General features: G+C 63.5%; 50 protein-coding genes and 3 pseudogenes. 25 read left to right on the forward strand and 28 right to left on the reverse strand.

Annotation, left to right across the window (positions count from 1 at the left end):
* Window positions 1-151 precede the first annotated feature (151 nt).
* The 3 genes from G522_RS0124075 to G522_RS0124085 form a co-directional block, all read right to left on the reverse strand.
* Entirely contained in the window at window positions 152-1,111 is a 960-nt protein-coding gene (locus tag G522_RS0124075; protein ID WP_026793202.1) for an IS110 family transposase, read from the reverse strand.
* A gap of 323 nt (window positions 1,112-1,434) precedes the next feature.
* Entirely contained in the window at window positions 1,435-1,677 is a 243-nt protein-coding gene (locus G522_RS0124080; protein WP_026793203.1) for a hypothetical protein, read from the reverse strand.
* A gap of 133 nt (window positions 1,678-1,810) precedes the next feature.
* The gene (locus tag G522_RS0124085) at window positions 1,811-2,344 is read right to left on the reverse strand and encodes an AAA family ATPase (RefSeq protein ID WP_026793204.1); all 534 of its coding nucleotides are present in this window, start codon (window positions 2,342-2,344) and stop codon (window positions 1,811-1,813) included.
* 226 nt (window positions 2,345-2,570) lie between these two features.
* Here G522_RS0124085 and nirK point away from each other — a divergent pair, with 226 nt between their 5' ends.
* Complete coding sequence (gene nirK / locus G522_RS0124090; protein ID WP_026793205.1) at window positions 2,571-3,695, forward strand: copper-containing nitrite reductase; 1,125 nt, start codon at window positions 2,571-2,573, stop codon at window positions 3,693-3,695.
* Between the two features lie 540 nt (window positions 3,696-4,235).
* On the opposite strand, the gene G522_RS0124095 is transcribed toward nirK, so the two are convergent.
* The gene (locus tag G522_RS0124095) at window positions 4,236-5,243 is read right to left on the reverse strand and encodes an alpha/beta fold hydrolase (protein WP_245586728.1); all 1,008 of its coding nucleotides are present in this window, start codon (window positions 5,241-5,243) and stop codon (window positions 4,236-4,238) included.
* A gap of 152 nt (window positions 5,244-5,395) precedes the next feature.
* On the opposite strand from G522_RS0124095, the gene G522_RS0124100 reads away from it, so the two are divergent.
* Window positions 5,396-7,033 carry an alkaline phosphatase PhoX gene (locus G522_RS0124100; RefSeq protein ID WP_026793207.1) on the forward strand — a complete coding sequence of 546 codons (1,638 nt, stop codon included), beginning with the start codon at window positions 5,396-5,398 and terminating at the stop codon, window positions 7,031-7,033.
* A 691-nt stretch (window positions 7,034-7,724) separates the two neighbouring features.
* Here the strand turns inward: G522_RS0124100 and G522_RS0124110 are convergent.
* The 3 genes from G522_RS0124110 to G522_RS0124120 form a co-directional block, all read right to left on the reverse strand.
* The gene (locus G522_RS0124110; RefSeq protein WP_156887051.1) at window positions 7,725-8,144 is read right to left on the reverse strand and encodes a hypothetical protein; all 420 of its coding nucleotides are present in this window, start codon (window positions 8,142-8,144) and stop codon (window positions 7,725-7,727) included.
* 37 nt (window positions 8,145-8,181) lie between these two features.
* Window positions 8,182-8,574, reverse strand: a complete 393-nt coding sequence (locus G522_RS0124115; protein WP_026793210.1) for a hypothetical protein — start codon at window positions 8,572-8,574, stop codon at window positions 8,182-8,184.
* A gap of 414 nt (window positions 8,575-8,988) precedes the next feature.
* Complete coding sequence (locus tag G522_RS0124120) at window positions 8,989-9,612, reverse strand: TetR/AcrR family transcriptional regulator (RefSeq protein ID WP_210162976.1); 624 nt, start codon at window positions 9,610-9,612, stop codon at window positions 8,989-8,991.
* A gap of 90 nt (window positions 9,613-9,702) precedes the next feature.
* Here G522_RS0124120 and G522_RS0124125 point away from each other — a divergent pair, with 90 nt between their 5' ends.
* Complete coding sequence (locus G522_RS0124125; RefSeq protein WP_026793212.1) at window positions 9,703-10,104, forward strand: VOC family protein; 402 nt, start codon at window positions 9,703-9,705, stop codon at window positions 10,102-10,104.
* Here G522_RS0124125 and def read toward each other — a convergent pair.
* Window positions 10,101-10,691, reverse strand: coding sequence for a peptide deformylase (def, locus tag G522_RS28570; protein ID WP_051229208.1), 591 nt, complete (start codon window positions 10,689-10,691; stop codon window positions 10,101-10,103). The two genes, G522_RS0124125 and def, sit on opposite strands and share 4 nt — an antisense overlap.
* Before the next feature lie 253 nt (window positions 10,692-10,944).
* Here def and G522_RS0124135 point away from each other — a divergent pair, with 253 nt between their 5' ends.
* The 5 genes from G522_RS0124135 (at window position 10,945) to G522_RS0124155 (ending at window position 14,935) form a co-directional block, all read left to right on the forward strand.
* A complete protein-coding gene (locus tag G522_RS0124135) occupies window positions 10,945-11,301 on the forward strand; it encodes a hypothetical protein (RefSeq protein WP_026793213.1) in 357 nt (118 codons plus the stop codon).
* A gap of 38 nt (window positions 11,302-11,339) precedes the next feature.
* A complete protein-coding gene (locus G522_RS0124140; protein WP_026793214.1) occupies window positions 11,340-12,317 on the forward strand; it encodes a radical SAM protein in 978 nt (325 codons plus the stop codon).
* The gene (locus tag G522_RS0124145; RefSeq protein ID WP_026793215.1) at window positions 12,314-13,168 is read left to right on the forward strand and encodes a hypothetical protein; all 855 of its coding nucleotides are present in this window, start codon (window positions 12,314-12,316) and stop codon (window positions 13,166-13,168) included. Before G522_RS0124140 ends, G522_RS0124145 begins: the two co-directional genes overlap by 4 nt.
* Entirely contained in the window at window positions 13,162-14,277 is a 1,116-nt protein-coding gene (locus G522_RS0124150; RefSeq protein ID WP_026793216.1) for a radical SAM/SPASM domain-containing protein, read from the forward strand. The genes G522_RS0124145 and G522_RS0124150 overlap by 7 nt, the downstream gene beginning before the upstream one ends.
* A gap of 367 nt (window positions 14,278-14,644) precedes the next feature.
* Window positions 14,645-14,935: a GIY-YIG nuclease family protein gene (locus G522_RS0124155; protein WP_026793217.1), complete on the forward strand. Its 291-nt coding sequence runs from the start codon at window positions 14,645-14,647 to the stop codon at window positions 14,933-14,935.
* Window positions 14,936-15,112: 177 nt separating this feature from the next.
* Here G522_RS0124155 and arsN2 read toward each other — a convergent pair whose 3' ends face one another.
* From arsN2 to G522_RS28580, 5 genes and pseudogenes are all read right to left on the reverse strand, one after another.
* Window positions 15,113-15,511, reverse strand: coding sequence for an arsenic resistance N-acetyltransferase ArsN2 (gene arsN2, locus G522_RS30665; RefSeq protein WP_281168517.1), 399 nt, complete (start codon window positions 15,509-15,511; stop codon window positions 15,113-15,115).
* A 42-nt stretch (window positions 15,512-15,553) separates the two neighbouring features.
* A pseudogene (arsC, locus tag G522_RS30670) lies at window positions 15,554-15,940 on the reverse strand (arsenate reductase (glutaredoxin)); the annotation flags it as partial.
* A gap of 139 nt (window positions 15,941-16,079) precedes the next feature.
* Window positions 16,080-17,135: an ACR3 family arsenite efflux transporter gene (gene arsB / locus G522_RS0124165; RefSeq protein ID WP_026793218.1), complete on the reverse strand. Its 1,056-nt coding sequence runs from the start codon at window positions 17,133-17,135 to the stop codon at window positions 16,080-16,082.
* Window positions 17,132-17,659 carry an arsenate reductase ArsC gene (locus tag G522_RS0124170; protein WP_026793219.1) on the reverse strand — a complete coding sequence of 176 codons (528 nt, stop codon included), beginning with the start codon at window positions 17,657-17,659 and terminating at the stop codon, window positions 17,132-17,134. Before G522_RS0124170 ends, arsB begins: the two co-directional genes overlap by 4 nt.
* 125 nt (window positions 17,660-17,784) lie before the next feature.
* Window positions 17,785-18,168, reverse strand: a complete 384-nt coding sequence (locus G522_RS28580) for an ArsR/SmtB family transcription factor (RefSeq protein WP_084633386.1) — start codon at window positions 18,166-18,168, stop codon at window positions 17,785-17,787.
* A gap of 108 nt (window positions 18,169-18,276) precedes the next feature.
* Between G522_RS28580 and G522_RS0124180 the strand changes: the two genes are divergently transcribed.
* From G522_RS0124180 to G522_RS0124190, 3 genes are read left to right on the forward strand one after another with little or no spacing between them, the layout of a single operon-like run.
* Window positions 18,277-19,425, forward strand: a complete 1,149-nt coding sequence (locus G522_RS0124180; protein ID WP_084633387.1) for a permease — start codon at window positions 18,277-18,279, stop codon at window positions 19,423-19,425.
* 11 nt (window positions 19,426-19,436) lie between these two features.
* Window positions 19,437-20,204 carry a pyrroline-5-carboxylate reductase family protein gene (locus G522_RS0124185; protein WP_026793221.1) on the forward strand — a complete coding sequence of 256 codons (768 nt, stop codon included), beginning with the start codon at window positions 19,437-19,439 and terminating at the stop codon, window positions 20,202-20,204.
* Window positions 20,205-20,215: 11 nt separating this feature from the next.
* Window positions 20,216-20,470: a thioredoxin family protein gene (locus tag G522_RS0124190; protein ID WP_026793222.1), complete on the forward strand. Its 255-nt coding sequence runs from the start codon at window positions 20,216-20,218 to the stop codon at window positions 20,468-20,470.
* A gap of 780 nt (window positions 20,471-21,250) precedes the next feature.
* Here G522_RS0124190 and G522_RS0124195 read toward each other — a convergent pair.
* From G522_RS0124195 to cbiM, 3 genes are read right to left on the reverse strand one after another with little or no spacing between them, the layout of a single operon-like run.
* On the reverse strand, window positions 21,251-22,072 hold the full coding sequence (locus G522_RS0124195) for an energy-coupling factor ABC transporter ATP-binding protein (protein ID WP_026793223.1): 822 nt from the start codon (window positions 22,070-22,072) through the stop codon (window positions 21,251-21,253).
* Window positions 22,069-22,926 carry a cobalt ECF transporter T component CbiQ gene (gene cbiQ / locus G522_RS28585; RefSeq protein ID WP_051229210.1) on the reverse strand — a complete coding sequence of 286 codons (858 nt, stop codon included), beginning with the start codon at window positions 22,924-22,926 and terminating at the stop codon, window positions 22,069-22,071. The genes G522_RS0124195 and cbiQ overlap by 4 nt, the downstream gene beginning before the upstream one ends.
* Window positions 22,927-22,939: 13 nt before the next feature.
* Complete coding sequence (gene cbiM, locus G522_RS0124205) at window positions 22,940-23,995, reverse strand: cobalt transporter CbiM (RefSeq protein ID WP_026793224.1); 1,056 nt, start codon at window positions 23,993-23,995, stop codon at window positions 22,940-22,942.
* Window positions 23,996-24,191: 196 nt separating this feature from the next.
* Here cbiM and nikR point away from each other — a divergent pair, with 196 nt between their 5' ends.
* Window positions 24,192-24,689 (forward strand): nickel-responsive transcriptional regulator NikR, encoded by a 498-nt coding sequence (nikR, locus tag G522_RS0124210; RefSeq protein ID WP_026793225.1) that lies wholly within the window; start codon window positions 24,192-24,194, stop codon window positions 24,687-24,689.
* A gap of 180 nt (window positions 24,690-24,869) precedes the next feature.
* Here the strand turns inward: nikR and G522_RS28590 are convergent, their stop codons facing one another.
* Window positions 24,870-25,253, reverse strand: coding sequence for a beta/alpha barrel domain-containing protein (locus tag G522_RS28590; RefSeq protein WP_210162977.1), 384 nt, complete (start codon window positions 25,251-25,253; stop codon window positions 24,870-24,872).
* Window positions 25,254-25,456: 203 nt separating this feature from the next.
* Between G522_RS28590 and G522_RS0124220 the strand changes: the two genes are divergently transcribed.
* Window positions 25,457-26,527, forward strand: a complete 1,071-nt coding sequence (locus G522_RS0124220) for an NAD(P)H-dependent flavin oxidoreductase (protein WP_026793226.1) — start codon at window positions 25,457-25,459, stop codon at window positions 26,525-26,527.
* A 325-nt stretch (window positions 26,528-26,852) separates the two neighbouring features.
* On the opposite strand, the gene G522_RS0124225 is transcribed toward G522_RS0124220, so the two are convergent.
* Complete coding sequence (locus G522_RS0124225) at window positions 26,853-27,374, reverse strand: DUF4136 domain-containing protein (protein ID WP_026793227.1); 522 nt, start codon at window positions 27,372-27,374, stop codon at window positions 26,853-26,855.
* A gap of 89 nt (window positions 27,375-27,463) precedes the next feature.
* Window positions 27,464-27,598, reverse strand: a pseudogene (locus G522_RS29345) (Atu4866 domain-containing protein); the annotation flags it as partial.
* Here G522_RS29345 and G522_RS29835 point away from each other — a divergent pair.
* From G522_RS29835 to G522_RS28600, 7 genes and pseudogenes are all read left to right on the forward strand, one after another.
* Window positions 27,594-27,788, forward strand: a pseudogene (locus G522_RS29835) (LysR family transcriptional regulator); the annotation flags it as partial. The pseudogenes G522_RS29345 and G522_RS29835 overlap by 5 nt on opposite strands.
* Window positions 27,789-28,056: 268 nt before the next feature.
* Window positions 28,057-28,866: a UDP-2,3-diacylglucosamine diphosphatase gene (locus tag G522_RS28595; protein ID WP_210162978.1), complete on the forward strand. Its 810-nt coding sequence runs from the start codon at window positions 28,057-28,059 to the stop codon at window positions 28,864-28,866.
* A complete protein-coding gene (locus G522_RS0124240; protein ID WP_026793228.1) occupies window positions 28,863-30,014 on the forward strand; it encodes a ceramide glucosyltransferase in 1,152 nt (383 codons plus the stop codon). The genes G522_RS28595 and G522_RS0124240 overlap by 4 nt, the downstream gene beginning before the upstream one ends.
* On the forward strand, window positions 30,007-30,585 hold the full coding sequence (locus tag G522_RS0124245; RefSeq protein WP_026793229.1) for a DedA family protein: 579 nt from the start codon (window positions 30,007-30,009) through the stop codon (window positions 30,583-30,585). The genes G522_RS0124240 and G522_RS0124245 overlap by 8 nt, the downstream gene beginning before the upstream one ends.
* Entirely contained in the window at window positions 30,582-31,265 is a 684-nt protein-coding gene (locus tag G522_RS0124250) for a glycosyltransferase family 2 protein (protein WP_026793230.1), read from the forward strand. The genes G522_RS0124245 and G522_RS0124250 overlap by 4 nt, the downstream gene beginning before the upstream one ends.
* Before the next feature lie 1,221 nt (window positions 31,266-32,486).
* Window positions 32,487-33,359 carry a FecR domain-containing protein gene (locus tag G522_RS0124255; RefSeq protein ID WP_036840865.1) on the forward strand — a complete coding sequence of 291 codons (873 nt, stop codon included), beginning with the start codon at window positions 32,487-32,489 and terminating at the stop codon, window positions 33,357-33,359.
* The gene (locus G522_RS28600; protein ID WP_036840868.1) at window positions 33,356-36,100 is read left to right on the forward strand and encodes an EAL domain-containing protein; all 2,745 of its coding nucleotides are present in this window, start codon (window positions 33,356-33,358) and stop codon (window positions 36,098-36,100) included. The genes G522_RS0124255 and G522_RS28600 overlap by 4 nt, the downstream gene beginning before the upstream one ends.
* A 568-nt stretch (window positions 36,101-36,668) precedes the next feature.
* Here the strand turns inward: G522_RS28600 and G522_RS28605 are convergent.
* From G522_RS28605 to G522_RS0124290, 4 genes are all read right to left on the reverse strand, one after another.
* Window positions 36,669-36,917 carry a BrnA antitoxin family protein gene (locus tag G522_RS28605; protein WP_245586729.1) on the reverse strand — a complete coding sequence of 83 codons (249 nt, stop codon included), beginning with the start codon at window positions 36,915-36,917 and terminating at the stop codon, window positions 36,669-36,671.
* On the reverse strand, window positions 36,886-37,155 hold the full coding sequence (locus G522_RS0124280) for a BrnT family toxin (RefSeq protein WP_026793233.1): 270 nt from the start codon (window positions 37,153-37,155) through the stop codon (window positions 36,886-36,888). Before G522_RS0124280 ends, G522_RS28605 begins: the two co-directional genes overlap by 32 nt.
* Before the next feature lie 357 nt (window positions 37,156-37,512).
* On the reverse strand, window positions 37,513-38,121 hold the full coding sequence (locus G522_RS0124285; RefSeq protein WP_051229216.1) for a histidine phosphatase family protein: 609 nt from the start codon (window positions 38,119-38,121) through the stop codon (window positions 37,513-37,515).
* A gap of 24 nt (window positions 38,122-38,145) precedes the next feature.
* The gene (locus tag G522_RS0124290; protein ID WP_051229248.1) at window positions 38,146-38,757 is read right to left on the reverse strand and encodes a KpsF/GutQ family sugar-phosphate isomerase; all 612 of its coding nucleotides are present in this window, start codon (window positions 38,755-38,757) and stop codon (window positions 38,146-38,148) included.
* 59 nt (window positions 38,758-38,816) lie between these two features.
* Here G522_RS0124290 and G522_RS0124295 point away from each other — a divergent pair, with 59 nt between their 5' ends.
* Window positions 38,817-39,281, forward strand: a complete 465-nt coding sequence (locus G522_RS0124295; RefSeq protein WP_026793236.1) for a GNAT family N-acetyltransferase — start codon at window positions 38,817-38,819, stop codon at window positions 39,279-39,281.
* Window positions 39,282-39,878: 597 nt separating this feature from the next.
* Here the strand turns inward: G522_RS0124295 and G522_RS0124300 are convergent.
* Window positions 39,879-40,394, reverse strand: a complete 516-nt coding sequence (locus G522_RS0124300; RefSeq protein ID WP_245586730.1) for a cupin domain-containing protein — start codon at window positions 40,392-40,394, stop codon at window positions 39,879-39,881.
* 81 nt (window positions 40,395-40,475) lie between these two features.
* Between G522_RS0124300 and G522_RS0124305 the strand changes: the two genes are divergently transcribed.
* Together G522_RS0124305 and G522_RS0124310 are read left to right on the forward strand one after the other, a co-directional pair.
* Entirely contained in the window at window positions 40,476-41,402 is a 927-nt protein-coding gene (locus tag G522_RS0124305; RefSeq protein ID WP_026793238.1) for a LysR family transcriptional regulator, read from the forward strand.
* 188 nt (window positions 41,403-41,590) lie between these two features.
* Entirely contained in the window at window positions 41,591-42,112 is a 522-nt protein-coding gene (locus G522_RS0124310; protein WP_026793239.1) for a hypothetical protein, read from the forward strand.
* A gap of 8 nt (window positions 42,113-42,120) precedes the next feature.
* Here the strand turns inward: G522_RS0124310 and G522_RS0124315 are convergent, their stop codons facing one another.
* Genes G522_RS0124315 through G522_RS0124330 form a run of 4 tightly spaced genes read right to left on the reverse strand, consistent with a single transcriptional unit; the run spans window position 42,121 to window position 45,127 of the window.
* Window positions 42,121-42,801, reverse strand: a complete 681-nt coding sequence (locus G522_RS0124315) for an HhH-GDP family DNA glycosylase (RefSeq protein ID WP_036840874.1) — start codon at window positions 42,799-42,801, stop codon at window positions 42,121-42,123.
* On the reverse strand, window positions 42,798-43,421 hold the full coding sequence (locus G522_RS0124320; protein WP_026793241.1) for a 7-cyano-7-deazaguanine synthase: 624 nt from the start codon (window positions 43,419-43,421) through the stop codon (window positions 42,798-42,800). Before G522_RS0124320 ends, G522_RS0124315 begins: the two co-directional genes overlap by 4 nt.
* A 1-nt stretch (window position 43,422) precedes the next feature.
* Window positions 43,423-44,745 carry a nucleoside 2-deoxyribosyltransferase gene (locus tag G522_RS0124325; RefSeq protein ID WP_026793242.1) on the reverse strand — a complete coding sequence of 441 codons (1,323 nt, stop codon included), beginning with the start codon at window positions 44,743-44,745 and terminating at the stop codon, window positions 43,423-43,425.
* Window positions 44,746-44,749: 4 nt separating this feature from the next.
* Window positions 44,750-45,127, reverse strand: a complete 378-nt coding sequence (locus G522_RS0124330; RefSeq protein ID WP_026793243.1) for a hypothetical protein — start codon at window positions 45,125-45,127, stop codon at window positions 44,750-44,752.
* Between the two features lie 781 nt (window positions 45,128-45,908).
* Between G522_RS0124330 and G522_RS29350 the strand changes: the two genes are divergently transcribed.
* Both G522_RS29350 and G522_RS28615 read left to right on the forward strand, forming a co-directional pair.
* Window positions 45,909-46,925 carry a hypothetical protein gene (locus G522_RS29350; RefSeq protein ID WP_051229221.1) on the forward strand — a complete coding sequence of 339 codons (1,017 nt, stop codon included), beginning with the start codon at window positions 45,909-45,911 and terminating at the stop codon, window positions 46,923-46,925.
* A 3-nt stretch (window positions 46,926-46,928) separates the two neighbouring features.
* Window positions 46,929-47,339: a terminase small subunit gene (locus G522_RS28615; RefSeq protein ID WP_051229223.1), complete on the forward strand. Its 411-nt coding sequence runs from the start codon at window positions 46,929-46,931 to the stop codon at window positions 47,337-47,339.
* Window positions 47,340-47,595 lie beyond the last annotated feature (256 nt).

Consider the following 47,595-nt stretch of genomic DNA (forward strand, 5'->3'; position numbering starts at 1 on the left):
CTTGGCTACAGGACACCCGCAGAGGTATTCAAAGACTTCATCTCTGTTGCGCTTCAAACGTGAATCCATCCTTCGCCTGCGCGAAGGATGACAGTATGATATGGGCGGTTCACCGCTAACCGCCTGTGCTCCAGCTATAAATCTCCTGTCATCAACTCTGTTGGGCACTGAGGTCCCTCAGTCTTGCGTTGAGGATGACGATAATCTTTCTCATGAGGGCTCCGATGGCGACAATCGGCCTCTTTCCGTTCTGGATAAGGCGTTGATAGGCATCGCGTAATGGTCCCTTTGCTCGGCTAGCGGCGAGTGCTGCCAGGAAGAGGAGACGGCGCACCTCGGAGCGTCCGCCGCGCATGGTCCTGTGTCCCCTGAACTGCCCGCTGTCATTGGCGTGCGGAGCGACCCCGGCCAGCGAGGCTGCCTGCCGTCGCTGCAAGGTACCGAGCTCGGGCATGTGGGCCAGGAGGGCGGCGGCGGTGATGGTGCCAACACCTGGCAGGCTCTGCATTTCCCGGAAGGCAGCGCGGAGCTGCGGGCTCTTGTCGATCAGCGACTCGATCTCCGCCTCGATGGTCTCGATCTGACCGATGATGGTCCGCAGCATGGTGGCACAGGACGTCTTGATCACCTTGCCGGCCGGACCTTTTGCCCGGTTCTGCTCGGCCACCTTCATGGCAACGAGGTCTTCGCGCCGGGCCACCAGATCGGTCAGCATCTTCCGGTCGGCCTCCGGTGGCAGGAACAGGGACAGATGCTCCCAGCGGTCCTTGCCGTAGCGGGCCAGTGCCTCGGCATCAAGGGCATCCGTTTTGGCCAAGGTGCCGAAGGAGCGGATGAAAGCCTTTACCTTCAAGGCATCCACCCGGTGGCAGGCAATGCCGGCGGCCATCAGTTTGACCAGAAGGACATGCTCATGCCCACCGGTCGGCTCGCAGACGGCAAGGTCCCCCCGCTCGATACCCTTCAGAAAGCGGCGGATGGCAGCGGCGCTATTGTCGATCACGCAAGGCTTCGCTGTAGATGAGGAGGAACGCGCCTCGAAGACGGTCAGCGTGTCCTTTGATACGTCGAAGCCCAGAACGATGTCGGGCGCGTGCTGCAAGAAGGCCATGATGTGCTATCCTTCCCAAGTTGGGCCACCATGAGCTTCGGATTGTTCTCGGGCGTGGGTCTGATCGGCAAGGATTAGGCCCCAGAGACCCCATCAACTCTCCAAGCGAATGATGGGAGATGGCAGGGAGCCTTGATGACATCGGGTGAAAGCCCGATCCTCGCCCGGTCGCCTGCCACCGGCCTCTCCGGGGCTTTCAACCGGCCGGAGAGGCCGCCTTCAACCTACCGCAGCGAAAACGAACAATCCCCGCGAAGGCGGGGACCTCGGGCAGGATAGAGTGGGCGGCCGATATCGCGCTCCCTGCTCCTCTCAGGTCCGGCTCACTCGATCCAGGTCTTGCCGTCTTCGATGCTGCAGCCGTAGGGCGGCAACACGGAGCCGAAGGTGCTGTGGAGCTTGTCGCAGCCCCATTTGCGCAGCGGCAGCGGCATGCGGCTGTTGAGCTCGATACCCACTTCGTCATAGGGGGTGTCGGTGTTGCTGACGTAGCTGTACCAGCGCCAGCCGAAGGTGACGGCCAGGGCGACGACGATCAGAAGCACCATGGACAGAAGCTTTCTCATGCTGAAAATCCCTTCAAAACAAATGGCTTGATAGCGGCAATATCCCTGTGCGCGCTGTCATCGTCTAGGTGCTTTTCCCGTGGCTAGCTAGAGGCTGCCAGGATTTAGTTGCGGAAAACCGGCGAGGCGGGGCCTAGAGGCGCTCCATCACGAAATCCGCCCGCGCCTCGATGCTCGTGCGCGGCAGTTCGATCACCTCATAGCCGAGGGCGGCGTAGGTTTCGGCCATCATCTGCGCCGTCGCCTCGGCTTCCTTCCCGTCCTGCTTGCGCTCGGCGTCCTGGGCGAAGATCGCTTGCCAGTAGGGGGCGAGGAAGACCGTGCGGTTGTAGCGGAACCGCCGCGCCGCTGCCTCGATATGGGCGGGAACCGGCAGATCGATCAGCCGGAGATAGCCGACGATGTCGGGCAGGCCTCGATCCATCACCACCGGCCCGGCCATCGCCTCGGCCTCGTGATGGGAGCGGAGCTCCCAGCCCAGCATCAGCTCGGCATAGAGCGCGCGGTCGCCCCACGGCAGGGCCGGCCCGCCGATCGCCACCTGGTCGCGGATGATCGCCCGCCCGGCCTCGGGCATGCTCCCGATGCCGCGCCGGGCAAGCGCCTCGATCAACGTGCTTTTGCCGGCGCCGGGGCCGCCGGTCACGACGAACAAATGGTCACACATGTGCCATCCCTGATTTGGACTTGATGGGGGGAAGTGCGCCGGCGCCGCAGCCGCGAAGCGCGCGGAGGGCCTATTGCCGGGCAGGACAGCAGGATAGCCGCTGACCGGCGGAACGGCAATGGTCGGCGCCTGCCTGAAGACGCTCTACTTTTCCGAGAAAGTGAAAACTTGCGGCACAAAGTAGGGTTATTGTGCCCGGGCGCTTCGGCGCACAGAGGAGGATAGCATGCTCACACGCCGCACCGCTCTCTTGGGCGCCGCAGCCCTTGCAACGACCGCGTCCGTCGCTCTCGCCGCGTCGGAATCGGACGATCCCACCGGCGGCACTGTTGCCGACCCCAAGGTGTTCGCCACGCTGAAGCGGGTCAAGGGCGAGCTGGTGCCACCGCCCGCCGTCATGGCGCACGACCAGGTGGCCAAGGGCGATCCCGTCATCGTCGAGTTCCGGATGACCATTGCCGAGAAGAAGCTGGTGATCGACGCCGAGGGTACCACCTTCCAGGCGCTGACCTTCGAAGGCTCCATGCCCGGCCCGACCATGGTGGTGCACCAGGGCGACTATGTCGAGCTGACGCTGGTCAACCCCGACACCAACACCATGCCGCACAACATCGACTTCCACGGCGCCACCGGTGCCATGGGCGGCTCGCAGCTGACGCTGGTCAACCCCGGCGAGCAGGCGACGCTGCGCTTCCAGGCAAGGCGCGCCGGCGTGTTCCTCTACCACTGCGCGCCTCCCGGCATGACCGCCTGGCATGTGATGTCCGGCATGAGCGGCACGCTGATGGTGCTACCGCGCGATGGCCTCAAGGATGCCGACGGCAAGCGCCTTGCCTATGATCGCGTCTATACCCTCGGCGAGTTCGACCTCTACGTGCCGCGCGACGAGAAGGGCGCCTTCAGGAGCTACGAGAGCGCCGGCGACGCCTTCGCCGACACGGTCGAGGTGATGAAGAAGCTGATCCCCAGCCACGTGGTGTTCAATGGCAAGGTCGGCTCTCTCACCGGCGACAACGCGCTGAAGGCCAAGACGGGAGAGACGGTGATGTTCATCCACTCATCCGCGCTGATGGACTGCCGGCCGCACCTGATCGGCGGCCATGGCGACTGGGTGTGGGAGCAGGGCAAGTTCGCCAACCCGCCGCAGCGCGATCTCGAGACCTGGCTGATCCGCGGCGGCAGCGCCGGCGCCATGATCTACACCTTCCTGCAGCCGGGCACCTATGCCTATGTCGACCATAACCTGATCCTGGCCGAACAGCTCGGCGCCACCGCCCACGTCGAGGTGGAAGGCATCTGGAAGCACGAGCTGATGACCCAGGTGAGCGCCCCCGGCCCGATCAAGGCGTGAGCGGAGCAAACGAGGACAGAGCCCATCCCGCGCCGGGCGCGGGGTGGCGGCTCCGCCAGGGGCTCCGCGCTAACCACCTGTTCCCACTATATAAATTGTCATTCTTGCGAAAGCCGCTTGAATTCATTTGTGAATTCAAGGTGGACCTCAGGACGAGAAGGTGAGCGGGTCGTATCGGGCTTCTTGGTATGGCGGAGCGCGATATCGGCCACTTGCTCTATTCTGCCCGAGATCCTCTGCCTACGCAGAGGAAGGCAGCGGGATAAGGAGGGGCGGCCACCTTTCCATCTGTTCGACTTATATAAATCTGTCTTCCTCGGCGTAAGCCGAGGATCTCGGGCAGGATGGGGCGAGGGGCGGATATCGGGCTCCCCGCCACAATCGCAAAGGAGAGCGCATGGCATCATGCACTCTCCAAAGGTGTCAGGGCAATCGGCCTGTTGCGATGACGCAAAGCCACGGCGCGTCATCTTCGTCGGGACCGATCCTGTCGGGTCGCGATGGCGGACGAGACGACCGCGTCCCTCATTGCCTGTGCGTCTACGGGGTTTTCCCGTCGCCGGCCTTTGGCAACATGGGCGCCGGCTTTGTCGCCTTCACGGTCTCGTCGGTGCCGAGGAACGTCAGCACGACGCGCGCGAACTCCGTTGGCGCCTCGTACATCAGGCCATGCGTCGCGTTCTTGAACTGAACCAGCCACGCGCCGGGGACCGCCGCCGACAGCACTTTCGAGCTTTCGGGGTAGACGACGGTGTCCGCGGTGCCGACGACGAACATCACCTGGTTGGTGACACCGGAGATGCGATTCATCGGCGTCTTCCAGTGCGTGGTCGCCTCGATCTGGCGAGCAACGATCGGATTGTCGACGGTCCTGTTCTTGAAAACCGCGGCGACATTGCTGCCATCGGTCGACGTCGCGTGGATGATTGCCTTGCCGAACCGCTGCGGATAGGTGAGCAACAGCTCCTGCGTGATGGTGCTGCCCATGGAATAGCCGAGCACGTCCGTCTTCTTGACCCCGAGGGCGTCCAGCAAACCGATGACGTCGTCTGCGAACAGCTTGTAGGTAAACGTCGTATCGTTGGCAGTCGTATGCCCCATGCCGCGATTATCCAGCAAGATGAGCTGGTATTTCTTTGCCAGAGCGGCGACGATCTGCTTGGGCCAGTCCTCGGCGGTGCCGCCCAACCCCATGATCATCACCAGAGGCGTGCCCGAACCGACGAGTTTGTAGCCGATATCAATGCCGTTGGCATGAACCTGACGGATGGCATAGCCTTGGCCGTCGCGACCGATGATCTTGCCCACCGGCTTGATTTGCTGTGCCATGACACCGCTGATCCCGAAAACCAGCGCTATGGCGAATGTACAGAGGCGCCACGAAAGTCTCATCATCGAAGCCCTTATCTGCTGTCCGGCGAGCCGAATCGGTGCGCCGCATGACGTTCCATTTGTCGGGCTGTAGTCGTAATTGTACCAGTCGGCGAAACTACTTGCGCTCAAGGGCGCGATGTCGTCAAAACGCGCGCAGGCAGTGCCCTCCAGCATCGGGCGGCGCGACCCATCGATCCGTCTGCGGTAAGGCCAGCGGGACCTGAGGTGGTATGCAAGATGGCCGCCGGACAATGATGTACGTAGTGTCACGCAGGCGTTATGCGATGGGTTTATTGCGGTTGTCTCCCACCCTCGGAGACACCCCAATGAACCGTCATGTCCTTTTCGCCTCAACGGCGCTCGCCCTTGCGTCTCTCCCCGCCTTCGCCGGCGATCTGGCGTGGACGTCCGTGTCCGCCAACCCGCGTGAGGACGGCAAGACCGCCGAGGACATCCTTTCGCCGGAGATCAAGGAAGTGATCGCCGCCAAGGGCGACATGAAGCTGGAAAACCCCTCCGACCACCTTTCCCATTACGGCTACGGCAGCGACGGCCCGATGGCGCCCGCCGCCGGCGACGTCCAGGCCAAGGGTCACAACGTCGAGGCCACCAAGACCGAGCCCGACAAGAACACCTATCTGGTGCTCGACGGACAGAAGGGGCCGGACGCCGCCTACAATTACGGCAGCCATTTCCTGTTCCAGGGGCATGAAAACGCCCCGGTCGGCACCGATAGCGCCGTTTACGGCGGCCTCACCCGCATCAACCTCGACGCCGACGACGCCCATCGCGTCACGCTGATGCAGTCCAAGACGGTGGACGGCCGCGGCCTGCCGATGATCGACGGCTCCACCTGGGATCCGTTCGCCCGCGTCCTCCTGCTCACCTCCGAGGAAGGCACAGAGGGCGGCGTCTGGTCGGCGACCACTGACTTCCCATCGACGGTGCGCGACATCTCCACCGTCACCGGCCGCGCCTCCTATGAAGGCGTGCAGCTTGCCTCCGACGGCTCGGTCTGGCTGGTCGAGGACAACGGTGGCAAGGGTGGCGACAAGACCAAGAACGCCAAGCAGCCGAATTCCTTCATCTACCGCCTCATTCCCACTGACAAGGCCGACCTCAGCAAGGGCGGCAAGCTAGAGGTGCTGCAGGTGATCGGCACGGACGGCCAGCCGATGGTCTTCCACAAGGGCCAGAATGACGCCGACATCCTGTCGGACGGCATGAAGGCGCTGCACACCTATGGCAACTCATTCAAGACCAAGTGGGTGACGGTGCACGACACCGCCCAGAACACCGGCACCTCGCCGGCCGACACCTTCGACGCCAACGAAGCCGCCAAGGCCGCCGGCGGCACGCCGTTCAAGCGGCCGGAGAATGCCCAGTTCCGTCCGGGCTCCGGCTTCAAGGAATACTTCTTCACCGAGACCGGCGACACCAACGCCAAGACCGAGGCGGGCGAGGAATTCGGCGGCTTCGGCGCCATGTTCAAGCTGGCGCAGGACAGCCCGTCGGCCGATGAGGGCACGCTCACGATGGTGGTGCGCGGCAATGTCACCCACAGCGGCTTCGACAACATGGCCTTCCTCACCGCCGACAGCCTCGGCGTGGTGGAAGATGCCGGCGACAAGCTGCACGGCCAGCGCAACGCCCTCGACAGCGCCTATGTGATCGACCTTACCGCCGACTACGGCAAGGTCGGCGCCGACGCGCTCGTCCGCTTCCTTGGCCAGGGCCGCGACGCCGCCGCCGTCAAGGACGGTGAAATCGGCTCGACCGACGGCAACGGCTTCCAGAACGACGGCGACAACGAGATCACCGGTCTGCATGTGTCGGATGGCGACGCGTCGGTCGAAGGCCTTGTTGGTACCAAGGTGCCGACGCCGTTCAAGGACGGCTGGCGCGTGTTCTACACCCACCAGCATGGCGACAACGTCACCTACGAGATCGTTTCGGCGAAGTGAGGCTTGCGCTTCTTCGGTGAAATCGAGCCCGCCCGCGATACCGCGAGCGGGCTTTTGCCTGTGAAGTATCTGGGGTGCCTGATACATCCCTCAGGACCCTCTCGTCCTGAGGTCCTGGCCTCCGCCAGGATGACAGGTTTATATTTATGAAACAAAGACCTGGCCGCGTAGCGTCACCATCAAGCTGTCATCCTGCGCTTTAGGCGCGGGACCTCAGGCAGGATGGAGCGAGCGGTCGATATGGGTCTCCAGGCCCGAAGTCCCGTCCGGATCATATGCCGGCCACTTACTTCGTCGGCAGGCAGGGCCCGACGTCGCCCGGCTTCACCTTGCCGGCCTGAAGGTCCTTCCATGTGGGAATATTGGGGTCCGAGCCGCCGATGTAGGAATCGAAGGCCTCCCGGTCTATCTCGATGGCTCGGCCCGAAGAGCTGAACTTGTACAGCCGAGGCAGTCTTGATCGTGCAGAAATACGTCTGATCGCCCTTGGTGACGTTCCACCCGAGTTGCCCCGACTTGCCGTTGGTGATCTTGCTGACCTTGAAGCCGTCCTGAACCAGCTTTTCCATGGTTTCGGCATTGGCCATCGACGGCGCGGCCATGAGGCCAACCGTTGCTGCAACAAGCAAACACTTGCGAAATCGAATACCCACCTTACTCCTCCCGTTGGTTCGTCGTGGCAGCGCCCGCCTCAGCGGGGCACGCCCATGGCCTTGAGCCGTTCCTCGCGGACACGGATGATCTCGTCCCCGGCGCGGTCCCAGATCTTGGTTCGAAGTTTCCATTCAAAATCATCGAACTTGAAAGCGGGTACGCCATCCGCCCTGGCGCGCATCTGGAGCAGCAATTCTTCCGCCTCGCAGTCGCTTTCGCCGGCATGGATCGGAACATGAATGTCGTCGGTCTTGAACCACTTCGGGTCGTCAAAAGCCCGCTTTCGCGCGTGTTCAACGGCACAATCTAAGTAGGTTTGAGCTTCCGGATATTTGAAGGCGGAAGCCATCTGGATTCTGGGCGATGTAACGCACGATGTGAGAGCGAGACAGCCCGCGAGCGCAAAGCCGGCGAAACCGAGTTTAGCCACGGAATTTTCCCCGAATTTGTTCCCCATGATATCCGCCACCTTTCTCGGCAGCTGCCCGTTCGCGTCAGCGGATCTTGCCCTCGGCCTTGAGCTGCGCCAGGCGGATCGGAGCAACTTCGCCCCAGGCGCGGTCCCAGGCCTTGCCCCGAAGTTCCAACATAAAGTCGGCCAGCTTGCTATCGGATATGCCATTCGCTTTGGCGTGGGTAATGAACGCCACCTCGACCGAATTGCAGTCTTCAGAAGCATCTACTGACAGCTCGCTGAGGTCACTGGTTCTCAGCCGCTGCCCCTTGTCTAGAGCCCGCTTTTTCGCGTGAGCGACGGCGCAATCCACGAAAGCGTTGGCTTCCGGATAATCGAAGGCGGACGGAAGATGGCTTCCGCCCGTCGTATTGCACGATGTCAGGGCAAGACAGCCGGCCAGCGCAAAGCCGGTGAAACCGAGTTTGGCCAAGAAATTTCCCCCGAATTTAGTCCCTACGGCGGCCCTATCCGCCGCTTCCCTTCATCAGTTTCCTATGGAGCAGACAAATCCAGGTTTGCATAGTCCGTGAATTCAATCAGATCGGGTACCGTTCCCAGTGGTTAAGGGGGAGGGGCCGACTGAGCAGGTGAGGGCGTCTGATACGTGCCTCGGCACCATATCGTCCTGAGATCCTCGGCTTTCGCCGAGGAAGACAGTTTTGATTTTTATGGCAATAGGTCAGGCTGCGGCTCATCCCCTGTTCTACCGCTATCGCGCCGCCTCCAACGCTCAGCCCGCGTCCAGCCATTTCCCCTCCCCGTTAAACTGTCTTCCTCGGCGTAGGCCGAGGATCTCGGACAGGATAGGGCGGGCGGTTGATATCACGCTCCCCAGTGCAGCCCTTTATCCCACCGCCAACCGGATGATCTCCCTCACGAATCCCTCCGTCAGCGGCTCGCGGGAGAACCAGCGGCGGTAGAACAGGGGGCCGATCAGGGCGGCCACCAGGGCGGCGACGTCGGTGTCCGCAGGCAGCTCGCCCCTCGCGATGCCGCGCCGGATCACCGTCTCGAACGGCGCCGAATAGCCCTGCTGCAGGCGACGATACATGTCGGCCATCTCGGGGGCGCGCTCGCCAGCGTCGATGATCGACGGCAGGACGGAGGTCCAGCGCGCCGTCGTCAGCGCCTCGCCGAGCGCGGCCATCAGCGCGGCGATATCCGCCCTGAGGCTGCCGAGGTCGGGCGTCGTCTGCGGCGTGCCTATGTTGGCGCAGGCGTCGCGCAACAGGTCGGTGCGGGCCGGCCAGTGGCGGTAGATGGTGGTCTTCGCCACGCCCGAGCGCCGGGAAATCTCGTCGACGCTGACGCCGGAATAGCCGCGCTCGAACAACAGCTCGGCCGTGGCGGTCAGCACCGCCGCTCTGGAGCGGCGCACCCTTTCATCCATGATATCAGCCGGTTGTCCGGCATCGCCCGGGGTGATGGAAGGGGCAGCGGAGAGGTCGGGGGATGTCTTGTTGCGCATGATTGTCAAATGCTCTCGACAGTTACGCTACGATACCGTATCGTATTATTAAAGCAAGCGGACAGTCCCCGCCGAGCCCAGGAGACACTGATGAAATTCGCCTCCACGCGTCTGATCGCCCAGGACATCAAGGCCATGGTTGCCTTCTACGAGATGGTGACCGGCCTCACCGCCGACTGGCTGGCGCCGGTGTTCGCCGAGATCGTCACGTCCTCAGGCACGCTGGCCATCGGCGCCGCCGAGACCGTCGCCCTGTGGCAGCCGGGCGCCGCCGAACCGGGGCACAATCGCACCGCCATCCTGGAGTTCCAGGTGGTCGACATCGATGCCGACTATGCCCGCCTGAAAGACAAGGTGCCGCTGGTCCACGAGATGAAGACCATGCCCTGGGGCAACACAACCTTCCAGTTCCGCGATCCGGAGGGCACGGCGGTGTCGCTCTACATGCCGGCCACCGAGGCCGCCAAACAGCGGTTCGCGCGCCAGATCTAGTCTTCGGCGTTCAGCCTCTCTTCCATCTCGGTCATCGCCCGCTCCACCCGCCGCCTCAGCGCGTTGTCGGCGTCGGGCGTCTCGTCGAGGTCGAGGAACAGGCGGCCGTTGAGGTGGTCGAATTCGTGCTGGATGATGCGGGCGGCAAGGCCCTCGTGAGTCTCGAGCCGCGTTTCGCCGGTCATGTCGCGGTAGCGCACGGTCACCTTGGGGTAGCGCGGCACCTTGTTCGACCGCCAGCCGGGAATGCTGAGGCAGCCTTCCTCGCCGAGCACGGTGGGGCTGCCGAAGAACTCCACCTCCGGATTGACGAACACCGTCGACGGCAGAATGCCGTTCGCCGAGCCGATGAACAGCCGCCAGGATATGCCGACCTGCGGCGCCGCGATGCCGACGCCGCCCGCCTCGATCATGCACATCCACATTTCCTCGACGAGGCGGGTGAGCGTTTCCGAGCCGAACATCGCCTCGGGCACGGGCTTGGCCACCATGCGCAGGATGGAGTCGGGGATCTGCAAGGTGATCCGGCTGCCGGTGACGACGGAGGCGCGCCCGGCGCCACGAAAAGCCTCATCTGTCTGCGCCATCGCACAATTCCCTTGTCGACTCGGAACGGAAAGTTTCTCCGCTTTTTCCGGTCAACTCAATGCTCCGCCGAAAAGGATGGTCTCATCTCCTCAAAAGGTGCGACGCGACGACGACTTTAGTCGAGAACTGATGGTTTTCACTTATCCCGGAACCAAGTTTTTCTTTTCAAAGTCAAACATATACCTATAATCATCCCGTCAACTGGTCTTGGACTTCGGGCCGGCCATCTGCCGCAGACGAAGGACGCTTCATATGGCTGCGGATACTTTTCCCTCGGGTGTTGGCGATCAACCGACGCGGCGCGACGCCTTGAAGCGGATCGCCTCGGCCGGCATCGGCGTCGCCGGTCTCACGCTGACCATTGCCGGCTGCCAGACCGATGGTTCCGGCTACGGCGACAGCTACGCCAACTATGGCGACAGCTATGCCAACAGCTATTCCAACTATGGCAATTCCGGCGGCTACGGCGTCAGCGGCGACTATGTAGCGAGCAGCGGCTACGGCGTCAGTGGCGATTACGTGGCCAATAGCGGCTATGGCGTCAGCGGCGACTACGTGGCCAACAACGGCTACGGCGTCAGCGGCGACTATATCGAAAGCGGCGGCTGATGGACGCCGCAGGTTTGCGTCCGTGGTAGTGGCACCTCATGGTCAACATCCTTCTGACCGACAAATGCGTCCGGCAGTGCCCCTATTGCTTTGCTGGGCGGGAGATGGCGCGCTCGGCCGCCGGCGAATTCCTGGCTTGGGAAAACGTCGTCTATCTCGCTGATTTCCTGCAGCACTCCGGCCATCGCCGCGTGTCGCTGATCGGTGGCGAGCCGACGCTGCATCCCGAGTTCGCCGACATCGTCCTCTATTTCCTCGCCCGCGCCTTCGAGGTGACGGTGTTCACCAGCGGCATTCTCTCCGACGCCCGGCTCGGCGAGGTGGAGAAATATCTCGGCGAGGCCCCGGTCAACCGGCTGACCTATGTCTGCAACGTCAACGATCCCATTGAAACGCCTGATACGGACGGAGCCGATGAGCGCCTCGGCCGCTTCTTGGCCATCGCTGGCCGCTGGTCGATGCTGGGCTTCAACATCTACCGCGACGATTTCTCGCTGGGCTTCGCCTTCGATCTGATCGCCCGCCACGACCTCAAGCGCACGCTGCGCCTCGGCATCGCCCACCCGACGGCTGACGGCGCCAACGCCTTCCTGCCGGTCGACCGGATCGGCCCGGCGATTGCCCGGCTCGCCGGCTTCAAGGCTGATTTCGAGCGGCTCGCCGTCGCACCCAGCCTCGATTGCGGCTTCCCGCTCTGCCGATTCTCCGACGCCGACCTCGGTTGGCTGGTGCGGCTCGGCGGCCGGCCCAGTTTCATCTGCCGGCCGGCCATCGATATCACGCCGGACATGCAGGTCTATTCCTGCTTCCCGCTGGCAACCCACGGCCGCGCCTCGCTGTTCGCCTTCAACTCGCTACAGGAGGTGACGGCGCATTTCGCCGCCGAACACACCCGCATCCGCGCCGGGCGGCCCGGCATCTTCGACGATTGCGCCAGCTGTGAATCCCGCTCGCGCGGCGTCTGCGCCGGCGGCGCCAGCTGCCAGATCACGCTCATGGCGGAGGCGGCATCATGACCAAGCCGGTGCTGATCTGCCCCGACGATCCATCGCTGCTCGATCGGCTGGCCGGTCAGTCGCTCGGCCTCAGGGTCGCGCCATCAGCCGATGTCGCCGCCACGGTGGAGGCGGTGCGGCGGCAGAACGGCCTGTTCCGCCTGCTGGTCGAGGCCGACGAACCGCTGGCGGCCGTGAAGCCCAACCACGCCTGGCGGGGCCTGCCGGTCGACCTGATGGTGCCCTCGGCCGGCCGCTTTGCCGATCTCGCCGGCCGTCTCGACGAGGTCCGGTCGCTCGGCATCACCGTCTGCCTGCCGATCGGCGGCACCGGTCTCCGCGATGCGCGCACGCTGGCCTCGCTCGGCATCCGCACCCGCCTGGGGCTCGATGGCATGCCCGACTGGGACGCGCTCGGCGATCTCATGACCTACGCCCTACTCGAGCTCGTCGCCCACGCGCCGATCGAGCCGTTCCAGACCATCGCCGACCACAGCCGCACCGACGCCCGCACCACTGACTGGTCGTCGGCGCTATTCGACGATCCCCTCCGCTTCCTGCATCTTTCCGCCGACGGTCGGATTGCCCTGTCGCGCCGCGATCTCCTGAATGAGGAGTTCGTCGGCGATCTCGCCATGCTCGGCAGCCCGGCGCTGGCCGAGGCGCAGCAGGCGCGCAGCGAGGCGTGGCGGCAGCTGTTCCTCGACGATCACCCTTGCGCCCGCTGCCCCGGCTTCCGCCTCTGCCGTGGCCGCTATGCCGAGGGCGATGCCAAGGGTGCCGGGATGGCCGAGGGCTGCGCCGGCTTCTTCACCGAGATGGCCGGCGTCCTCGAGCAGCGCTGGCTCAGGCCGGAGGCACGCCCATGGTGACGCTGATCGTCAAGCCGTCGGAGGCCTGCAACGCCGCCTGCGTCTATTGCGAGGTCGACCGCAAGGGTTGGCTCAAGACCAAGATCATGGCGCAGGACACGCTGGAGATGCTGTTTAAGCGCATCGACGAGTTCCTGACGGCGCGGCCGCAGGAGACCATCCGCATCGTCTGGCACGGCGGCGAACCGCTGCTGATCGGCGAGCCCTTCTATCGGCGCGTCCTCGCCGCCCAGCGCCAGCTGTGCGCTGCCACCGGGCGCCGCGTCTGCCACACGGTGCAGACCAACCTGACGCTGTTTTCCGACGAATTCACCGAGGTGTTCCGCGCTCTCGGCATCACCAGCCTCGGCACCAGCTACGATCCGGTGGCCGGCGTTCGCCTCCTGCGGGGCCAGAATTCCCGCGCCTATGACGCGGCCTTCCTCGCCGGCAGCGCCCGCCTCGAACGGGCGGGCTTCGACTGGGGGGTGATTTGCGTCGTCACGCGGCTGTCGCTCGACCGGCCGCTCGACCTCTTCCATTTCCTCACCAACCTCGCGCCGCAGGGCGGCGTCATGTTCAATCCCATCCTGCTCGACAAGGGAAAGCAGCCGCATCTTGCCATCGACGACAAGGAATTCTCGGCCTTCCTTGGTGCCATGTTCCCGGTCTGGTGGGCGAACCGCCAGCGCTATCCGCGCGTCGAGCCCTTCCACTCGCTGACCGAAACCATCCTCTCGGGCGGTCGCCGCCAGTTCTACTGCACCGACGCCGGCCAATGCGCCGACACCCACATCGGCATCGGCCCGGATGGCGCCATGACCCATTGCGGCCGGTCGGGCGACTGGGGCCTGCTCGACTACGGCTCGATCCATGACCGGAGCTTTGCCGAGGTGTTCGCCGACCCGCGCCGCGCCGAACTGCGCCGCCGCGGCGAAGCGCTGCGTGCCGGCGCCTGCCGCGACTGCGACACCTGGAGCCTCTGCCACGGCGGCTGCCCCCTCGACAGCTGGGACGCCACCGGCTCCTTCCACGGCAAGACCGCCTGGTGCGACAACCGCGGCGGCTTCGTCAAAACCTATTTCGAACCGATCACCGGCATCAGGGTGAAGCTGCTGGAGGGGGCGTGAGGTGGCGGCGAACCAACGGAGCGAAGAGATGAACCCCGAGTGGGAAGACCTCTTCGAGATGATCGTGCCGTGAGGGGAGCCCTATATTGGCCGCTCGCCCCATCCTGCCTGAGGTCCTCGCTTTCGCAAGGATGACAATTTATATATAGGGAACAGTCGGATAGCGGAGTGCGTCTCCATATAAGGTGTCATCTTCCGCGTAGGTTCCCATGGCACCGTCGGGGGGGCTCGCAAGAGGCTAGAAGCTTGTTCCTATATATAAATCTGTCATCCTTGCGAAAGCGAGGACCTCGGGAAGGTAGAGCGAGCGGCTGATATCAATCTCCCCACGGTTGCATATCCCCCGGATTTCCGCAAAGCTCTCCCCATGAATCCGGGCTGGGTCTACATCGTCACCAACAAGCCGCACGGCGTGCTCTACGTCGGCGTCACCTCCGATCTGGAGGGACGGATCTCAGATCATCGCAATCACGTCTATCGCGGCTTCACCGACAGCTACAATTGCACGCGGCTGGTCTGGTACGAGGACAACGGCGACATCACCGAAGCGATCGAGCGCGAAAAGCAGCTGAAGCACTGGAAGCGCGAGTGGAAGATCCAGCTGATCGAAGAGATGAACCCGGAGTGGGAAGATCTCTTCGAGACGATCATGTCGTGAAGCGAACCCTATATCAGCGCCTCGCCCCATCCTGCCTGAGGTCCTCGCTTTCGCAAGGATGACAGATTTATATTTAGGAACAAACACCTAGCCGCGTGCGTCGTTTCTATCAGGCTGTCATCCCTGCGAAGGCAGGGACCTCAGGCAGAAAGAGGCTAGCGGTCGATATAGGTCTCCCTACAGCCGGATCGCTCGTTTCAGCACCACTGCCGAGGCGGGGCACAGGCCTTGGGCTTGGCGCGTATTGAGGATCGTTTTGGGCGCGTCCGCCCGTTCCACGCGCTTGAAGCCGATCCCCTCGAAGAAATCCGCCGCGCCGGTGGTCATCAGCCAAGCCGTCCTTGCACCCTCGTCGAAGGCGCGGCGGGTGAGGCGGGCGATGATGGCCTTGCCGATGCCTTTGCCGCGGGCCGCTGGCAGAACCACCAGTGAGCGCAGGAAGGCGTCGGGGCCGTAGAGTTCGTGGCCGGCGTAGCCGACGATCTCGCCGGAGAGCGTGCGATAGACGAAGAAGCGCCGGCCGGGATCGGTGAGGTCGTCGGTGGGCAATCCCTCCGCCTGAAGCGCCGCCACCATGCCGGCATCGCGATCGGCTGCTTCGGAATCCCTCAGGCAGATCTCGCCGTCGTCCTTGACGAAATCGGCCAGCGGCAGCTCGGGCAGCAGGTCCAGCACCATGTCGGAGGGGCGGCAGAGCGCAACACCGCGCTCGCTCACCACGATTGGTCGATTGATCAGGATGGGGTGGGCCATCATGGCGTCGAGAAGCTGGTCGTCGGTGAGCTTGGGGTCGCCGAGGCCCAGCGCTTCATAGGGCGTACCCTTCACGCGGAGCACGTCGCGCACCGCCATGCCCATGCGGCCGATCAGTTGCGCCAGCAACGCCTTGCTCGGCGGGCACTTCTGGTAGTCGATCACATGCGGCTCGATGCCGGCGTGGCGGATCAGCGCCAGTGTGTTGCGCGAGGTGCCGCAGCCGGGGTTGTGGTAGATCACGACGTCCATGATAGCCCTCCTGAGAGCCTGATCTGAAACTCGCTGGGGTGCGGCAGGTGGCGATGAGTTCGAGAACCGGAGCGGACTTAAGGGTCCGTGAGCACCGGAAGCGCGGAACTCGAAGCCAGATGACCGCCCCAGTAGCGTTTCACGCGGCCTTCTCGGCCGGGAAATAGCGTCCCCTGGTCCACAGCGCCACGTTGACCAGGCCGATCATCACGGGAACCTCGACCAGCGGGCCGATGACGGCGGCGAAGGCCGCGCCGGAGTTAATGCCGTAGACGGCCACCGCCACGGCGATGGCGAGCTCGAAGTTGTTGCTGGCGGCCGTGAAGCACAGCGTGGTGCAGCGCGCATAATCGGTGCCGGCCCGAAGCGACAGCACGAAGCTCAGCGCGAACATCACAACGAAGTAGATCAGCAAGGGAATGGCGATGCGCACCACGTCGCCGGGGATGGTCAGGATCAGCTCGCCCTTCAGCGAGAACATGATGACGATGGTGAACAGCAGCGCGATGAGGGTGATCGGCCCGATCTTCGGCACGAAGTGGCCGTGGTACCACTCCTTGGAGACGAAGCGCAGCATGATCACCCGCGTCAGCACGCCGGCGATGGCGGGGATGCCGAGGTAGATGAACACGCTCTTGGCGATCTCGCCGATGGAGATGTCGACCTCCGAGCCGGTCAGTCCGAACACCGGCGGCAGCACGGTGACGAAGAACCAGGCGAACACCGAGTAGAACAGCACCTGGAAGATCGAGTTGAAGGCGACGAGGCCGGCAGCGTATTCGGTTGAGCCCTTGGCCAGCTCGTTCCAGACGACGACCATGGCGATGCAGCGCGCGAGGCCGATCAGGATCAGGCCCACCATGTATTCCGGCTTGTCGGGCAGGAAGATGATGGCGAGCGCGAACATCAGCACCGGGCCGATCAGCCAGTTCTGCACCAGCGATAGCGCCAGCACCTTGCCGTCGGCGAAGACGCGCGGCAGGTCCTCGTAGCGCACCTTGGCGAACGGCGGATACATCATCAGGATCAGGCCGGCGGCGATCGGTATGTTGGTGGTGCCCACCGTGCCCCAGTTGATGACACCCTCGACGGCCGGGAAGGCGTAGCCGATGGCGATGCCCACGGCCATCGCCGCGAAGATCCAGAGCGTGAGGTAGCGGTCGAGGAAGCTGAGCCGGCTGGCAACCGAAGTCATTTGGTCTCTCCTGCCTTCGCCGTGGCGCCGTCGAGACGACCGATGTCGCGCAAATGGCTGGTAAGAGCCATGCGGTCGATGGTGGCAAGCGGCAACGACAGGAAGGCGGTTATGCGGTTCTTGAGATAGCGGGAGGCGGTGATGAAGGCTGCCTTCTGCTGGAAAGGCGTGCCGACGACGCGCGCCGGGTCTTCGATGCCCCAGTGGGCGGTCATCGGATGGCCCGGCCACACCGGGCAGGTTTCGCCGGCGGCGTTGTCGCAGACGGTGAATACGAAATCCATTTCCGGCGCGCCCGGCACGGCGAACTCGTCCCAGCTCTTGGAGCGCAGGCCGTCGGTGGAGAATCCCTCTTCCGCCAGCACCTCGATGGCCAGCGGGTTGACCTGTCCGGCCGGGCGGCTGCCGGCCGAGAAGGCGCGGAAGCGGCCGGCGCCATCGTGGTTGAGGATGGTCTCGGCGATGATGGAGCGGGCGGAATTGCCGGTGCACAGGAACAGGACGTTGTAGATGCGGTCGGGCATGGCAGCGTTCCCCTAGAGCTGTGTGCGGAAAAGCGGATCCGGCTTTCCGGAAAAACAATGCGATAACAAAAGACTAGATTAGCGTGATGCATGTGTCGTCGCCGCAATCGAGGCGGCGACCGAGGTCATTTCGGTTCGCTTTCACGGTCGTTGGAGTTGCAGGCGCCGGGGGCGCCCGGGGAACAGACGCCGTCGCCATAGTCGAAGCGGCGGCCGAGCTCAGGGTGGCCGGCACAGCAATCGTCGACTAGGTAGCGGACGAGGCCTCGCACCGTCGGCACCAGGGCGCGGTAGATGATCGAGCGGCTGCGCCGTTCCGATGTGGCAAGGCCGGCGCGCACCAGGATGGCGAGATGGGTGGAGAGCGTGTTCTGCGGCACGCCGAGCGCATCGGCGATGTCGCCGGCCGCCAGCCCTTCCGGCTCGTTGCGGATGAGCAGCTGGAACACGTCGAGGCGCGTCTGCTGCGCCAGGGCCGACAGGGCATCGAGGGCTTGGGTTTTTTCCATAGTTCGACGCTAGCCGAAATGTCGATATCAGGCAAGATGCGGATATCCCAAATCCCATTATTTCGATATTCGTCGATTTATCGAATGCAGACACGAAGGACGCTCGCCATGAGCACATGTTGTTCTGAACAGGCTGCCACACCCGCTGTCGCAGCGCCCGCGCCCTGCTGCGGCGAGGTGGTGGAGAAACCGGCCTGCGGCTGTGGCGACGCCAAGCCGCTGCCCTCCAGCGCCTCCCCGGGGTCGGGCCGCTGGCTGATTGCCACGGTGATCGGCGCCATCGCCTGGGTCGCCGTCTATCCCTGGCTGGAGCCGTTGGCGGAAGCCACCGTCGCCCATTTGCCGGTTGACCGGCAAAGCCCGCTCGGCGACGCCCTGGCCTTCGTGCTCTACGACCTGCCCAAGGTGATGATGCTCCTGGTGGCCATCGTGTTCGCCACCGGCTTTTTCCGCAGCTATTTCTCGGTGGAGACCACCCGCCGCCTCTTGGCCGGCAAGCGCCTCGGCATTGGTAACGTCGCCGCCGCCACGCTGGGCGTTGCCACGCCCTTCTGCTCCTGCTCGGCGGTGCCGCTGTTCCTCGGCTTCGTGTCGGCCGGCGTGCCGCTCGGCGTCACCTTCTCCTTCCTGATCGCCGCGCCGATGGTCAACGAGGTGGCGCTGGGCCTGTTGTTCGCGCTGGTCGGCTGGCAGGTGGCCGTCACCTATCTCGCCTTCGGCCTTTCGATCGCCATTGTCGCCGGCCTGATCCTCGGCGAGCTGCGTCTGGAGGGATGGCTGCAGCCTTGGGTGCGCGACGTGCGCATGGGCGTCACGGCGCTGCCCGACCGCAGGCTGACGCTGGCCGACCGGATCGAAGCCGGCTGGTCGTCGGTAAAGGAGATCGTTTCCAAGGTGTGGCTGTGGGTGGCGCTCGGCATCGGCGTCGGCGCGCTGATCCATGGCTACGTCCCCACCGCGCTGCTCATTTCCATCATGGGCAAGGATGCCTGGTGGTCGGTGCCGGCCGCCGTGGTGATCGGCATTCCCATGTATGCCGGCGCCTCCACCATCCTGCCGATCATCGAGGCGCTGATCGACAAGGGCGCGGCGCTCGGCACGGTGCTGGCCTTCATGATGGCGGTGATCGCCCTGTCGCTGCCGGAAATGATCATCCTGAAGAAGGTGCTCACCGTGAAGCTGATCGCCGTGTTCGTTGGCATCGTCGGCCTCGGCATCCTCGCCGTCGGCTATCTGTTCAACCTTCTCTTTGTCTGAAAGGCACGATCATGAAAACCATCGGATTCATCGGTGCCGGACGCGTCGCCCGCATCATGCTGGAAGGCTGGAAAAAGGCCGGCGCGCTGCCGGAGGCGGTGGTGATCCACGACACCGCCGCCGACCGGGCGGCGCGGCTCACGGAGATCTCGCCTGGGCTCAAGGCCGGCAGCCTCGTGGAGGCCGCGGCCGCCGATCTGGTCATCGTCGGCCTGCATCCGCCACTGCTGGCTGAGGTGCTGCCGGCCATCAAAGCCCACCTGAAACCGCAGGCAGTCGTGCTGTCGCTGGCGCCCAAGGTGAAATTCTCGGGCCTTGCCGGCCTGCTCGGCGGCTTCTCGCGACTTGCCCGGCAGAACCCCAACGCGCCCAGCATCGTCGGGGAGGGCTACAACCCGATCGCCTTTGCCGCCGGCCTGCCGGAGGCCGAGCGGCAGGCGCTGCTTGAGCTGATGGCGCCGCTCGGCCAGTGCCCGGTGGTCGAGGAAGAAACCATCGAGGCCTACGCGCTGATCTCCGCCATGGGACCGACCTATCTGTGGTTCCAGCTCCACGAACTGGAGCGCCTGGCCATGGAGTTCGGCCTGACGAAGGCGGCCGCTCGCGCGGCGATCACCGCCATGGTCGGCGGCGCCGTCTCCACCCTGTTCGGATCGGGCCTTGTCGCCGGCGACGTGATGGACCTGGTGCCGGTGAAACCGCTCGCCGCCGAGGAGCCGGTGTTCCTTGCCGCCTACCGCGATCGGCTGATCCCATTGTTCCAGAAACTCACCGCCTGAAAGGGAAGATCATGAAGGATATCAAAGTGCTCGGCTCCGGTTGCCCCACCTGCCAGAAAACCGCCGAGCTGCTGAAGGCGGAGGCTGATAAGCTCGGCGTGGCCATCAGCCTCGAAAAGGTCACCGACTACGCCGCCATCGCCAGCTACGGCATCGCCGCCACGCCCGGCGTGGTGATCGACGGCAAGGTGGTGCATGCCGGCGGATTGCCGAAGGCAGCGGATGTGGATGGGTGGCTGAGGGGGAGCGATGGTTCCTTCCCATGAGGCTGTCTTCCTCTGCGCAGGCAGAGGATCTCGGGCAGGAAGGGGCGAGCGGCAGATATGGGGTCCAATAGACAAAGGGAGCCCGATACGACCCTCAGCGCCTTCTCGTCTTGAGATCCTCTGCCTTTGCAGAGGAAGACAACCTTATATAATGAAAACAGCTGGATAGTGCGGCGCGTGCCGATCTGGCTCCCGTTTATATCGCGCTGTTATTCTTGCAAACGCCACCATCTCGACGCGGCCTTCTGAGGTCGCGTCAATTTCAGGTGGGCCTCGGATGGCGCCTCTAGCTAACACTTCACCAGGCGAACTGAACCGCCAGATTATCCATAGCTGCAAAGAGCGCTGCGAATACTACCCATCCCCCAAGATAGATTATTGTGATCCGCAAGTGTCTGCGCCGAACAGGTTCCGGCAGACAGTGTGCCTTCTTTGGGAGCGACCAATTTCCGTAGTTTGTGAAATCGCCCGGATATTTTCTGATCGTGTCATCAACGAGCGAAGAGCAATACAGATGGAACATAAAGACAATGACGAGATAAACGCACAATAATGCGAGTCGTATTGGAATCCCGTAATAGTCCAGCGTGGGTAATACCATCGACATCATCGGGCTCAATCACCGCAACTCTCAGCGACTCCGTTATTGAAAAACGAGAGCGCACCGCATCATGCACTCTCAAAAGTTGCCACGACAACAGATTTCAATGCGATAGGTCAGCCTATCAAGCATTTCGCACAGATTCGACCGTGCGGCTGATATCGCACCCCAACTCCGCTTTACCCCTCCGGCCCCTGGTGGATATGCCCGTGCACGCCGTGCGGATGGTCATGCTCATGCCCATCCCCGTGCCTGTGGTGGTGCTCGAACACCAGGTGAGTGCGCCTCAAGAGGTCGATGTCGTGCAGGATGTCGAGGGTGGGGGCGTCGGCGGCGACCTTGCCCTCAGAGAGCACGATGGCGCGGTCGGAGATGTCGTCGATGATGTCGAGGTCGTGGGTGGCGGCGATCACCGTTCGGCCGTCGCCGAGGCCGTGGGCCAGGAAGGCGACGAGGTCGGCGCGGCTTTTGGGGTCGAGCGCCGCCGTCGGTTCGTCGAGCAGCAGCACGTCGGGCTCGGTGATGATCACCGAGGCGATGGCGACGCGCTTCTTCTCGCCGCCGGACAGGCGATGCGGTGGCCGATCCTTGAGGTGGGCGATGCCGAAGCGGTGGAGCGTCGCTTCGATGGCGTCCTTCACCCTCTGGGTTGCCCAGCCGAGTTGCAGCGGGCCGAAGGCCAGCTCGTCGAGCACCGTCGGGTTGAACAGCTGGACATCCGGATTCTGGAACACCAGGCCGACGCGGCGGCGGAAGGCGAAGTTGGCCACCTCGTCCTCGAAGGCTTTCTCGCTGAGCGGCGCGCCGAGCGCCGTGGCAGTGCCGCCGCCGGCAAAGCACAGCGCATCCATCATGCGCAAGAGCGTCGACTTGCCCGAGCCGTTGGCGCCCAAGAGCGCCACCCGCTCGCCGAGCTGAACCGAAAAGCTGACGCCGTCGAGCGCGCGCTGCGACCGGTAGGCATAGGTCACATCCTGAAAGTCGAAGGCGGTTCCGCTCACAGGCGTGCTCCGATGATGGTGGCGGCGATGCCGAGCGCGGCCAGAAGGAAAGCCCAATCGGCCGGACGGGTGCGGAAATCGTCGAGCAGGCGTACCTCGCCGCGATAGCCGCGCGCCACCATGGCGGCATGCACCTCGGTGCCGAGCGCCAGCGTTTTGGTGAGGAGGGTGCCGATCATGGTCAGCATCAGGCGGCGGCGGGCCGGCCCGTCGAGCGGCGCCATCAGCCGGCTCTGGCGCGCCTCGGCCATCTGTAGGGCCGACTGCGTCAGCACGAAGATGTAGCGATAGGTCATACCGAGGATGGCGACGATGGCGGCGGGAACGCCGAGGCTGCGGAGCGCCTTCAGCACATGCGGCCAGGGGGTGGTGAGCACCAGGAGAAGCGACAGGGTGGCCGCCGTCTCGGCTCGGCCGATGACGAAGGCGGCGCTGCGTAGCCCTTGCAGGGTGATCGGCCAGCCGATCAGCGGCAGATGGGTGATCGCCTCGCCGGGCACGATGAAGACGGCCGGCAGCACGATGATGCCGGAGAACAGGAACACGCCGAGCCAGACCTGGCGGGCCAGGCGGATGAGGCGGATTTTCGAGAGGAGCGCGAGGCCGGTGGCGAGGGCGAACATCAGCGCCAGCACGGTGAGCCGCTGGGTGGAGACCGCGGCGATGATCAACGCCAGCAGCGCCACCACCTTGATGCGCGGATCGAAACGCTGGAGAAGGCCGGGCAGGACGGAGGTCGTCTCCGCCTCGAGCGAATGGCTCTCGACGCCGATCAGGCCGAACACCAGGCTTTCGAGGAGCCCACGCCGTTTCTTGCCACCGCAGGAGCAGACGCCGTAGGCCGGTTCGTTCATGCTGGCGGCCCGCCTAGACGCTAGGGCTGCGGCGGGCGCGCAGCGCGCCGATGCCGGCGAACACCAGGAGGACGAGGCCGCTTCCCGTCACCGCCGACAGGATGTAGCCGAGGTGCTCGTTCCTGAGGAAGGCGGGCGCGTAGTCGGGGATCGGCGCCGACCAGACGCTCGACAGGCGTTGGAGGCCCGAGGGGACGGCCTCCGGCGGGACGACGTTGCCGGAGGCGGCGGCAATCTCCTGCCGCGCGGCCGGGTCGGCAAAGTCGGCGGCGCCCCATTCGCCCCAGGCGGTGCCGGCGGCGACGAGGCCGAGCGGGCTCAACAGCATCAGAAGGCCGAGGCCGAACCACAGGGCGCGGGTCTCTCTCCAGCGGCCTGATGTCGCGGGGCGGCGGGCGGTGAGGTCGAGCAGTTCAGGCTCGGTGCGCTGCAGCACGGCGACGAGGCCGGCGGCCGCCACCGCTTCGGCAAGGCCGGCGATGGTGAGATGGCCGGCCAGCATGGCGGGCAGGGCGATCGATAGTGGATAGGGCGCATAGAGCGGCGCGCCCATGGCATCGTGGAACAGCATGGGCTGCAGGCCGAACTCGATGGCCGCCACCAAGGCCGCCGCGTTGATGCCGACATAGCCGGCGACGCCGGCCGCCACCACGCGGCGGGGCGAGGTCAGCTCCGAGCGGCCGGCGATCGCCTGATAGACGGCATAGGCGACGAACGGGCCGACGATGGCCATATTGAAACAGTTGGCGCCGATGGCCGTGATGCCGCCGTCGCCGAAGAACACCGCCTGGATCAACAGCGCAATGGAGATCGACAGCACCGCAGCCCACGGCCCGAGAACGATGGCCGCGATCCCCAGCCCTACGGCGTGTCCGGTGGTGCCGCCCGGCAGCGGCAGATTGAACATCATGACGACGAAGGAGAAGGCCGAGACCACTGCCATCAGCGGCACCAGCTTGGTGTGGAGCTGCCGTTTCACCTTGCGCGAGGCGACGTACCAGAAGGGCGCCGCCAGGGCGAAGGTCGCCGCGCAGGTGCTCGGGGAAAGGTAGCCGTCGGGAATGTGCATGGGGCCGTCTCTTCGTCGAAAAGCCTTGAGTCCGGCGGACGGTAGGTTCGCTGATTGCGCCCGTCAACAAAAAGTATGAGCTTCTAGTAAAACTTCATACGCGGGCGGAGGCTAGGGATGGACCGACGTTCGCGCTGGGGAGCGCCCGTGCTATCGTGGCGCCGACCCATCCCGTTTGACGAGAAAAGCCCGCCCCATGGAACGCATCACCATCACCATCGAAGAAGATCTCCTGAGCGAGATCGACAAGCTCAGCCAGGAGCGCGGCTACAAGAGCCGGTCGGAGGTGTTCCGCGACATGGCGCGCGAGGCGCTGGCCCGCGAGAAGCTGGACAACAGCCAGACGCCCGACAGCGGCCAGCTCTGCCACGGCGCGCTGACCTATGTCTACGATCACGGCGTGCGCGACCTGCCCAATCGTCTCACCGACAACCACCACGCCCACAACGCCATTTCGATCTCCACCATGCACGTGCACGTCAGCGCCAACGACTGCCTGGAGGTGTCGATCCTCGCCGGCACCGCCGCCGAACTCCGCCGCTTCGCCGACAGCGTCATCAGCCAGCGCGGCGTCCGCCACGGCAGTTTGCATGTGATTCCGGCGTCGTCCGATCAGGGGCATGGGCACAGCCACGGGCATTCCCACGCGCATCATCACCATGATCATGAGCATGAGCACGACCGCGAGCACTAGGGGCACGGGGTTTGAGCACGCGGCGCCTGATATGTGCCTCGACGTCCTCTCGTCCCGAGATCCTCTGCCTTCGCAGAGGAAAGCAGAATTATATAAAAGAAACAAATATATAGATTGTCTTCCTCTGCGCAGGCAGAGGATCTCGGGCAGGATGGAGCGCGACGCTGATATAGGTATCCCCTAACCCGCCTCCGCCTGCCTCTCGCCGTAGCTATAGGCGATGGCCGCCTTGAACTGGGCGATCCGCTCCAGGATCAGCGCGCGGTAGCCGTCGAGCGAAACGTCCCGGTCTTCGACGCGGGTCAGTCCTCGGGAGACCGGCACCAACAAATCGCCAGGCCGCGTTCCGCGTAGCGCGTGGATGCTGGCGGCGTCGCCGCCATGAGCGCCCAGGCCGGGCGCCAGGATGATCGAACTCGGCAACAGCTGGCGGAGGCGTCGCCCCTCATATGGCACCGTTGCGCCGATCACCGCCCCGAACGGGCTCAAGGATGTCGTGTCGCCGGCCGGGAGAGCGCCGATCAGATCAGCCACCCGGTCAGAGATCAGCCTGTTGCCGGCCATCTTGTCCTGAAGCCATCCTGCCCGAGGTTCTCGCCTTTGGGAGAGGGACAGTCCATGGCGGGGGGATGCGCGTTGCTACGTATTTGTCTATAGTTCCGGCCCGAGGCGGGAGGCGGATATTGGGCTCTGGCGGCGTGACGGAGCGGGGGCTCTCCTCCGCCGGCTCCGTGCCGGTGCTCGTGGACGTGGAACGGAGGTGATCCATGAACAGCACCGCGCGCGCCGAGGCGTTCTGCCGGCGGTTCGGCCTGACATTGCCGATACTGCTCGCGCCAATGGCCGGCGCCAGCGCCCCGACGCTCTCCGCCGCCGTCGGCCGTGCCGGCGGCATGGGTGCGCTGGGCGCCCTGCTGATGCAGCCCCAGGAAATCCGCGACTGGGTTCGCGACGTGCGCGCCGAGAGTCCCGGCATTTTCCAGCTCAATCTCTGGATTCCCGATCCCGCGCCCAAGCGTGACGCCGAGCGCGAGGGGAAGGTGCGCGCCTTTCTCTCCGCCTGGGGGCCGGAGGTGCCGACATCCGCCGGCGATGCCGTTCCGCCCGACTTTTCAGCCCAGTGCGAAGCGCTGCTCGAGGCGCGCCCGACGGCGATTTCCTCGGTCATGGGGCTGTTCCCGCCGGACTACGTCAAGCGCGTCAAGGCGGCGGGCATCGCCTGGTTCGCCGTGGTGTCGACGGTGGATGAGGCCAAGCAGGCGGAAGCGGCCGGAGCGGACGTCATCATCGCCCAGGGCATGGAAGCCGGTGGCCACCGCGCGGCGTTCCATGCGGAGACTGCTGAGCGCGACCTGGTTGGGCTGTTCTCGCTCATCCCAGCCGTCGTCGATGCCGTGAAGGTGCCCGTCGTCGCCACCGGCGGCATCGCCGACGGTCGGGGTGTCGCCGCCGCTCTGACGCTTGGCGCCAGCGCCGTCCAGATCGGCACGGCCTTTCTGCGCTGCCCCGAGGCGAAGATCCATCCCGCCTGGGCCGACGCCATCGGACGGACGTTGCCGGAGCAGACGCAGCTCAGCCGGGTGTTCAGCGGGCGCGCCGGCCGCAGCGTCGCCACCGCCTATGTCCGTGCCGCGACGGGTGGCAACGCACCACAGCCCGCGCCTTATCCGGTGCAAAGGGGGCTGACCGCGCCGATGCGGGGGGAGGCCGGTCGGCAGAACGACATCGAAAGGATGCAGGCCTGGGCCGGCCAGTCGGCTGCCCTCTCGACGACCGCGCCCGCCGGTGAAGTGACCCGACGGATATGGACCGAAGCCCGAGGGCTTCTGGGCACGTGATACGCCCGGTGGCGCCCTCCTCACCCCAGAAACAGCCTGACCATCTCCTCGCTCTTTTCCCAGAGCTGACGGCGATGGCGCCGTTGCTGTCCTTGAAGGCGACGGACATCTTGCGGCGTTTGGAACAAACCTCGCCGGGCTGCCAATCCTTGCCGAGCGTGCCCTCGGCGAGCGTCACCAGGCGGCGGGTGCGGTCGTCGAGAGGGCAGCCGATATGGCGCTCCAAGCACCAGAGGGAGTCTGATAAATCCCTCCCCACCTTCTCGTCCTGAGGTCCTTGCCTGCGCGGGGGATGACAAGAGAGTGATAGGAAGCGCCTACCTACTCACCTCTTGCTTTTGTCGTCGTAACAACCGCTGCTGACGTTGACTATGTTGGTCTGTCCGGACTCACCTGGGAAATCCTTGAACAAAGCGTTGACCAGGCAGTGTACGACGGGATCGAAGCGCGAAGACACGCCGCCGTTGCGGGAGGTGCCCTCGTAAATACGCTTCTTCGTCGCCTTCTCGTCAATCCGGACAGTCAGCTTTCGCGTGTAGACCCAGTGGTGGTAGTTAGCGGTGCCGATCGCGCCGAAGTTTTGGCTATCGTCGAGACCGTAGTCAAACTGGACGTCTACCGCCGGCTTGTCGGACTTCGACCAACCTTTCTCGATCAGCTTTTGCGCGATCAGATCTCCGTAGGCATTGGCCTCAGGGTTCCCTGCGACGGAGGGCGCCGGCCGAATGCTGAAGGTTTCCGGTTTTGTGACGTTATGGAACACCGTGACCTTATGAGTGACGGTGAGGCATCCGGTCAAAGCCAGGCACATGACAACAGGAACCAACGCGCGCAGACTCAGCAGCATTTGCACCCCCTAGTATATTCTCTGCATCTTTAGGGTTGTGCGCTCGTTGTCAATGCGAGGAACTGATGACGGAGGCCGGTCTCCGTCCCCTACCGCCGATGCAGGACCATGCCGGCGTGGTGGAGGACGCCGTTGATGAAGTCGCCGTCGGCGGTGAAGCCGGTATCGTCCCAATAGTCGATGTGGTCGCCGGTGACCTGATAGCGGCCTTCATAGGCGCGCTCGGCTCTCTCCGGCGGCATCACCTTCGCTACCGAGGAAACCTTCCGGCCACATATCGAAAGCGGCGCGCTCGTCTCGCTGCTTGAGCGCTATCTGCCGCCGTTTCCCGGCTTTTATCTCTATTTCCCCAACCGGCGGAACATGGCGCCGAAGCTCAGGGCGCTGATCGACCACATCCGGGCGAGCCGCTGAGGCCGTTGCCGATTGCAGAGCGGCTCCCGAAAAAAGCCGAGTGGGCGCGTCCTTCACCGATCGAGCGCAATTGAGCAAATATAAGGCAACGGCGCCCTGTATTGCCGCCTAGCTCGCTGAGTAGTCTCACATTTTCGTCGCGCATTCGTGTTGATCATTTTGAAATTTCGGGGGAACCGTCATCATTTTGCTAAGTTTCTTTGGCGGGTAATCAGTGGATCTTCTGCGCACGGGGAAGATGCAATAACTGGTTGTGAAGGAGAGCGCCTTGTCCGATCCCGCATCCAAGAAGGCACCGATCCGCCGCCACCGCAGCCTGTTTCTGTCCGACCTGCATCTCGGGGCGATCGGCGCCCGCGCCGATCTGGTGATGCGCTTCCTGATGCACAACAAGGCCGATACCTATTTCCTGGTCGGTGACATTCTCGATCTCGGCGTGCCCTTCTCGCTGGCGCGCGCGTCCGCCTGCGACGCGGTGGTCAATCATCTCAGGCAGCGGCAGGCCGAGGGCGCCAAGCTGATCTATCTGATCGGCAACCATGATCCGGCGCCGGAGATCGCCCCGGATCGGCGGCGGCTACCGGTCGAACCCATCGACGAAATCCTCCACACCACCGCCGACGGACGCCGCTATCTGATCGTCCACGGCCATGAACAGGACCGGGCGTTCATCCGCAGCCACGCGCTGACGCGCATCGGCACCTATCTCGAAAGCCTGGCGCGCCTCATCTGCACCGCCATCCTGCCGGCCGAGGAGCGGCAGGCCCGCGGCAAGTGCGGCCGAATCGACCGCATCTTCGCAGGCGTCAACGCGGCGCTGCATCTGGGGCGCGGCCACGAGCGCCGCCTGGTCGATCTGGCACGCCAGCGCGGCGCCGACGGGGTGATTTGTGGGCATTATCATATGGCTGGCCTGCATGATCGCTATGGACTCGTCTATGCGAACTGCGGCGACTGGGTTACAAGTATGACATGCCTGTCCGAGGACTATAGCGGCCGCTTGCATCTGGTCGACGGTCGGGCCGTGTCGGTTCTCGACTCTGGTCTCATACCGGAAGCCCAGGTGGTTCACGCATGACAGAAGCCGTGATTGTTCTAGCCGCAGCCTTGCTTGCCGCCCATCTCTTGACCGTCGGCCTCTATCTCAACCGCCTGCGCCGCCGCCAGCAGCTCACGTCAACGCTTCAAGGTATCATCGGCCAGCCGCGGCTGACGCTGCTGCGCCCGGTGTGCGGCCGCGAGGCCTTCGACCGGGAGACGCTGGAGAGCTCGTTCCTGCAGGACTATCCCGACTACGAGATCATCTTCTGCGCCCCGTCGGCCGACGACCCTTGCGTGCCGCTCTTGAAAGAGCTGATTGCCGCCCATCCGGAGCGTCCGGCCCGGCTTCTCACCGGCGAGCGGCGGGTGACGCGCAACCCCAAGCTCAACAACCTGTTCCCCGGCTGGCAGGCCGCCACTACGGACTGGGTTTGCATGGCCGACAGCAATCTCAGCCTGCCGGCCACCTATCTGGCCACCGTCGTCGCCTCATGGGACGAGAGGGCAGGCCTTGTGTCCTCGCCGCCGATCGGCGAGCGGCCCGATGGCCTTGCCGGCTCGCTGGAATGCGCCTTCCTCAACGGCAACCAGGCGCGGCTGCAGCTTGCCTCCGACAGCCTCGGCAATGGCTTTGCCCAGGGCAAGACGCTGTTCTGGAACCGCAAAATGCTGGACGACGCCGGCGGCATCGAGGCGCTCGGCCGCTATCTCGCCGAGGACGTCAACGCCACCAAGCTGGTGCGCGCCGCTGGCCTCAAGGTGCGGCTGACGCCGCTGCCGTTTGCTCAGCCGATCGGCCGGCGGTCGTTTCGCGACGTGTGGAACCGCCAGCTGCGCTGGAGCCGGGTGCGGCGCGACGGCTTCCCACTGTTGTTCGCCGCCGAGCCGCTCAACGGGCCGCTGGCGCCGTTCCTCCTGGCGACCATCGCCGCCGACCGGCTCGACATGGCAGCCGCGCTGCCGGCCATCGCCTTGATCTGGTATGGCGCCGAGTTCGTGCTGATGCGGCGGGCCGGCTGGCCGTCCGCCTGGCGCGACCTGCTGGCGCTGCCGCTGCGCGACGCCTTGCTGCCGATCCTGTGGCTTGCCACCTTCCTGAAGCGCGACATCGAGTGGCGCGGCAACGCCATTGCTCCCCTCAGTGCCGACGAGCGGATGACGCCGGCCCTGGTGGAACATGATTGACCACGCCACGCTGGTTTCGATGATGTCGAGCTACGGCATGTGGGTGCTGACGCCGCTCGCCGTCGTCGAAGGGCCGATCGTCACCGTCATCGCCGGCTATCTCGCCAACCGCCAGATTCTCAGCCTGTGGCAGGTGATCCCTTGCGTCATCATCGCCGACATGCTGGGCGACACGCTGTTCTATTTTCTCGGACGGCTGGCGCTCGACAGCCTCAGCCCCAAGTGGCGGAACCGGCTGGGTCTCACGGCTGAGCGGCTTGAGGCGCTGATCCAGGGCTTCAAGCGCAACGGCACCCGCATTCTGGTGGCCGCCAAGCTGACGCACGCGGCGGGCTTTGCGGCGCTGACGGCGGCCGGCGCCGCCCGTATGCCGTTTGGCGGCTTCCTGCTGGTCAACACGCTGGCCGGCATTCCCAAGTGCCTGTTCTTCGTGGCGCTCGGCTATCTGTTCGGCAGCGCCTATGAGACGATCGCCACGTGGATGTCGGGCGAGGCGGCGGTGCTGATGGCCGTGCTGACGCTGGGGGTGGCCACCTTCTTCTTCATCCGCCACCGGCGAGCCAGCCGATGAGCGGGCCGCGCTTCACCTGCCTGATCCCCGCCTATAACGAGGCGGCGCGTCTGCCGGGCGTGCTCAAGGCGGTGGTCGGCCATCCGCTGTTCGACCGCGTGCTGGTGGTCGACGACGGCTCGACCGACGGTACCGGCGAGGTGGCGCTGCAGCATGGCGCCGAGCTGCTGCGGGCACCGACAAATGGCGGCAAGACGGCGGCGCTGCGGCTTGGACTCGAGACGGTGCGCACCAGCCACGTGGTGCTGATCGACGCCGATCTCCTGGGCCTGACGGCGGAGGCGGTGGGCGCGCTGGTGGCGCCGGTTGCCGATGGGCGGGCCTATGCGTCCGTGTCCTTGCGCGGCAATTCGCCCTGGGTGTGGCGGCGCATCGGCATCGACTACATCTCCGGCGAGCGCGCCCTGCCGATGGCGCTGATCGAGGGCCGCCTGCCGGCGCTCGACGGGCTGCGCCGCTTCGGCTTCGAGGTGTTCCTCAACGGCCTGCTGGTGAAGGCTGGCCAGCCGATCGCCATCGTGTCCTGGCCGGAGGTGGCGAGCCCCGCCAAGTTCGTCAAACGCGGCCTCTGGCCCGGCCTCATTGCCGATGTCGCCATGCTCTCGGACATCGTCGCCACCATCGGATTGCTGGGGTTCATCGGGCAGATCAGGGCGATGCGGAAGCTGAGGGTGGGGTGAGGGCGCCTGATAGGGGTGTGGCGCCTTCTCGTCCCGAGATCCTCGGCCTGCGCCGAGGAAGACAGGTAAATTATATAAAACAATAGCTTGCCTGTGCTGACATCCCCATCAAGCTGTCTTCCTCGGCGCAGGCCGAGGATCTCGGGCAGAATGGGGCGGGGGGGGATATCGGGCTCCGCTTTGCTGCGGGTGCGGCAAGGGGCGCCTGATAGGGGCGGTGGCGCTTTCTCGTCCAGAGATCCTCGGCCTGCGCCGAGGAAGACAGTAATAGATATAATGGAAACAAGCGGATAGGTGGTGGCTTGCCCCTGTGCCGCAGTCATCTCTCCGGATTCGGCTCTCAACCGGCATTCAGTTCTCAAACTACATCCAGCTATCTCCCCTCCCATCAAGCTGTCTTCCTCGGCGCAGGCCGAGGATCTCGGGCAGGAGGGGCGAGGGGGGTGATATCAGGCTCCGCTTTGCTGGGAGTGACGGAGATGGGCGTCTGATAGGGGCGGTGACGCCTTCTCGTTCTGAGATCCTCGGCCTGCGCCGAGGAAGACAGGTAAATTATATAAAACAATAACTTGCCTGCGCTGACATCACCATCAAGCTGTCTTCCTCGGCGTAGGCCGAGGATCTCGGGCAGAATGGGGCGAGGGGGGATATCGGGCTCCAGGGAGAAGAGGCGCCTGATATGGGCCGCAGTGTCCTCTCGTCCCGAGGTCCTCGCTTTCGCAAGGATGACAATTTATATTGATGAAACAATCGGATAGCGAGGTGCGCCCGCTTGCGCCCTCTATGGATCGTCATCTTCCGCGTGGGCGCCTGATGCTAGCGCAAGGAAAGCTTGCGAGCGGCTAGTGCACTGTTCCTTATATATAAATTGTCATCCTTGCGAAGGCGAGGACCTCAGGCAGGATCGGGCGAGGGGGCGGTATAGGGCTTCGAGTGCGAATGGCGCCTGATATGGGCAGCAGCGCCTGCGCGAAGGCTGACAGCTTGTGGGGGCTCGGCCTCCCACCGGGGAAGACAGTTTGGCGGGGAGGTCCTGGTTCTCACGCGACGGAGGACAGCTTTGCGTGGGTGACGCTGCGGCAATCCCCCATACCCAACCCGTTAAGGATGATGCGGTTTTGGCGGGAATCCGGCGATTTGTCGGGTAACTTTATTGTTTCTGTTAACGAGCGGGCAATGCAAACGGAGGATGCTTTCGGGAAGTTGAATATGGGGGCGGATATGCAGGTTAGCCGGGTTTTCGGCGTGTTGGCGCTGGTGGGCGGCTGTCTGATCGGGTCGACGGTGCTGGCCGCCGACTGGCAGATTGCAACGGTGAGCGGCAAGGCCTACCGGCTGGTGGGCACCGACTGGGTGCGGGTGGCCGCCAACGACCCGATTGCCCTCGGCGATACGGTGAAGACGCTGGGCTCGGGCCGGCTGACGCTGGTGCGTGACGGCGTGACCATCACCATCGCCCCCGACAGCCAGGTGCAGATCAAGGAACGGCTGAACGGCAAGTTCACCGACGTGCTGCAGACGGCGGGCGCCGCCGACGTGGAGGTGAACCCGGCCAAGCACATCCGCCTCGCCGTCGAGACGCCTTACATGGCGGCGGTGGTGAAGGGCACGGTGTTCAGCGTTTCCACCTTCAAGGGCTATTCGGAAACCGCCGTCAAGCGCGGCCGCGTGGCGGTGATCGACGTCAAGAACAGGCTGGAGGCCGACGTGACGGCCGGGCAGACGGCCACCTCCGGCGAGGGAAAACCGCTGTCGCTCAGCGGCGCTGGCCAGCTGAGGACGCCCGAACCGTTCAAGGGCAAGGTGGTGACGCGGGCGGCCGACGGCTCGCTGGTGGAAACCAAGACCGAGGTTCCCGAGAGTGAAAACATCAACGGTGCCGGCAAGACGGTGACCAGCCACGCCGGCGGCAACAGCGATGGCGCTGGCAAGTCGGAAGACAGCAATGCCGGCGGCAACGCGGGCGGCAATTCCGGCAAGGGCAACTCCGGCAATTCCAACTCGGGTAGCGGCAACAATTCCGGCAACGGCAACTCGGGCAACGGCAACTCTGGCAACGGCAACTCCGACCATGGGCACGGGAGCAAAGATTGAAGCCAGCCTGGCTCGATCTTGCGCTCCAGAAGGGGGCGGAGCTCATCGGCGCCGATGGGATGGCGCGCGCGCCGGCATTGGCCTTTCGCGCCCTGTCGGTGGGTGCCGTCGTCGCGGCGCTGTGGCTCTCCGGCGGCTTCGACCGGCTGAATGACCGGCTGACCGACCTGCGCTTTTCCTTCGGCACGCGGGCGCCGACAGCCTCGCTTGTGATGGTGGACATCGACGCCAAGAGTCTCTCCACCGTCGGCGTCTGGCCGTGGGACCGGTCGATCTATGCCCGGTTGATCGAGGCGCTGGACGATCTCGGCGCCGGCAAGATCGCCTTCGACATCGATTTCAGCGCCCGCTCCAACCCGGCGGCCGACAAGGCGTTTGCCAAGGCACTCACCGAGGCCAACGCGCCGGTGTTCCTCGCCACCTTCCGCCAGAGCCGCACGGCGCGCGACACCGACATCATCCTCAACCGGCCGATCGACCTGTTCGCCGACGGCTGGCCGGCGCTGGTCAACGTGGCGGTGGATGACGACGGCCGCGTCCGGCAATTCCCCTCGCACATGACGGTGGACGGCAACCGGCTGGACGCGCTGCCGGCGCTGATCGCCGGCAAGATCGACCGTAGCGACCCCGTCACCATCGATTATTCCATCGACCGCGATGCCATTGCCCACGTGTCGGCCTCCGACGTGCTCTATGGCCGGGTCAGCCCCACGGAGATCGCCGGCAAGACGGCGCTGATCGGCGCCAGGGCGCTGGAGCTGCACGATTATTTCCTGGTGCCGCGCTGGGGCATCGTGCCGGGCGCCGACATCGTGGCGCTGGCGGCGGAAACGTTGACCGAGGGGCGGGCCCTTGCCCAACTGCCGACGCTGCCGATCGCCCTGCCGCTGATGGCGCTGGCGCTGCTCATGTCGCTGGCGCCGACGCGGCGGGCGCTGCCGCTGCTCATTGGCCTGTCGGCGCTGACCGAGGCGACGGCCATTGTTCTGCAGATCAACGACGCGCTGGTGCTGAACACGACGGCGATCCACACCGCCACCGCCTGCCTGGCGGCGCTGGTGCTGGCCCATGAATATGACATCAGCCGCGTGCTGCTGACCGTGGCGCGGCGCGAGACCGTCAACACCCGCCGCCTGTTGGAACGGGTGGTGGAGGACGGCTTCGACGGCATCATCCTGATCGACGACAAGGACGCGCTGGTGCGCATCAACGGCGAGGCGGCACGGCTGCTGGGCCTCGGCGAAGTGGGGCCGCGCCTGCCGGATTCGCTGTTCGACATGATCGCCGCGGTGCGCGAGCAGGCGGACGGCAACAGGACCAACATCGTCGCCACGTCGTGGCTGGACGCCCGCGTGCTGGAATACTCCGTCACCGCCTTCCAGGTGGAGGGTGGCGCCTTCAGCCAGGGGGCGAGCAAGACCTATGTCTGCGTGGCGCTGCGCGACGTGACCGAGCGGCAGCGGATAGCCGACCGGCTGCGCACCATGGCGCTGCATGACGAGCTGACCGGCCTGTTCAACCGGGCGGGCCTTGCCGAGGCGGCGACCCAGCTGGGCGGCGCGTTGATCTATTTCGACCTCGACCATTTCAAGCTCGTCAACGACAGCCTGGGCCACAAGACCGGCGACCTGCTGCTGGTGGACGTGGCGCGGCGGGCCGAGGCGCGGGTGGGAACCGCCGGCACGCTGGCCCGCATGGGCGGCGACGAGTTTTCCGTGTTCTGCCCGGAGGGGCTGGATGTGGCCTCGCAACTGGCGGCGGGGCTGCTCAGCGATTTCGCCGAGCCGTTCACGGTGGGCGGGCACCGGTTGACCGTCAGCGCCAGCTTCGGCGTGGCCGGCGCCGACTGGGACGGCAGCGACCTCGCCGTGCTGATGCGGCGGGCCGATCTGGCGCTCAACACCGCCCAGAAGCAGGGCCGCCGGCGCATCGCCCATTTCGAAGCGTCGATGGAGGCGAGCCTAGTGCGCCGCCTGATGCTGGAAAAGGAACTCGGTGCCGCGCTCGATCGTGGCGAGATCCATGTGGCCTATCAGCCGAAGTTCGACCTTCAGACTGGCGCCGTGGTGGGTGCCGAGGCGCTGATGCGCTGGCGCCACCCCAGCCTCGGCACGGTGCCGCCCGGCGTGTTCATTCCCATTGCCGAGGAAACCGGCCTGATCCACCGTCTCACCGCCTGGATGATGACGCGCGCCTGCCTCGACGCCGCCGCCTGGCCCGAGGCGGTGCCGGTGTCGGTGAACGTCTCCGCGCTCGACCTCAAATCCGGCGACGTGCCGACCATGGCGCTGGGCGCGCTGGAAGCCTCCGGCCTGCCGGCCAGCCGCTTCGAGCTGGAAGTGACCGAATCCGTGTTCGTGGGCGCCGACCCCATCGTCAACGAAGCCTTCGCCCGGCTGCGCGCCCGGGGCATTCCGCTGGCGCTCGACGACTACGGCACCGGCTATGCCTCGCTCGGCTATCTCCACCGCTTCCCCTTCACCACGCTGAAGATCGACAAGAGCTTCGTCGACGGCATCCCGGGCGACGCCGAAGCGCTGGCCATCATGCGCTCGGTGGTGGTGCTGGCCCGCGGCCTCGGCCTCAAGACGGTGGCCGAAGGCGTCGAAACGCCAGAACAGCGCGACGCGCTGGCCGAACTCGGCTGCGACATCGGCCAAGGCTTCCTGTTCTCGGCCCCGGTGGACAACTGCACGCTGGTGAAGATGATGGCCAGCGAGCGGGCGGCGGTGGCGGAGTAGGGGCTTAGGCCGCTGATTTTACTATATAAAGCTGTCATCCCTGCGCAGGCCGCTTGAATTCACGTGTGAATTCAAGGTGGACCTCGGCAGAAAGAGGGGCGCGGTTTATATCGGCGCCCTTAATCGATCGCAGCGCGATATCAGCCGATCGCTCCACCTTCCTGAGGTCCTCTGCCTGCGCAGAGGAAGACAGGAGAATTATATAATAAGAGTAAGCAGTTAACGGCGCTCTCGCTCCCATAAGGCTGTCTTCCTCTGCGCAGGCAGAGGATCTCGGGCAGAAAAGGGCATAAGGGAAATATAGGGGCGCCACCGATCACCTTGGAGCTTGATATCGGCCGCTCGCTCCACCTTCCTGAGGTCCACCTTGAATTCACCCGTGAATTCAAGCGGCCTGCGCAGGGATGACAGATTTATATATATGGAACAATCAGATAACGCAGCGCAAGCCCCCACGGGACGAGCGCTCGCTGGCGCCTATCAAGCTGTCATCCTGCGCTTTAGGCGCAGGACCTCAGGCAGAAAGGGGCGCGAGGGATCTATAGGGCGCCCAAGAGGCAATATCGCCTCACGCCCGCTTCTTCTCGAGCCATTCCCTGAGCGCCGAATTGATGCGCGACTGCCAGCCGTCACCACCGGCGCGGAACTCGGCGATCACGTCGGCGTCGAGGCGGATGGTGGTCGATACCTTGCGGTTCTCAGCTTTTGGCCGTCCACGCTGCACCTTGGCGGCGGCGAACTTCTCCTGCCACTCGGGCGCGCTGAGGTCGGGCGCTTCGTCGGGATCAAAGCCGGGGGGAATAGGCTGCCTGTTCACGGTCATTGGCTTTCCTCAAGGAGATGATGCGGCGGGCCGCGCCGCGCGGGGTCCAGACGATCACCATCATGCGCCCTTCGAGCCGGCCAATGGTGATGAAACGCTGCTCTCCGTAATCGAAGCGGTCGTCTTCGATGGTCAGCGTATCGCCCTCGAACACCTTTTCGGCCTCTGTCAGGTCGATATGGTGCTTGGCCAGATTGGTTGCGCGCTTGGCGGGATCGAACTCGATCGGCATGGAATTCTGTTACTACGAAAAAGAATGCCGGGCAATATTATTGTAGTAACAAAAATGAGGTGCGGAGCGCGATATCAGCCGATCGCTCCACCTTCCTGAGGTCCTCTGCCTGCGCAGAGGAAGACAGGAGAATTATATAATAAGAGTAAGCAGTTAACGGCGCTCTCGCTCCCATAAAGCTGTCTTCCTCTGCGCAGGCAGAGGATCTCGGGCAGAAAAGGGCATAAGGGAAATATAGGGGCGCCCCTGATCACCTTGGAGCTTGATATCGGCCGCTCGCTCAACCTTCCTGAGATCCCCCGCCTGCGCGGAGGAAGACAGATTTATATATATGACACAAATACTTGCGCCGATTCACTACCGCGAACCAATATCCCTCCACCCATACAACACCGACCTTGTGGCCCTATCGAAGGCGAAGGAGTTGCCGCCGCCGGAGCCGGGCTGATCCATCGCACGCGAGATGGCCGAGCCGGTCAGGTGGCAGAGCAGCAGGGTGCCGACGCCGCCATGCGAGACGATGGCGATGTGACCCGTTGATGCGTCCTCGGCCAGGATCTGGTTGACGGCTTCGACCACGCGCGTCTGCGCGTCGATGGCCCGCTCCCAGCCGCGGATGCTCTGCTCGGGGTGGGCGAAGAACAGGTCGGCCGTCTTCTGGAATTCGGGCGGCGGCAGGAAGCCGGTGCTGGAGCGGTCGTTCTCGCCGAGCGCCTCGCGGATGTTCGCTTTCAGCCCGGTTGCCCCGGCAAGGATCTCGGCTCCGTCGATCGCCTTGCGCTCGGCGCTGCAATAGATCGCGGTGATATCCTGGATGAACTCCCGGTCGTTGAAAGCCAGATGACGGGCGCGCCCGGACAGGGAGAGCGGCCACTCAGGGACCGGCAGGGCAGGGTCGATCGCCACTTCGGCGTGGGTGATGAAGAGGACGCAGGGCGTGTCGTAGGCGAGCGTTTCCTTGGCCATCCCATGCTCTCCGCTCAAGTACCCCTAGAGATTGTCGGTGCGGGCGCGTTTGCCGAGGTAGCCGCCGTGATGGCGGAGGCCGTAGTCGTGGCGGGTGATGCTCTTCTGCTCCATGACGGCCAGCGCCAGCGCGTCGCCGATGGCCATCATCACCGTGGTGGAGGACGACGGCGTCAGGCCGAGCGGGCAGCCACTTTCTTCCACCGGGCCCATGTCGATGACGATGGGGCAATAGGCCCGGATGCCGGAGTCGACATGCGAGGTGATGCCGATGCTGAGGGAGACGTCGAGATGGCGGGCGAACTCCAGCGTTTCCAGCACTTCCACCGACTTGCCGCTGGTGGAGAAGGCGATCAGCACGTCCTTGTGGTCGAGCATGCCGAGGTCGCCATGGGCCGCTTCGCCCGGATGCAGGAAGGCCGAGGGGGTGCCCGTGGAACAGAGCGTCGCCGAAATCTTGCGCGCCACGAGGCCGGCCTTGCCGATGCCGGTGGTGACGATCTTTCCCTCGCAGGCGCACATGGCCCTAACGGCGGCCTCGAACTGATCGGTGACGGGAATGGCGTTGATGGCTTCGGCTTCCGCCTGGAGAACCTTGCGGATACGCTGCAGGATCGGCGTCACTTCAAGCTCCATGTCGTGTTTGGTCCGTGAGCGGGCCACGGGCGTTTTAACCTGCATCGAAGGGTTTTGCCATGAACCGGATATCCGTTGGAGTTGAGCCGCCGTTGCAGGACGAGGTGTCGGCGCTGCTGGCGCAATCGGATGCCGTGGCGGCGGCGCTCTATCCCGGCGCGTTCCGCCGGGTGATCACGGCGGCGTCGCTGGCCCATCCGGATATCCAGGTGGTGGTGGCGCGGCGGGGCGGAAAGGCGGTGGGGCTCTGCGTGCTGTTCGACCGGGGCGACCGCAGCATGGAACTCAAGCGGATGATCGTTGCTGCCGAGGCGCGTGGGGCGGGCGTCGGCCGGGCGCTGCTTCAGGCGGCGGAGGCAGAGGCGCTGAAGGGCGGGGCCGAGCTGATGCTGCTCGAGGTGGGCATCTACAACACCGACGCGCAGCAGCTCTATCGCCGTGGCGGCTACCAGCCCACAGAGGCTTTCCCGCCCTACCAGCCGACGCCGATCAGCCTGTTCATGCGGCGGCGGCTGGAGCGGTGAGGGGGTGTTGGAGCGCGATATCGGCCGAGCGCTCCATCCTGCCTGAGGTCCACCTTGAATTCACACGTGAATTCAAGCGGCCTTCGCAGGGATGACAGGTGAATTATATAGAGGGAACAAGCGGCTAGCAGCTCGCGGATTCATACCGTGTATACGCTTGGCGGCCTCTATCAAGCTGTCTTCCTTCGCGCAGGCGAAGGATCTCGGGCAGGAAAAGATGCGAGGGATCCATAGGGTGCCCTGACCACCTTGGAGCGCGATACGACCCTCAGCGTCTTCTCGTCCTGAGATCCTCGGCCTGCGCCGAGGAAGACAGTGTTATATATAATGGAAACAATCGGATAGGTGGTTCTCAACCCCGCTCCACTGTCATTCCTGCCGTACCCAATTCTCAACCCGCCTCCAGCTATTCCCCATCCCATCAAGCTGTCTTCCTCGGCGCAGGTCGAGGATCTGGGGGAAAGGGGGGCGAGGGTCGGATATGGGGCTCCAGGCAGCGAGGGAGCGCGATACGGCCCTCCGTGCTCTCTCGTCCCGAGATCCTCTGCCTGCGCAGAGGAAGACAGATCCATATATGAATGAATGCCTTACCCTCTATCACCCCATCAGCGGTGGACCGACGATGTCGATCTGGTTCCGGGCGCAGGCGGCGGTGAGCGCTTCGATCATCTCCGGTGTCGGCGCGGCGGCGGTGGGCAGGCCGGCGTGGGTGGGGACGCGGCTGACCGTGCGGACCATGGTTTCGAAATCGGCGCCGCGGGTCACCGTCAGCCAGCGGGCGCCCTCCGGTGACACCACGCGGAAGCGGTGCGGCACGCCCTTCGGCGCGTTGACGCAATCGCCCGCCCTGAGCGTGCGGCTGACGCCGGCCACTTCCAGCAGCACTTCGCCGCTGATCGCATAGAAGATCTCGTCCTCGCTATGGTGGATGTGTAGCGGCGGGCCGTCGCCATAGGGCACGTGATGCTCGATGATCGCCACGCCATCGGCGCTATCGGCACTAGAGACGAGAATGGAGACGGCGGTATTGCCGAACCACAGCGTATCGGCACGGCTTTCTTCAATTTTCTTCATCAGCATGATTTGTTCCTCAACAGTTTTTCTGTCGGACATGTTTGGCTCCGATGGAGAAGCTCTTTACAGGCTGATGAATTCGGCATGAAATCGAGAGATTGTATGGGCCGGATTGCTGCCATGAATTTCAATGCCTTCGACCTCAACCTCCTCCGGGTGTTCGATGCGCTGATGGCCGAGCGCAGCGCCACCCGCGCCGGCGAGCGGGTCGGCCTCAGCCAGCCGGCGGTGAGCGCGGCGCTCAATCGGCTGCGCGCGCTGCTCGACGACCAGCTGTTCGTGCGCCGGGGCAACGAGATGGTGCCGACGCCGCGCGCCGACGACCTCTGCGGCCCGGTGCGCGAAGCGCTGCGGGCGATCGAGGCGGCGCTGGGCCCGCCGCGCGGCTTCGATCCGGCCACGGCGCGGCGCACCTTCACGCTGCTGGGCGCCGATTTCTTCTCGATGCTGTTGATGCCGCGCCTGTTCGCCCGCTGGAGCGACGTCGCCCCCGGCCTCACCTGGCGCTTTCTCGACAGTGCGCGCGGCGACGTGACACGCCTGTTGCAGGACGACGCCATCGACCTCGCCCTGGAGCGGCCGCTGGAGACGGCCGAGCCGATCGCAAGCGCGCAGCTGTTCGTCTCGCCCTTCGCGCTGATCGCCCGGCGCGGCCACCCGGCGCTATCGGGCGTGACGCCCGGCGATCCGGTGCCGCTGGCGATCTACTGCGACCTGCCGCATGCCATCCGCTCCATCGACGGCACGCTCTCGGGCATGGTGGACGACGCCCTGGCCAAGGCCGGCGCCCGCCGCACGGTGCGCATCGCCCTGCCGCATTTCGAGAGCGTGGCCGAGGCGGTGGCCATGACCGACGCGCTGGCCGCCGTGCCCCGCCAATTCGCCGAAGCGGTGGCCGAGCGGCTGGGCCTCACGCTCTACGCCATGCCGGTGGATGTGCCGGCGCCGGATGTGCGGCTCTACTGGCACGCGCGGAGGAATGATGATCCGGCGCATCGGTGGCTGAGGGAGGCGGTGATGGGGTTGGCGGGGGAGTTGTGGGGGTAGGGGGAGCGTTATCTGCCGGCTCATTGAGCAGCCCGGCACTAGGATTTCCACGCTGTCGCAGTTAATGTTTACCCAAAAGGTAATAACTTCAGCTATGCGGGGAGCTGAGTAATAATATAAATAGCTCGCAAAACAGAATTAGTTACAATATTTACCTGATAGGTTGCCTGATGACCAGAAATCGTTGGATGGAGGATCCCGAGGCAGTACTAGAGTCCGAAAGGCTGTATAATTTCATTGGCAAATACGTCATAAGTTTCCAGTGGCTTGAGGGGAAGATAGATGAGATCTACTTTTTGGCCAAAGGTGCCGAAAATAGGATGCCCACGATAGAGTGGCTGTCAAAGAAGACAATAGCGCAGAAGATCGATGGAATCTGTAGTTTGATTCACGACGGAGAGACGTTCCGGCCGGTAAAAATAGACGGCTGGTATGATAAGGTGAGTTCCGTTGTCGCTCGTCTACATCAGGAACGGGATCGCAGGAATAGTATTTTACACTCAAAGTACTTATTTGATTTTCTAGCTATCGGCATACCCGTTCTTCGGACGCGGGCGCGCCGGCAAAACGAAGTGGTCTCGCTCGATCAGGAGTATCTCTCGCCAGACCGTTGCCGTCAAATTATGGACGAAATCGGATTTCTGTCGTTTGATCTAAACATGATATTTGTGCAGCTGCTTCACGTCTACAATTACGAGAAAGAGAATTGATGGAATTCTTATGCACAAAAATAGAACCCCAGCTGATCATTCCTTATATTTCTGCTTGATTCACGCTGCCAAATCCACGCATCAAACTCCCTCCGGGATACCGACAATAGATCTGCGGCAAAGCAAAATGTATTCTTCAAATAATAATAATCGTCGCCTTCCACACCGGCGCGTAACGCAAAAGCCCTTATGTGTCTATCCACTGGAATCGATTCATCTCCAGCAAGACAGCTCATGTAATCTATCGTCTTGGGCCCGATGCCATTAAGTTGCCGAAGGCGCTCCGAAAAATCCCCCGAGCGCAAACTGGTGCGCAAATCATCAATGCCTTCGACTCCCAAATCGGCCAAGGTGCCCACCAGTCGAATGAAGCGATCTATTTTGGTGGGGTGCTTCCAATTTAGGAACGATCCAACTTCTCCACTGTTAACGATCTCTAGTAAGGTTTCAGTGGTGGTGGCGTAGGGATACGTCGCCAGTATTCTTTCTATTCGGGGGCGGACGACCGTAGAGTAATTCAGTCCTGCCTGGAGTATTGAGTCGGCAAGTAGAGCGCCCAAATGGCGATAATGGGCTCGTACCCTCGCCTGTGATTTTTGCAGCCCGTCCGAGTTCGCAAAATCGGCGACCTTTCTTGCTGCAATAAGAAGCTCCAGCCTTCCCGCTGCTGCGTCGCCGATTTTTGTCATCCGAGTAGCCCCGTTTTGCGGAGTGCTGCTAACCTTTCCACGCAGTTTGGGCAAGCCCCGCATGGCAGCTCGCTGGCTGCTTGGCACGAAAAAGTTCTCCCGATCGGTACTTTCAAACGGATCGCTTCCTGAGCGACCTCTGCTTTCGAACTATATCGAAATGGGGAGACGAAGCGCACCGGCCCAATTTTCTCAGTCAGCCCGTCCAACTTGTTCATAAACTCGGCCGTGCAGTCGATCTCCTTAGCATGATTACTGTTTATAAAGCCGGTATATACTGTGGTCGCGCCTAAAGTTTGTGCGCGTGCGGCTGCAGCCGCGAAAAACACAAAAGTCCTATAGGGAACATACAGCTCGTCATCCTGTACGTTTTCGCTCCACAGATCTGCTTCCCTGATGAGCCTAGAGCTGGACCCTTTAAACAAATCTGATATGTCGTTTCTTTCCGGGGGCAGTACCTGCGACGGCAGAACGGAATTCACCAAGTCCCATTCTTTTTCGACGCAATGCTGTCCATAGTCAAAGAATACTGGTTGCACACAGTACCCTTTCTCGATCAGTAAATATGAGACCGTTGTGGAATCCAGACCTCCGGAAGCCATCAAAATTACCATTTTCATTTTACGGTACTCGTAGCTTTGATACGCAATTGAATAGCCCGTTCAAACAAGTATCTAGATCGCTCGAATAGACGTCGCTGCCACACATAACCATCGTGTTATTGTTTTCTTTTCTCGGATCAAAGGTTATTACAGGTTTGCGTTTGGCTATTGCCCAGCCAGTCTCTATCAGAGTGCCGGGGTCCCTATTCAGAGGAATCGAGAACACCGCAACACATTGCTCTAAGAGCTCGAGGTCTTTTGTATAGAAATGGAGAAGGTTACTTGTATCTGCGCCCTGTGTGGCTTCCCCATTTTCCTGTATCGGCCGGCGAATTTTGAAATTATGATATTGTAATGAGCGAACAGCCTCGTCGATTTCTCTCTTGTCGATGTACGAAAAATCTGGAGCAGCTAGATAGATATTGTACTCACTTCGCTCATGCCAAGGAAGCTGTACACCGCCTAGTCCTTTTACTATCTCAATAGGGAGAGCGATATCTCTCGTTACACTTGCCTTGAAGTCGTCTGGGAAGGTGGTCTGCGCGTATGAGGTCGCCGCCTGCATTCCTCGCCATGCGGCTGTTTCGGGGCTGTCTCGCAGAAAGCCGGAGAACGCTGCGGTATACACGTCGCCGACACCGACGGAGTTGACCGTTGATCCGAGTACGGAAGGGATATAGTGAATTCGGTCCGCTATAAGATCAAATAGGCGGCTTCCTCCTCTGTTTTCCTTTAGAAGGAAAAGCGGTACGTCAATTTTCTTTAAGCTCTCCGGGAAATAATCTACGTTATCTCGTGATTTGGCCTGGAAAAGATCTGAAGATGTTGATGTAACTAACGCTCTTATTCTGCTTGGAGGAAGCGCAGAAAGATCTTTGTCAGTAAAATTGTAAGCAATATCGATAATTATTTGCGCGTTTTGACTTAGTGATTTGAGGACGTCGCCAATATCATACCGACCCGGAAATAAAGTAACGGTCTGGAACTCGCTTAGCGCGTTTTTATTTTGGCTGATTTCCACCCGTTTAGTGTCCCGAAGTACATCCTCATACCCTTGGTCGGCGACCTCCCTCGCGTCGCCGATCACGATCAAATTCGGCGATCCTGTCACGTTTCCAAGATGAATGAACTCTTTGCAACCGTGCTTGCTGAGGTAGTCTTTAACTTCGCTTAATATATATGCTGGACAGATTGCTGCGACGGAATAGGGTATTCCACATGCCCAGAGTCCCCGGGCAGCATGAACAATGCCTCCAAGGCGCATTTTGCAAGGTGTGGTGTTCGTCGCTACGGTGAAGTCAATGAAAACCTCACCTACGAGTAGTTGATCGCTCGTTTTCATCACTTCACACTGCGGCAAAGTCGACGTCAATTCTCATAACTGGCGCTGCGGCAGAATTGATGATGATGCCGACGTACCTGATTCCAGACTGCAGGCAGCCCGCGATGTAATTGTATTGGGTTGGAAGAGCGCCAACGCTCTCGCCGGTGTCGCTTACTGCGACCACACGTCCGCGGAGTTCGAGGGTTAAGCTGGATCCGTTGGGCGGTATTTGCCCGTGATTTTTGTAGTAGTCGTAATGCTCGATGTCCTCCAACCCGGTGCTGAACGCTTGGCGGCACTTGTCTTCCCCGCTGCTTCCGCCAGAAGCTCCACCGTTGCTTTCTGTTTTTTTGGCGGAGCCTGTGTAATCGGAGAAGCGACCAGACCCACTACTGCCCATGATTTCCCTCCCGTGGTGCCGAAGCATACTCACGAGTAGCCTATCTCTCAATCGAGCGTAGCGGCAATGCGTTTCTGCACGTAGCAAATTGACTTATGTGACTTCCTAAGTCGAGAGGGGGGAACTCGGACGGCTTTTGGAGCCCGGGGCGATCGGCACAGGCTACGTGCGCTTCGAGCACCCGTTTTGCGGTTTCGGTCCGTCTCCCTGTTTACGCGGGTGAGAGAGACATGATTGAGCGCCAGAAAGACGTCGTTCGTCTCGCCTGGGCCAGCGATTGCGTCTTTTCAGGCGGCTACGACACTTTGCTCGTTCCGTCCCGTCTCCACCCCCCTCTTTCCCTGATTGCGGAATCCGAGTCATTTTCTTGCTCGCCCCTGAAATGAATCTCCGTCCCAACGCCCCGCTGCCTATACTCGCGTGAAAGGCAGACGGTGGGGCTGCGGAGTACCTGTGCCCGATATCGGCGTCGCGTCCTTTTCTGCCTGAGGTCCCAGCCTGCGCTGGGATGACAGACCTATGGGATGGCGGCTTACGGTGGCTGCGCGGCGATGACGGACCTATAGGACGGCTGCTTGCGGCGGCTGGGCGGTGGCTGTTGGATGAGCCGCCTCAACGCTGCCCCAGCCGTTAACACCTCGCCTCGCCTCCGTGCGGTTGGGACGCCTGTCGCCCCAGGGTTGCTGCGGGTTTTTCGGTTGCTTTGCCCGTTAACTTTTCGGCGGCAGGATTTGTGTTGCCCCACGACGCGCTGCGTCGGCTCCACGCAAGGAGAGCCGGCATGGCAGACCAGATGACAACGGAGATGCGCGCCAGCTGGCGCGCCGATGAGGATGAGCGGGACGGCGGGTATCGATCCGGCGGCGAGCGGGGGACGGGTTATGCCGCCGATCGTTTGGCTGGGGCGGGAACGGGCCGTGGCGCCGAACTCCAGCGGCCGAGCACCGCGCCGCGCCTCACCGGCCCCGGCCTGACCGAGGCGACGCGCAAGGCGGTGGCGGCGGGCAAGGGGCGGCCGTCGCTGGTGGCCGGCGACGATGCCGCGGCCGAGGGCCTGCCCACCACCTGGTTTTCGCCGGCGCAGATGAGCCGGGAAGCGGCGCGGGCGCTGTTCGATTATCGCCCCGACGGCCGGCTGTTCTGGCGCGATCCGGTGGGACGGCGGCACCCCGAGGCGGGCGGCGAGCTCTATCGCAAGCGGCTGGATGCCGGCCCGATCTGGACCGTCCATCTCGGCAGCCGGGCGGCCGTCACCCGCTACATGCGCCGCTATCTCGTGTGGAACTGGCACTTTGGCGGCACCGACCGGGTGCTGCTGCCTAGGAACGGCGACACGCTGGACGACCGGATCGACAACATCCGCCTGGGGGCGCGCCTCCAGGGCTTTGCCGCCGATGCGCCAGCGGTGGGGGGCGAGGCGGTGCCGGCGACGGAGACGGGCGTCACCTGCCCGTGCTGCGGCGCGCTGGCGCCGGTTTTGTCGCCCAACCTGATCGCCCGCGCCTATGAGCTGCCGCCGCAGCAGGAGGCGATCCTCACCCGCGTCTGGCAGGGCAAGGGCAAGCCGGTGACCGGCGAGGCGATCATCGGCGAGATGTATGCCGACGATTTCGACGGCGGGCCGGAATACGAGACGGCGCGCAAGTATTTCAAGACGCAGCTCTGCCTGCTGAGGAAGCGCATCGAGGGCTCGGGCGTACGCATCGAGGCGGCCGGCTATCAGCGCGGCTTCAAGCTGGTGCTGGGGGAAGGCGGCAAACCTGCTTCGGCTAGTCTCTCCGAGGCAAACGAGGAGTGATCCGTGCCGCGCAAGGTGAAACAGCAACCGCCCGAGATGGATGGCGAGCCAGGCGGAAAAGTGGACGCCGGCTGGCTGCTCGGGCGGCTGGTGGACGAGGCGACTGCCGATATCGCCGATCTCTATGACGGCGAGGGGAAATTGAAGCCGGTGGACGAGTGGCCCGCCGTGTGGCGGCAAGGCCTGGTGCAGGGCGTGGAGATCGAAGAGCGCTTCGAGGGCCGCGGCAATGCCCGGGAGCAGGTGGGGTTTGTGAAGAAGATCCGCCTCTCCGACCGGCTGAAGCGGCTGGAGCTGATCGGCAAGCACATCGGGGTGAAGGCGTTTGAAGAGACCGTGCGGGTGAAGGGGCTGGAGGGTTTGGGCGAGCGGCTGGCAAGGGCGGCGAAAAGGTTGGCGGAGGAGGGGGAATGAGGGGGATGGAGGTGGAGATGGGAGACCGATATCGGCCGCAGCGCCTTCTCGTCCCGAGATCCTCGGCCTGCGCCGAGGAAGACAGTTTTGATAATTATGACAATAGGTTAGGTGGTGCCTTGCCCCCGTTCCATCGCCATCTCGCCGCATTCCATTCTCAACCCGCATCGAGCGATCTCCCCTCCCCATCACTCTGTTTTCCTCGGCACAGGCCGAGGATCTTGGGCAGGATGGGGCGAGGGGGAGATATAGGGCT

The organism is Pleomorphomonas oryzae DSM 16300, from assembly GCF_000422965.1.
Classification (GTDB): Bacteria; Pseudomonadota; Alphaproteobacteria; order Rhizobiales; family Pleomorphomonadaceae; genus Pleomorphomonas; species Pleomorphomonas oryzae.

Coding starts and splice junctions, on each gene's coding strand:
- G522_RS0124140 (WP_026793214.1), top strand. CDS start 11,340: ATGGTCAACATCCTTCTGACCGACAAATGCGTCCGGCAGTGCCCCTAT.
- G522_RS0124100 (WP_026793207.1), top strand. CDS start 5,396: ATGAACCGTCATGTCCTTTTCGCCTCAACGGCGCTCGCCCTTGCGTCT.
- G522_RS0124240 (WP_026793228.1), top strand. CDS start 28,863: ATGACAGAAGCCGTGATTGTTCTAGCCGCAGCCTTGCTTGCCGCCCAT.
- G522_RS0124135 (WP_026793213.1), top strand. CDS start 10,945: ATGGCTGCGGATACTTTTCCCTCGGGTGTTGGCGATCAACCGACGCGG.
- G522_RS0124325 (WP_026793242.1), bottom strand. CDS start 44,745: ATGAAAACGAGCGATCAACTACTCGTAGGTGAGGTTTTCATTGACTTC.
- G522_RS0124125 (WP_026793212.1), top strand. CDS start 9,703: ATGAAATTCGCCTCCACGCGTCTGATCGCCCAGGACATCAAGGCCATG.
- G522_RS29350 (WP_051229221.1), top strand. CDS start 45,909: ATGGCAGACCAGATGACAACGGAGATGCGCGCCAGCTGGCGCGCCGAT.
- arsB (WP_026793218.1), bottom strand. CDS start 17,135: ATGACTTCGGTTGCCAGCCGGCTCAGCTTCCTCGACCGCTACCTCACG.
- G522_RS0124280 (WP_026793233.1), bottom strand. CDS start 37,155: ATGCCGATCGAGTTCGATCCCGCCAAGCGCGCAACCAATCTGGCCAAG.
- G522_RS28580 (WP_084633386.1), bottom strand. CDS start 18,168: ATGGAAAAAACCCAAGCCCTCGATGCCCTGTCGGCCCTGGCGCAGCAG.
- G522_RS0124110 (WP_156887051.1), bottom strand. CDS start 8,144: ATGGGGAACAAATTCGGGGAAAATTCCGTGGCTAAACTCGGTTTCGCC.
- G522_RS0124180 (WP_084633387.1), top strand. CDS start 18,277: ATGAGCACATGTTGTTCTGAACAGGCTGCCACACCCGCTGTCGCAGCG.
- cbiQ (WP_051229210.1), bottom strand. CDS start 22,926: ATGAACGAACCGGCCTACGGCGTCTGCTCCTGCGGTGGCAAGAAACGG.
- arsN2 (WP_281168517.1), bottom strand. CDS start 15,511: ATGGTGGCGGCGCTTCAGGCGGAGGGATTGCCCACCGACGACCTCACC.
- G522_RS28590 (WP_210162977.1), bottom strand. CDS start 25,253: ATGGCCGGCAACAGGCTGATCTCTGACCGGGTGGCTGATCTGATCGGC.
- G522_RS0124145 (WP_026793215.1), top strand. CDS start 12,314: ATGACCAAGCCGGTGCTGATCTGCCCCGACGATCCATCGCTGCTCGAT.
- G522_RS0124095 (WP_245586728.1), bottom strand. CDS start 5,243: ATGCTGGAGGGCACTGCCTGCGCGCGTTTTGACGACATCGCGCCCTTG.
- G522_RS0124190 (WP_026793222.1), top strand. CDS start 20,216: ATGAAGGATATCAAAGTGCTCGGCTCCGGTTGCCCCACCTGCCAGAAA.
- G522_RS0124245 (WP_026793229.1), top strand. CDS start 30,007: ATGATTGACCACGCCACGCTGGTTTCGATGATGTCGAGCTACGGCATG.
- nirK (WP_026793205.1), top strand. CDS start 2,571: ATGCTCACACGCCGCACCGCTCTCTTGGGCGCCGCAGCCCTTGCAACG.
- G522_RS0124185 (WP_026793221.1), top strand. CDS start 19,437: ATGAAAACCATCGGATTCATCGGTGCCGGACGCGTCGCCCGCATCATG.
- G522_RS0124250 (WP_026793230.1), top strand. CDS start 30,582: ATGAGCGGGCCGCGCTTCACCTGCCTGATCCCCGCCTATAACGAGGCG.
- def (WP_051229208.1), bottom strand. CDS start 10,691: ATGGCGCAGACAGATGAGGCTTTTCGTGGCGCCGGGCGCGCCTCCGTC.
- G522_RS0124170 (WP_026793219.1), bottom strand. CDS start 17,659: ATGCCCGACCGCATCTACAACGTCCTGTTCCTGTGCACCGGCAATTCC.
- G522_RS0124085 (WP_026793204.1), bottom strand. CDS start 2,344: ATGTGTGACCATTTGTTCGTCGTGACCGGCGGCCCCGGCGCCGGCAAA.
- G522_RS0124305 (WP_026793238.1), top strand. CDS start 40,476: ATGAATTTCAATGCCTTCGACCTCAACCTCCTCCGGGTGTTCGATGCG.
- G522_RS0124290 (WP_051229248.1), bottom strand. CDS start 38,757: ATGGAGCTTGAAGTGACGCCGATCCTGCAGCGTATCCGCAAGGTTCTC.
- G522_RS0124155 (WP_026793217.1), top strand. CDS start 14,645: ATGAATCCGGGCTGGGTCTACATCGTCACCAACAAGCCGCACGGCGTG.
- G522_RS0124300 (WP_245586730.1), bottom strand. CDS start 40,394: ATGTCCGACAGAAAAACTGTTGAGGAACAAATCATGCTGATGAAGAAA.
- G522_RS0124075 (WP_026793202.1), bottom strand. CDS start 1,111: ATGGCCTTCTTGCAGCACGCGCCCGACATCGTTCTGGGCTTCGACGTA.
- G522_RS0124310 (WP_026793239.1), top strand. CDS start 41,591: ATGGAGGATCCCGAGGCAGTACTAGAGTCCGAAAGGCTGTATAATTTC.
- G522_RS0124330 (WP_026793243.1), bottom strand. CDS start 45,127: ATGGGCAGTAGTGGGTCTGGTCGCTTCTCCGATTACACAGGCTCCGCC.
- G522_RS0124150 (WP_026793216.1), top strand. CDS start 13,162: ATGGTGACGCTGATCGTCAAGCCGTCGGAGGCCTGCAACGCCGCCTGC.
- G522_RS0124080 (WP_026793203.1), bottom strand. CDS start 1,677: ATGAGAAAGCTTCTGTCCATGGTGCTTCTGATCGTCGTCGCCCTGGCC.
- G522_RS0124315 (WP_036840874.1), bottom strand. CDS start 42,801: ATGACAAAAATCGGCGACGCAGCAGCGGGAAGGCTGGAGCTTCTTATT.
- cbiM (WP_026793224.1), bottom strand. CDS start 23,995: ATGCACATTCCCGACGGCTACCTTTCCCCGAGCACCTGCGCGGCGACC.
- G522_RS0124225 (WP_026793227.1), bottom strand. CDS start 27,374: ATGCTGCTGAGTCTGCGCGCGTTGGTTCCTGTTGTCATGTGCCTGGCT.
- G522_RS0124295 (WP_026793236.1), top strand. CDS start 38,817: ATGAACCGGATATCCGTTGGAGTTGAGCCGCCGTTGCAGGACGAGGTG.
- G522_RS0124285 (WP_051229216.1), bottom strand. CDS start 38,121: ATGGCCAAGGAAACGCTCGCCTACGACACGCCCTGCGTCCTCTTCATC.
- G522_RS0124220 (WP_026793226.1), top strand. CDS start 25,457: ATGAACAGCACCGCGCGCGCCGAGGCGTTCTGCCGGCGGTTCGGCCTG.
- G522_RS0124255 (WP_036840865.1), top strand. CDS start 32,487: ATGCAGGTTAGCCGGGTTTTCGGCGTGTTGGCGCTGGTGGGCGGCTGT.
- G522_RS0124120 (WP_210162976.1), bottom strand. CDS start 9,612: ATGCGCAACAAGACATCCCCCGACCTCTCCGCTGCCCCTTCCATCACC.
- nikR (WP_026793225.1), top strand. CDS start 24,192: ATGGAACGCATCACCATCACCATCGAAGAAGATCTCCTGAGCGAGATC.
- G522_RS0124320 (WP_026793241.1), bottom strand. CDS start 43,421: ATGAAAATGGTAATTTTGATGGCTTCCGGAGGTCTGGATTCCACAACG.